Source organism: Actinomadura opuntiae (assembly GCF_030283205.1).
Taxonomy (GTDB): domain Bacteria; phylum Actinomycetota; class Actinomycetes; order Streptosporangiales; family Streptosporangiaceae; genus Spirillospora.
Window position 1 is genome coordinate 111,149 of record NZ_JASNWF010000023.1, and the last position, 56,724, is coordinate 167,872.

General features: G+C 74.8%; 47 protein-coding genes (1 of these 47 running past the window's edge). 16 read left to right on the plus strand and 31 right to left on the minus strand.

Annotated features, from left to right (window positions below):
* The first annotated feature begins 109 nt into the window (after nucleotides 1-109).
* Nucleotides 110-1,129, plus strand: coding sequence for a ParB/RepB/Spo0J family partition protein (locus QP089_RS39070; protein ID WP_285918982.1), 1,020 nt, complete (start codon nucleotides 110-112; stop codon nucleotides 1,127-1,129).
* Nucleotides 1,130-1,489: 360 nt separating this feature from the next.
* Nucleotides 1,490-2,263, plus strand: a complete 774-nt coding sequence (locus tag QP089_RS39075) for a helix-turn-helix domain-containing protein (RefSeq protein ID WP_285918984.1) — start codon at nucleotides 1,490-1,492, stop codon at nucleotides 2,261-2,263.
* 103 nt (nucleotides 2,264-2,366) lie between these two features.
* Here QP089_RS39075 and QP089_RS39080 read toward each other — a convergent pair whose 3' ends face one another.
* The 6 genes from QP089_RS39080 to QP089_RS39105 all read right to left on the minus strand — a co-directional run bounded on the left by QP089_RS39080 (nucleotide 2,367) and on the right by QP089_RS39105 (nucleotide 12,796).
* On the minus strand, nucleotides 2,367-3,758 hold the full coding sequence (locus QP089_RS39080; protein WP_285918986.1) for a cytochrome P450: 1,392 nt from the start codon (nucleotides 3,756-3,758) through the stop codon (nucleotides 2,367-2,369).
* A gap of 104 nt (nucleotides 3,759-3,862) precedes the next feature.
* On the minus strand, nucleotides 3,863-4,375 hold the full coding sequence (locus QP089_RS39085; protein WP_285918987.1) for a flavin reductase family protein: 513 nt from the start codon (nucleotides 4,373-4,375) through the stop codon (nucleotides 3,863-3,865).
* The gene (locus QP089_RS39090) at nucleotides 4,372-4,824 is read right to left on the minus strand and encodes an acyl-CoA thioesterase (RefSeq protein WP_285918989.1); all 453 of its coding nucleotides are present in this window, start codon (nucleotides 4,822-4,824) and stop codon (nucleotides 4,372-4,374) included. Before QP089_RS39090 ends, QP089_RS39085 begins: the two co-directional genes overlap by 4 nt.
* Nucleotides 4,825-4,850: 26 nt before the next feature.
* Complete coding sequence (locus tag QP089_RS39095; RefSeq protein ID WP_285918991.1) at nucleotides 4,851-10,655, minus strand: type I polyketide synthase; 5,805 nt, start codon at nucleotides 10,653-10,655, stop codon at nucleotides 4,851-4,853.
* A gap of 96 nt (nucleotides 10,656-10,751) precedes the next feature.
* On the minus strand, nucleotides 10,752-11,744 hold the full coding sequence (locus QP089_RS39100) for a DUF1702 family protein (protein ID WP_285919066.1): 993 nt from the start codon (nucleotides 11,742-11,744) through the stop codon (nucleotides 10,752-10,754).
* A gap of 68 nt (nucleotides 11,745-11,812) precedes the next feature.
* Nucleotides 11,813-12,796: a DUF1702 family protein gene (locus tag QP089_RS39105; RefSeq protein WP_285918992.1), complete on the minus strand. Its 984-nt coding sequence runs from the start codon at nucleotides 12,794-12,796 to the stop codon at nucleotides 11,813-11,815.
* Between the two features lie 281 nt (nucleotides 12,797-13,077).
* Here QP089_RS39105 and QP089_RS39110 point away from each other — a divergent pair, with 281 nt between their 5' ends.
* The gene (locus tag QP089_RS39110; RefSeq protein WP_285918993.1) at nucleotides 13,078-14,715 is read left to right on the plus strand and encodes an acyl-CoA carboxylase subunit beta; all 1,638 of its coding nucleotides are present in this window, start codon (nucleotides 13,078-13,080) and stop codon (nucleotides 14,713-14,715) included.
* A gap of 47 nt (nucleotides 14,716-14,762) precedes the next feature.
* Here QP089_RS39110 and uvrA read toward each other — a convergent pair whose 3' ends face one another.
* The gene (uvrA, locus tag QP089_RS39115; RefSeq protein WP_285918995.1) at nucleotides 14,763-17,600 is read right to left on the minus strand and encodes an excinuclease ABC subunit UvrA; all 2,838 of its coding nucleotides are present in this window, start codon (nucleotides 17,598-17,600) and stop codon (nucleotides 14,763-14,765) included.
* 260 nt (nucleotides 17,601-17,860) lie between these two features.
* Nucleotides 17,861-18,433, minus strand: coding sequence for a TetR/AcrR family transcriptional regulator (locus QP089_RS39120; protein ID WP_285918997.1), 573 nt, complete (start codon nucleotides 18,431-18,433; stop codon nucleotides 17,861-17,863).
* Nucleotides 18,434-18,520: 87 nt separating this feature from the next.
* Here QP089_RS39120 and QP089_RS39125 point away from each other — a divergent pair, with 87 nt between their 5' ends.
* A complete protein-coding gene (locus QP089_RS39125) occupies nucleotides 18,521-18,931 on the plus strand; it encodes a nuclear transport factor 2 family protein (protein WP_285918999.1) in 411 nt (136 codons plus the stop codon).
* 1 nt (nucleotide 18,932) lies between these two features.
* Here the strand turns inward: QP089_RS39125 and QP089_RS39130 are convergent, their stop codons facing one another.
* The gene (locus QP089_RS39130) at nucleotides 18,933-19,727 is read right to left on the minus strand and encodes an MBL fold metallo-hydrolase (RefSeq protein ID WP_285919001.1); all 795 of its coding nucleotides are present in this window, start codon (nucleotides 19,725-19,727) and stop codon (nucleotides 18,933-18,935) included.
* 99 nt (nucleotides 19,728-19,826) lie between these two features.
* Here QP089_RS39130 and QP089_RS39135 point away from each other — a divergent pair, with 99 nt between their 5' ends.
* Nucleotides 19,827-20,594: a maleylpyruvate isomerase family mycothiol-dependent enzyme gene (locus tag QP089_RS39135; protein WP_285919003.1), complete on the plus strand. Its 768-nt coding sequence runs from the start codon at nucleotides 19,827-19,829 to the stop codon at nucleotides 20,592-20,594.
* A 66-nt stretch (nucleotides 20,595-20,660) separates the two neighbouring features.
* On the opposite strand, the gene QP089_RS39140 is transcribed toward QP089_RS39135, so the two are convergent.
* Together QP089_RS39140 and QP089_RS39145 are read right to left on the minus strand one after the other, a co-directional pair.
* Nucleotides 20,661-24,527 (minus strand): tetratricopeptide repeat protein, encoded by a 3,867-nt coding sequence (locus QP089_RS39140; RefSeq protein ID WP_285919004.1) that lies wholly within the window; start codon nucleotides 24,525-24,527, stop codon nucleotides 20,661-20,663.
* 4 nt (nucleotides 24,528-24,531) lie between these two features.
* Nucleotides 24,532-25,023, minus strand: a complete 492-nt coding sequence (locus QP089_RS39145; protein WP_285919005.1) for a hypothetical protein — start codon at nucleotides 25,021-25,023, stop codon at nucleotides 24,532-24,534.
* Between the two features lie 216 nt (nucleotides 25,024-25,239).
* Here QP089_RS39145 and QP089_RS39150 point away from each other — a divergent pair, with 216 nt between their 5' ends.
* A complete protein-coding gene (locus QP089_RS39150) occupies nucleotides 25,240-25,905 on the plus strand; it encodes an MBL fold metallo-hydrolase (protein WP_285919006.1) in 666 nt (221 codons plus the stop codon).
* A gap of 87 nt (nucleotides 25,906-25,992) precedes the next feature.
* Nucleotides 25,993-26,631, plus strand: coding sequence for an ATP-binding protein (locus QP089_RS39155; protein WP_446474119.1), 639 nt, complete (start codon nucleotides 25,993-25,995; stop codon nucleotides 26,629-26,631).
* A gap of 35 nt (nucleotides 26,632-26,666) precedes the next feature.
* On the opposite strand, the gene QP089_RS39160 is transcribed toward QP089_RS39155, so the two are convergent.
* The gene (locus tag QP089_RS39160) at nucleotides 26,667-27,920 is read right to left on the minus strand and encodes a dienelactone hydrolase family protein (protein ID WP_285919010.1); all 1,254 of its coding nucleotides are present in this window, start codon (nucleotides 27,918-27,920) and stop codon (nucleotides 26,667-26,669) included.
* A 224-nt stretch (nucleotides 27,921-28,144) separates the two neighbouring features.
* On the opposite strand from QP089_RS39160, the gene QP089_RS39165 reads away from it, so the two are divergent.
* Nucleotides 28,145-29,230, plus strand: coding sequence for an S-(hydroxymethyl)mycothiol dehydrogenase (locus QP089_RS39165; RefSeq protein WP_285919012.1), 1,086 nt, complete (start codon nucleotides 28,145-28,147; stop codon nucleotides 29,228-29,230).
* Entirely contained in the window at nucleotides 29,230-29,859 is a 630-nt protein-coding gene (locus tag QP089_RS39170) for an MBL fold metallo-hydrolase (RefSeq protein ID WP_446474120.1), read from the plus strand. The genes QP089_RS39165 and QP089_RS39170 overlap by 1 nt, the downstream gene beginning before the upstream one ends.
* A 54-nt stretch (nucleotides 29,860-29,913) precedes the next feature.
* Here the strand turns inward: QP089_RS39170 and QP089_RS39175 are convergent, their stop codons facing one another.
* Nucleotides 29,914-30,570: a TetR/AcrR family transcriptional regulator gene (locus QP089_RS39175; RefSeq protein ID WP_285919014.1), complete on the minus strand. Its 657-nt coding sequence runs from the start codon at nucleotides 30,568-30,570 to the stop codon at nucleotides 29,914-29,916.
* An 82-nt stretch (nucleotides 30,571-30,652) separates the two neighbouring features.
* On the opposite strand from QP089_RS39175, the gene QP089_RS39180 reads away from it, so the two are divergent.
* A complete protein-coding gene (locus QP089_RS39180; protein WP_285919071.1) occupies nucleotides 30,653-32,104 on the plus strand; it encodes a DHA2 family efflux MFS transporter permease subunit in 1,452 nt (483 codons plus the stop codon).
* 11 nt (nucleotides 32,105-32,115) lie between these two features.
* Entirely contained in the window at nucleotides 32,116-32,847 is a 732-nt protein-coding gene (locus QP089_RS39185) for a hypothetical protein (protein ID WP_285919016.1), read from the plus strand.
* On the opposite strand, the gene QP089_RS39190 is transcribed toward QP089_RS39185, so the two are convergent.
* Entirely contained in the window at nucleotides 32,844-34,436 is a 1,593-nt protein-coding gene (locus QP089_RS39190) for an adenylate/guanylate cyclase domain-containing protein (protein ID WP_285919018.1), read from the minus strand. The genes QP089_RS39185 and QP089_RS39190 overlap by 4 nt on opposite strands.
* Nucleotides 34,437-34,600: 164 nt before the next feature.
* Between QP089_RS39190 and QP089_RS39195 the strand changes: the two genes are divergently transcribed.
* Both QP089_RS39195 and QP089_RS39200 read left to right on the plus strand, forming a co-directional pair.
* Nucleotides 34,601-34,939: an SPW repeat protein gene (locus QP089_RS39195; RefSeq protein ID WP_285919020.1), complete on the plus strand. Its 339-nt coding sequence runs from the start codon at nucleotides 34,601-34,603 to the stop codon at nucleotides 34,937-34,939.
* Between the two features lie 69 nt (nucleotides 34,940-35,008).
* Complete coding sequence (locus tag QP089_RS39200; protein ID WP_446474121.1) at nucleotides 35,009-35,581, plus strand: TetR/AcrR family transcriptional regulator; 573 nt, start codon at nucleotides 35,009-35,011, stop codon at nucleotides 35,579-35,581.
* Here the strand turns inward: QP089_RS39200 and QP089_RS39205 are convergent, their stop codons facing one another.
* Nucleotides 35,582-36,076, minus strand: coding sequence for a winged helix-turn-helix transcriptional regulator (locus QP089_RS39205; protein ID WP_285919024.1), 495 nt, complete (start codon nucleotides 36,074-36,076; stop codon nucleotides 35,582-35,584). It lies immediately after the preceding gene.
* A 99-nt stretch (nucleotides 36,077-36,175) separates the two neighbouring features.
* Here QP089_RS39205 and QP089_RS39210 point away from each other — a divergent pair, with 99 nt between their 5' ends.
* Nucleotides 36,176-37,558, plus strand: a complete 1,383-nt coding sequence (locus QP089_RS39210; RefSeq protein ID WP_285919026.1) for an MFS transporter — start codon at nucleotides 36,176-36,178, stop codon at nucleotides 37,556-37,558.
* Here QP089_RS39210 and QP089_RS39215 read toward each other — a convergent pair.
* The 3 genes from QP089_RS39215 to QP089_RS39225 are packed head-to-tail and all read right to left on the minus strand — an operon-like array spanning nucleotide 37,555 to nucleotide 40,317.
* Entirely contained in the window at nucleotides 37,555-38,952 is a 1,398-nt protein-coding gene (locus tag QP089_RS39215) for a vWA domain-containing protein (protein ID WP_285919027.1), read from the minus strand. The two genes, QP089_RS39210 and QP089_RS39215, sit on opposite strands and share 4 nt — an antisense overlap.
* A 4-nt stretch (nucleotides 38,953-38,956) precedes the next feature.
* Complete coding sequence (locus QP089_RS39220; protein WP_285919028.1) at nucleotides 38,957-39,856, minus strand: AAA family ATPase; 900 nt, start codon at nucleotides 39,854-39,856, stop codon at nucleotides 38,957-38,959.
* Nucleotides 39,853-40,317, minus strand: coding sequence for a hypothetical protein (locus QP089_RS39225; RefSeq protein ID WP_285919029.1), 465 nt, complete (start codon nucleotides 40,315-40,317; stop codon nucleotides 39,853-39,855). The genes QP089_RS39220 and QP089_RS39225 overlap by 4 nt, the downstream gene beginning before the upstream one ends.
* A gap of 141 nt (nucleotides 40,318-40,458) precedes the next feature.
* Here QP089_RS39225 and QP089_RS39230 point away from each other — a divergent pair, with 141 nt between their 5' ends.
* On the plus strand, nucleotides 40,459-40,803 hold the full coding sequence (locus QP089_RS39230; RefSeq protein ID WP_285919031.1) for a hypothetical protein: 345 nt from the start codon (nucleotides 40,459-40,461) through the stop codon (nucleotides 40,801-40,803).
* Nucleotides 40,804-40,890: 87 nt separating this feature from the next.
* Here QP089_RS39230 and QP089_RS39235 read toward each other — a convergent pair whose 3' ends face one another.
* The 11 genes from QP089_RS39235 to QP089_RS39285 all read right to left on the minus strand — a co-directional run bounded on the left by QP089_RS39235 (nucleotide 40,891) and on the right by QP089_RS39285 (nucleotide 54,993).
* Nucleotides 40,891-43,086, minus strand: a complete 2,196-nt coding sequence (locus QP089_RS39235) for an acyl-CoA dehydrogenase family protein (protein WP_285919033.1) — start codon at nucleotides 43,084-43,086, stop codon at nucleotides 40,891-40,893.
* A gap of 78 nt (nucleotides 43,087-43,164) precedes the next feature.
* Complete coding sequence (locus QP089_RS39240; protein ID WP_285919035.1) at nucleotides 43,165-44,187, minus strand: TerC family protein; 1,023 nt, start codon at nucleotides 44,185-44,187, stop codon at nucleotides 43,165-43,167.
* A gap of 221 nt (nucleotides 44,188-44,408) precedes the next feature.
* Complete coding sequence (locus QP089_RS39245) at nucleotides 44,409-45,608, minus strand: glycosyltransferase (RefSeq protein WP_285919072.1); 1,200 nt, start codon at nucleotides 45,606-45,608, stop codon at nucleotides 44,409-44,411.
* 61 nt (nucleotides 45,609-45,669) lie between these two features.
* The gene (gene murJ, locus QP089_RS39250) at nucleotides 45,670-47,391 is read right to left on the minus strand and encodes a murein biosynthesis integral membrane protein MurJ (protein WP_285919037.1); all 1,722 of its coding nucleotides are present in this window, start codon (nucleotides 47,389-47,391) and stop codon (nucleotides 45,670-45,672) included.
* 54 nt (nucleotides 47,392-47,445) lie between these two features.
* The gene (locus QP089_RS39255) at nucleotides 47,446-48,459 is read right to left on the minus strand and encodes a hypothetical protein (protein WP_285919039.1); all 1,014 of its coding nucleotides are present in this window, start codon (nucleotides 48,457-48,459) and stop codon (nucleotides 47,446-47,448) included.
* 4 nt (nucleotides 48,460-48,463) lie between these two features.
* Complete coding sequence (locus QP089_RS39260) at nucleotides 48,464-49,420, minus strand: copper transporter (protein WP_285919041.1); 957 nt, start codon at nucleotides 49,418-49,420, stop codon at nucleotides 48,464-48,466.
* Entirely contained in the window at nucleotides 49,417-50,661 is a 1,245-nt protein-coding gene (gene steA, locus QP089_RS39265; protein ID WP_285919042.1) for a putative cytokinetic ring protein SteA, read from the minus strand. The genes QP089_RS39260 and steA overlap by 4 nt, the downstream gene beginning before the upstream one ends.
* 141 nt (nucleotides 50,662-50,802) lie before the next feature.
* Nucleotides 50,803-52,509 (minus strand): DNA repair protein RecN, encoded by a 1,707-nt coding sequence (gene recN / locus QP089_RS39270; protein ID WP_285919044.1) that lies wholly within the window; start codon nucleotides 52,507-52,509, stop codon nucleotides 50,803-50,805.
* 58 nt (nucleotides 52,510-52,567) lie between these two features.
* Nucleotides 52,568-53,596, minus strand: coding sequence for an NAD kinase (locus tag QP089_RS39275; RefSeq protein ID WP_285919046.1), 1,029 nt, complete (start codon nucleotides 53,594-53,596; stop codon nucleotides 52,568-52,570).
* A gap of 160 nt (nucleotides 53,597-53,756) precedes the next feature.
* Entirely contained in the window at nucleotides 53,757-54,554 is a 798-nt protein-coding gene (locus QP089_RS39280; RefSeq protein WP_285919073.1) for a TlyA family RNA methyltransferase, read from the minus strand.
* A 109-nt stretch (nucleotides 54,555-54,663) separates the two neighbouring features.
* Complete coding sequence (locus tag QP089_RS39285; RefSeq protein ID WP_285919048.1) at nucleotides 54,664-54,993, minus strand: hypothetical protein; 330 nt, start codon at nucleotides 54,991-54,993, stop codon at nucleotides 54,664-54,666.
* A 114-nt stretch (nucleotides 54,994-55,107) separates the two neighbouring features.
* Here QP089_RS39285 and QP089_RS39290 point away from each other — a divergent pair, with 114 nt between their 5' ends.
* On the plus strand, nucleotides 55,108-55,449 hold the full coding sequence (locus QP089_RS39290; RefSeq protein WP_285919050.1) for an SCP2 sterol-binding domain-containing protein: 342 nt from the start codon (nucleotides 55,108-55,110) through the stop codon (nucleotides 55,447-55,449).
* 18 nt (nucleotides 55,450-55,467) lie between these two features.
* Here the strand turns inward: QP089_RS39290 and QP089_RS39295 are convergent, their stop codons facing one another.
* Together QP089_RS39295 and QP089_RS39300 are read right to left on the minus strand one after the other, a co-directional pair.
* On the minus strand, nucleotides 55,468-56,481 hold the full coding sequence (locus tag QP089_RS39295) for an HAD-IIA family hydrolase (protein WP_285919051.1): 1,014 nt from the start codon (nucleotides 56,479-56,481) through the stop codon (nucleotides 55,468-55,470).
* Between the two features lie 105 nt (nucleotides 56,482-56,586).
* Nucleotides 56,587-56,724, minus strand: partial view of a tetratricopeptide repeat protein gene (locus QP089_RS39300; RefSeq protein WP_285919052.1) — the final stretch only. Its footprint extends 306 nt past the window's final position; 138 of the gene's 444 nt are visible here — the last part of the coding sequence; its start codon lies off the right edge, out of view; its stop codon occupies nucleotides 56,587-56,589.

Genomic DNA, 56,724 nt, shown 5'->3' on the forward strand with positions numbered 1-56,724 from the left:
GGTTTCCATCAATGGACAGGGAGATCGTTCCACCCGGACAGCCGACCGGTCGCTCGTTGTCATGATCGCACCCCACCGCGATCATCCATGGTGAGAGGTGAGACGGCGGATGGAGCACAGCATTCTCGCGGAACCCGCGGGTTCCGGGGAACGGCGCGAGGACCAGGGGCGTGCGGGCGGCGGCGCGGGCGAACCGGCCGCCGCCGTCCATTCCGTCCCCGTCACCGCGCTGCTGTCGGCCGACTCGCCGCGGCTCGCCGGCGAGGACCGCGACCACACGCTGCGGCTGGTGGAGGCCGGCCGCGGCGTGCCGCCGATCCTCGTCCACCGCGCCACGATGCGCGTCGTCGACGGGATGCACCGGCTGCGCGCCGCCATCCTGCGCGGCGACGAGACCATCGACGTCGTCTACTTCGACGGCGACGCCGACGAGGCGTTCGTCCGCGCGGTCGAGGAGAACGTCGCGCACGGGCTGCCGCTGTCGCGGGCCGACCGGCGCGCCGCCGCCGCCCGCATCATGGCGAGCCACCCGCGGCTGTCCGACCGCGCGATCGCGGCGCGGACGGGGCTGTCGGCCAAGTCGGTGGCCGAGGTGCGCCGTTCGTCCGCGGCGGTTCCGCGGTCGAACGAGCGGCTCGGCGCCGACGGCCGGGTCCGGCCGCTGAACAGCGCCGAGGGCAGGCTCGCCGCGGCGCGCGCGATGACGCAGCGCCCCGACGCGCCGCTGCGGGAGATCGCGCGGGCGGCCGGGGTGTCCCTGTCGACCGCCCATGACGTGCGCAAACGGCTGTCGCGGCAGCAGAACCCGGTGCCCGAGCGGTACGCCGGGCCGCCCGCCCGGCCGCGCACCGGCGGGGCCGCGCCGGGGCGGGCCGGCGGCGCGGGACGCGCAGACCGGCAGCGCGACCACGGCGCGATCCTGCGCACGCTGATGAAGGACCCCTCGCTGCGCAACACCGACACCGGGCGGCAGCTCCTGATGCTGCTGCGGGCGCGCGTCATCGCGCCCGGCGACTGGGCCGACCTGCTGGACTCGGTGCCCCCGCACTGCCGGGAGGCCGTCGCCGAGCTGGCCCGCCACTGCGCGACCAGCTGGCACCGGCTCGCCGACGAGCTCGACCGGCGCTGACCCCGCGCCGCCCGCACGGGACGCACCCGTCCCCGTCCCCGCCCCGCACGCGCGCCCGCGGCCCTACCGCGGCCGCCGCCGCGCCTCCCGCCGCGCCTCCCGCCGCGCTCCGCCGCCGCGCCCCCGGCCGCCCCGTGCCCGGGAATGCTCCGAGAATTTAATCGTCAACTTTATTACGGCGTTATGTTCGGAGCCTCTTCGTTGACCGCGCCACACCATTTCAATAACGTTGGCGTTGCGATCAGATCAATGGTCACGGCGCGATGACGGCGATCCTGAAACGCCTTTTGCCCGGCATTTCTCGTCGACTTCTCGCGCCCGTATCCCCGACCGGGTCACGGAACGGAAGGATGCCGCGTCATGCGCAACATCTCCGAAGAGGCCGTTGAGCGAGTCATCGAGAACATGTACCTGAATCTGGGCGAGCAGCTCACCATCGACGACATGGCCCGCACCGCGTTGTTCAGCAAGTTCCATTTCTCCCGCATCTTCCGCCAGGTGACGGGGGTGTCGCCGGGCCGGTTCCTGTCCGCGCTGCGGCTGCAGGAGGCCAAGCGGCTGCTCATCTCCACCACCCTGACCGTGGCCGACATCAGCAACCGGGTCGGGTACACCAGCGTCGGCACGTTCAGCTCCCGGTTCAAGAGCAGCGTCGGCCTGGCCCCGTCCCTCTACCGGCAGAACCGCGGCGTGCGGGCGCGGATCCCCACCGACCCGCGGCGCAACGACTGGGGCACCCGGTCGGTGTCGGTCGCCGGGCACATCCTCCCGCCGGAGGACGGCACGGCCGGCACCGTGTTCGTCGGCCTGTTCCCCGAGCCGATCCCGCAGGGCTCCCCCATCCGCTGCACCGTGCTGAACGGGCCGGGCCGCTACCGGCTCCCGCGGGTCCCGCAGGGCACCTGGTACGTCCTGGCGCACTCCCTCCCGGACGGCCACGACCCGTTGCCGGCCGACCCGTTCACCGCCGACCCCGTGCCGTGGGTGGGCAGCCACGGCCCGATCTCCATCGCCGCGGACACCCTGCCGCCCTCGGTGGACGTCCGGTTGCGCCCCATGCGGGTGATAGACCCGCCGGTGCTGCTCGCCCTCACCGACATCCGGGCGAACGCCCTCAACGCCACCGCCGGCTGACGCCCCCATGAACGGGTCCGGCACCGTCTCCGCCCCGGGGCTCGGGTGGAGACGGTGCCGGATCTCGCTCACGGCGCGCCGGACCCGGCGCCACCGGGGCCTGTCAGCGGAGGGGACGGACCTGCATCGGCAGCCCGCCGCGCATCCGCAGCGACAGCATCGGTTCGGGGACGACCCGATGCCCCGGCACGACCGTCAGCCGCAACTCCCGGGCGATCAGCGCCAGCACGAACGTCGCCTCCATCAGCCCGAGATGGTTGCCCACGCAGAACCGCGGCCCGGCCCCGAACGGGATGTAGGCGTACCGCGGACGGGCGGCCGCCCCGCCCGGCGCGAACCGCTCCGGGTCGAACCGTTCCGGGTCGTGCCAGAAGGCGGGGTTGCGGTGCAGGGTGTACGGGGAGATCAGCACGTCCGACCCGGCCGGGACGCGGTAGCCGCCCACCTCGTCCTCCGCCTGCGCGGTGCGGGTGAGGATCCACACCGGCGGGTACAGCCGGACGGCCTCCTCGATGACCATCCCGGTGTAGGTGAGGCGGTGCAGGTCGTCGTACTCGGGGAGCCGGTCGCCGAGGACCTCGACGGCCTCCTCGTGCAGCCGCCGCGCCACCTCCGGATGCCGGTCGATCAGGTACAGCGACCAGCCGAGCGTGCTCGCGGTCGTCTCGTGCCCCGCGAGCAGCAGCGTCACCAGCTCGTCGTGCAGCCGGCGGCGCCCGGCGCGCGGATCGCCGTCCTCCCGCGCGGACGCGATGAGCCGGGCGAGCGCGTCGTCCCCGTCGGCGCCGCGCGCGGTCCGCTCGGCCACCAGCCGGTCCACGACCCGGCCCAGCTCCGCCCGGGCGCGCCGGAACCGCAGCTGCGTGGGCAGCGGCGTCCACAGCGGGACAGCGCTGAGCGTGACCATGTCGAACATCGCCTGGTCCTGGACGGCCTCGAACGCGTGCCCGATCCCGCCGAACGCGCCGAGATCGGCGTCCAGGAGCGTGCGGCCGAGGACGCCGAGGGTGAGCCCGGTCAGCTCGCCCATCACCTCGACGGCCCCGCGATCGGCGTGCGCGCGCAGCCGGTCGACGAGACCGGCGGCCTCCTCGGCGACCACGGCGGCCTGCGCGGCGATCCTGGCCTGCCGGAAGACCGGCTGGATCGTGCGGCGCTGTGCGCGCCACCGGTCGCCCTCGCTGGTCAACAGCCCGTCGCCCAGGGCGCGGCGGGCCTGCGCGAGGCCGATGCCCTTGTGGTAGTTGGCCGCGTTGTCCGCCAGGACGTGCTTGGCGTGCCGGGGATGGTTGAAGATGTAGAGCGTCTTCGGCCCGGCCGCGACCCGGACGGCGTCGCCGTAACGCGTCGTCGCGTCCATCATCAGCCCCAGCCGGTCCCGGACGAGCTTCGCGAAGATCCCCGGCATCGCCCGGCGCGGCGGCCCCGGCGGCGTCCGCCCCGCAGCGCGCGCCTTCACTCCCTGGGGTGAGGCGACCCGGTCCGCTTCGCTCATATCTGCCTCCTGCGGGGGGACGACCCCCCGCGCCCCCCGATCCGCTTCGCTCATGCCTGCACCCTGCGGGGGGACGACCCCCCGCGCCCCCCGGTTCGCTTCGCTCATGCTGTTACCTCCGTCCGCTCGGGACGCACCGCATGGAAGCGCCCGTCGAAGAACAGCAGCGCCCCGTCGGCGTCCCGGCGGCTCATCGACAGCAGCCGCGCCGTGAAGATGGTGTGGTCGCCGCCGTCGTAGCGGCGCCACACCTCGCACTCGAAACCGGCGGCCGCCCCGGTGATCAGCGGCACCCCGGTCAGCGCGCCGGGGTGCCAGTCGACCGCGTCGAACTGCGCGGCGCCGAGCGCCCGCGCCGGGTTCGCGAAGTGCCGGGCGACCGCCTGCTGGTCCGCCGCGAGCACCGACACCCCGAACCGGGCGCGGCCGAGCAGGTTGCGGTGCATGTTGGCGCCGCGGCCGACGCACACCAGGATCAGCGGCGGGTCCAGCGACACCGAGGTGAAGGAGTTCGCGGTCATCCCGTGCGGGCGCGGGCCGCCGACGGTGAGCACGGTGACGCCCGTCGCGAACGTCCCGAGCGCCCGGCGCAGCGCCGCGGTGTCGAAGGCGCTCACGCGGTCCCTCCCACCTCGGCGAGGCCCGCCGTGTAGGGCTGCAGCGCCCGGGCGAGGGCGTCGGGGATCCGGGCAGGCACCGTCCGGCCGTTCGGGCCGCGCATGCACGCGACCCGCTGCCGTCCGCGCGCCACGAGCGTGTCGGCGCCGCCGTCCAGCCGGACGTAGTCGAACCCGAACTCCAGCTGCGTCTGCGCCAGCTCCAGCAGCCGCATCCGGATCGACAGCTCGTCGAAGGCGGTGATCTCGGCGAAGAACTCGCAGTCGACGCGGAGGGTGAACAGCTTGAGGTCGCGGTTCAGGTCGTCCAGGACGGCCGGGGCGCGCTGTTTGAGGAACATCTCCCGGCACCGGCCCTGCCAGCTCAGGTAGTTGACGTAGTAGACGTTCCCGACGAGGTTGGTCTCCTCGAAACCGACCGTGTGCAGGTACTCGTAGTAGTGGCCCATGCTGTGCGGCGACCGCCCTTCTCGGGTCAGGCGCGGCCGGTGGCGACCGGCCGGCTCAGGACTGCGAACACGACCGGCTCCGGGACGTCCCGCAGGGTCGTGGCGAACGTGGCGACGCGCAGGTCGCCGGAGGCCAGCACCACCCAGCCGGGGCGGGCCGGCGGCAGCAGGGTCAGCGGCGCGCCGGCGGGCAGCCCCGCCTTCTGCAGGCATTCCCTCGCAGCCCATATCCGCGTTCCGGCCGTGCCGGAATTCGCGTCCTGCTCGGCGGTGACGAGGTCCAGAAGCGGGCGGTGCGGGCCGAGCAGGCCGTCCCACTCGGCGTCCGGACGGGGCGCGGCGAGCTCGGCGTCGCAGCCCAGCGGACCCGGTCCGGCGACCGCGAAGGTCAGCCCGGGGCCGTGCGAGACCGACACCGCGGTGGCGTCGCCGGACGCGCCGTCCAGTTCGGGGCGGCCGTCGGGCCGGTACCGCAGGACGGCCGGACGGCCCAGCGCACGACTCACCGCGAGAGCCGACCGCGCGCGGCGCGCCTCGACACCCGTCCCGGCTTCGGTGTGCGGTTCGGGTTCGACGCCGACCGCGACGCTGATCCCGGCGACGTCGGCGAGCGTGCGCTCCAGGTGGCCGGAGAGCAGCGGCCCGACCCATGGCCCGGTGCCGTCGGACCGGCGGACGGCCCGCAGCCGCAGGCCCTCCCAGCGTTCGACGACGGTGCCGTCCCCGTCCCGCACCGCGATGTCGTAGGTGTAGGTGTCGCCGTCCTGCGCGCGTTCGGTGGCGCAGTAGCGGAGCGTGCCGGTGAGCTTGTCCCCGCCGGGGTACAGCCGCTCGATCCCGACCGGCAGGAGCGTGGCGTCGGGGACGCAGACCTGGTTGCCGTGCATCAGCGCGTCCCGCAGCCCGGGGTCGCCGAGCACCAGCGCGTCGGGAAGGTATCCGGCGAACCAGTCGGCCGGGACGGCGGCCACGTCCGCGTCGACGTGCCGGGCGGCGGCCCGGCGATAGCCGCGCAGCCGGTGGAAGCGCTCGCCCTGGAACAGCACGCCGCCGTACAGGTCGGCGCCGGGGTCGAGGGGGACGGCCGGCAGCGCGTCGGGCACCTGCTCGGGCGGGCCCCCCTCCGGGCCGCCGGCGCCGTAGCGCAGCCGGGCCCGGAAGTGGTCGGCGGCGAAGCCGGTCTCCGCGCTGCGGATCGCCACCTCGACGGTGTCGTCGCCGGTCACCACGGCCGCGATCCGGACGGCGGTGGACCCGTCCGGCGGCACCACCACCGGCCGCAGGAACTCGACGTCCTCGAAGACAGGTGTCCCGGCGTGTCCGGCGACGGCGCGGGCGGCCTGCGCCATCGCCTCCATCCCGAACACGGCGGGGAACAGCGCGTTCCCGTCGAGGTGGTGGTCGGGCAGGTACCGGTCGGTGCCGGCGCCGAGCTCGACCTCGGTGACCAGCTCGACGCCCGGGTAGTGGACGAGGACGCGGTCGACGAAGCGCAGCAGCGGCAGCTCGGGCCGGTCCCGGCGGACGGTGTCGACGCGCCCGGTGCGGCCGCTGACGACGACCACGGGCGGCGCGTCCGGGTCGGCGACCAGCCGGCGCATCAGCGCCACGCCCTGGTCGGGGCCGATCGGGGTGATCCCGTCGCGGGCGAGCGACTCCACCACCGCGAGGCGCTCTCCCATGCCGACGCCGGACCACACCGACCATTCCACGCACAGGCACCGGCAGGCCGGGTGCCGTTCGGCGAACGCGCGGGTCAGGTGGGCCATCCAGTCGTTGGCGACGGCGTAGTGCGCCTCGCCGGGCAGCCCGCTGCGGCCGATGATGCTGCCGAAGGCGACCAGCAGCCGCAGCGCGCCGGGGTCGACGGCGCCGAGCACCGCCTCCAGCCCGTCGATCTTGGGGGCGATGGCGGCGCGGAAGGCGTCCGCGTCGAGGTTGGGCAGGGCGGCGGGCTCGTTGCGGCCGGCGCCGTGCAGCACGCCGGTGACCGGGCCGAGCGCGGCGCCGATCTCGGCGACCGCGGCCTGGACCTGCGCCGGGTCGGTCACGTCGGCGCGGACGTAGTGGACGCGGGCCCCGGCGTCCGCCATGCGCCGCAGGTTCGCGGCGAGCTCGTCGTCGCCCGCGGGGTCGGAGCGTCCGAGGACGGCGAGCGCGGCGCCGGTGCCCGCGGCGACGGCGAGCGCGCACTCGGCGGTGATGCCCTTGCCGCCGCCGGTGACGAGCAGGACGTCGTCCGGGCCGAGCGGCGGCTCCTCCCGTTCGGGCGTCACCGGCATCGGCCGCAGCGTGGGGACGAGGCGGCGCCCGTCGGCGTCGTGCATGACCTCGCTGAAGCCCGCGGTGGCGGCGACCTCGGCGACGACGCGGTCCACGGCGTCGGGGACGGCGGGCAGGTGGACGACGGTGACGCGCAGCCGCGGGGCCTCCAGGCGCAGCGTCTTGGCCAGCCCGGCGGCGCCGCGCCCGTCGCCGGTGAGCACGAACCGGGTGACGGAGCCGTCGGCGAGCGCGGCGTGCGCGCCGTCCAGCGCGAGCCGCAGCGCGTCCTCGTCGCAGTCGGGGGGCAGGCAGACCAGGACGCCCGCGCCGACGCGGGCGCGTTGCAGCGCCTGCCGCAGCGCGCCGGCGAAGGGGTGCCCGGCGGGCGCGTACAGCGTCCAGGGGCCGTCCTCCTCGGGCTCGGCGGGCGGGGCGGGCGGGGCGGGGTCGAGGTCGACGGTGAACGCGCGCGCCCACGCCGCGGCGCCCTCGGCCGCGGGGGCGGCGGGCGCGCCGCCGGCGGTCTCGGCGAGGGTGTCGAGGGCGGCGGCCAGCTCGCCGAGGGACGCAGTCGCGTAGTTCACGACGGTCTGCGCGGGCGGCAGGTCCAGCAGCAGCGCCGCCTGGTTCATCAGCTGCCCGACGGTGATGGACGACAGGTGCAGGTCGTCCAGCGGCCTGCTGTCGTCGCGGACCAGTTCGGCGGGCAGCTCGGCGCGCTCGGCGGCCAGGCGGCGCAGCAGTTCCAGGCTGGACTCCCCGGCGGCGGCGCCCTCGCCGCCGGCGGTGGCGTCCGGTTCCGCCGGAGCGGGCGCCACGTACTCCTCGAGGGCGAGTTCCGGTGCCTGCTCGCACGGGCTGGTGAGGAAGTCGAACTCCGCGCCGATCTCCAGCGGGCGGGTCAGCCGGTCGCGGAACAGCGCCGCGGTGTCGACGGGCGCGCCCGACACGAACGCCGCGGCGACGACGCGCAGCAGCGAGGTGAGCGACTCGTCGTCGGTGTCCAGCGCGACCGCCGGGGTGCCGGTGATGCCCGCGACCAGCCCGGTCAGCACCCGGCCCGGGCCGACCTCGACGAACAGGTCGGCCTCCTTGGCGGCCAACTGCAGCGCCTGGCTGAACAGGACGGGCTCGGTGATCTGCCGGCGCAGCAACTCCGGGACGTCGGTGCGCACCGGCAGCGGCTCCCCGGTGACGGTGGACACCAACCGCCGCTCCACACCGCCGAACCGCTCCCCCGCCAGCGCGTCGGCGAACGCGCCCGCCGCCGGCGCCACCAGCGGGGAGTGGAAGGCGTGCGAGACCGCGATGCGGGTCCACGGCACGCCCGCCCCGGCGGCGCGCCGCCCGGCCTCGTCCACCGCGTCGTTCGGTCCGGCGACGACCGTCTGGCCGGGCCCGTTGTATCCGGCGATGACCACCGGCAGGTCCGTGATCAGCTCGGCGACCCGCTCGGGCGGAGCGCTGAGCCCCGCCATCGTCCCGGACGCGCTGTGCTCGGCCATCGTGCGGCCGCGCGTCGCGGTGACCCGCAGCAGCGCCTCGGCGTCGAGCGCGCCCGCCCAGTGCAGCGCGGAGATCTCGCCGAGGCTGTGCCCGACCGCGACCACGGCGTGCACGCCGAGGGACTCCAGCGCCCGCAGTCCCGCCATGGATCCGGTCGCGATGCGGGGCTGCGCCACGGCGGTCGCGGTCGTGTCCCCGGCCGACGGGAGCGCGGCGCGCAGGTAGACGTCCTCGGCCTCGGCGAAGCGGCGGCGCAGCGCTCCGCCGCTGGTGCCGCGCCCCGAGCCCTGCCCCGGGAACAGGAATCCGATGGCGGCGGGCCGGGTGACGCGGCCGAGGAAGGCGGTGCCGCTCGGGGTGAGCCTGGACGTCTCGCCCTCCTCCAGGGCGGCGGCGAGGCTGCGCAGGCGGTCCGCCGCGTCCTGCGGGGACGAGGCGATCACGGCGGCGCGCGCGGTACCGCCCGTCAGCCGGGACTGCAGGACGGCGCCGAGGTCCGACAGCTGCGCGTACGACAGCCCGGACACCCACCCGGCCAGGCCGGCGATCCGGTCGCGCAGCTCGGCGGGGGTGTCGGCGTCGAACAGCAGCAGCTCGGCGTCCTGGACCGAGCGCGCGAGCGCGACCGACGCGGCGGCGGGCGCGGCGCGGCGCGGGCCGGTGCCCTCGACGACCAGGTGGGTGTTGATGCCGCCGAACCCCATCGCGGTGACGCCCGCGCGGGCGGGCGCGCCGTCCGGCCACGGCTCGGCCCGCCGCAGCACCCGCAGCGCGGCGTCCTCGCCGGTGAGGACGGGATGCGGGTCGACGCACCCGGCGGTCGGCGGCACCATCCGCTCGCGCACCGCCATCACCGCCTTGATGAACCCGGCGATCCCCGCGGCGGCCTTCGTGTGGCCGATCATGCCCTTGATGGAACCGATCGCGGCGCGCGGCACCGTGCCGTCGACCGCCTCGGCACGGGCCTCGGCGCGGGCCTCGGTCAGCGCGGCCAGCTCGGTGGCGTCGCCGATCTCCGTGCCGGTCCCGTGGCCCTCGAAGAACGGGACGGTCTCGATGCCGAACCCGGCGCGCTCGTAGGCGCGGCGCAGCGCCAGCCGGTAGCCGCGCTTCTCCGGGCGGGTGATGCCGCCCTTGCCGTCGGACGACACGCCCCACCCGGCGACCACCGCGTACGGCTCGCGGCCGTAGCGCCGCGCGTCCTCCTCGCGGACCAGCACCACCATGCCGCAGCCCTCGCCGGGCCAGAAGCCGTTGGAGCCGCGGTCGTACACCCGCATCTCGCCCCGGGCGAGCGCGCCGGTCTTGGCGAACCCGACGATCTCGAACGGGTCCAGGGACAGGTCGACCCCGCCCGCGACGGCGGCGTCCAGCTCCCCGTCGAGCAGGGCGCGGCACGCCGTCGCGACCGACAGCAGCGACGACGAGCACGCGCCGTCCACGGTGTAGCCGCCGCCCTTGAGGTCGAAGTAGTTGCAGATCCTCCCGGCGATGGTGTTGGACAGGCCGCCGGCGAGGGTGTCCTCGTTCACCGCGGGGAACGGCGCCTTGTAGCGGCGCTCCAGCGTGGCGAGGAACTGCGCGAGCGGCTCGTCCTCCCACCCCTCCTCGCGCAGCGCGGCGGCGACGGTGCGGCGCACGTACGGCCAGCGCACCCGCATCAGGTTGGCGCGGGAGAACTCGCCGGTGAGGGTGTTGCCGACGACGACGCCGGTGCGCTCGGCGGGCAGCCCCTCCGCGCCGGGGAACCCGGCGTCGGCGAGGGCCCGCTCGGCGATGTCGAGCGCGAGCCAGTGCGTCAGGTCCGTCGACCGGAACGTGCTTCCGGCGATCTTGTGCCGGACCCGGTCGAACGCGTAGCCCTCCAGGACGGCGGCGTTGCGCGCGTAGAACCGGTCGGGCGCGGCGGGGTCGGCGTCCCAGTAGTCCGCCAGCCGCATGCGGACGTCGGGCAGCCGCCGGAAGGCGCGCCGTCCGGCCAGGGCGTTCTCCCACAGTTCGGTCGGCGAGGTGGCGTCGGGGTAGCGGCACGCCATGCCGATGACCGCGATCCTGCTCATTCGGGGGCAGCCTTCTTTCCAGCGTTCGCCGGCACACGGCAGGAGCGCAGCCGGTGCGATGGGCCTTGGGGTGTGGTCGGGGGTGAGGGGCGGCGGTCAGTCCGTGCCGGGAACGAGGGCCGCGGCGACGGCGCGCCGCCACGCCTCGTAGGCGGGGACGTCCGCGCGGGCGTCCGCGGCCGGGTCGTCCGGCACCGCGGGCAGGTGGTCGGCGCAGACCTTGGCGGCCTGCTCGGGCGTCATCGAGCACAGCACCTCGGTGGCGAGCTCGACGTGCGGGACGACCAGATCGGCGCGCAGCCGCGCCTCGGCGGCGAACGCGCAGCCCTGCGCGACGTCCGGGCGGTACCGGCCCGCCCGGTCCCACAGGGTGCGCAGCTCCTTCTCGTCCGCGCCGCCCGCGTAGGCGGCGGCGAGGCCGACGCCGGCGTACAGGTCGCCGCGGCGGGCCTCTGCGAACTCCTCGATCCGGTCGGCGACCAGCCCCGGGTCGGTCCCGCAGACGAACCACAGGGCGCGGCCGATGCCCTGGTCGACGGCGCGGCGGGCGTAGGGCGCGCCGCGGACGGGCCAGGCCACCGGGTCCACGACCTGGCCGTCGACGTACCGTCCGGTGTGGAAGTACGCCTGGTGGAAGCCGTAGCCGTCCAGTGCCAGCCAGCGCAGCAGCGGGTCAGGGGCGGCCAGCCTGGGACGCAGGAACCGCGGCAGCCGGGCCGCGGCCCAGCCGACGCCGACGTACGCCATGTAGACGTGGTCGCCGCCGGCCCCGCCGAGGAACTCGGCGACGCGCCGGGTCCCGCCGCCGGGCAGCCCGTCCAGCATCGCGAAGCCCATCGCGGCGCCCTCGTAGGCGAAGCCGCGGAACCGGGTCGGGATGTCCGCGAGCTCCGCCGGCACCTCGTCGGTGGAGCGGGCGCGGGCGGCGGCCGCGTACCCGGTGAGGAACGTGCGGCCGATCGTCTCGAGCACGGCCTGGGATTCGTGGTCCTTGATCTGGAAGCCGCGCACCGCCATTTTCGTGGCCGACGCGTTCGGCGTCAGAACAGCGCTGCGCAGCCTTCGCCATGAAAGAGTCAATTCGAGCACCTGGATTCGCCGGTCGATGTGGTTCCAAAATCTGCCGCGCGCGCCGTCCGCGTCCACTTCGGTCGTGCTCAGCGGGTGGGGAGCCCCTCGCGGACGTTGGCGCGCCACCGCTCGTAGGCCGGCTCGCCCGGCGCGTTCGGCGCGTCCGGTTCCACGGCGGAGTCGTCGGCGAGCCGCTCGGCCGCCTCGACGGTCAGCCCCGCGATCGCCCGCAGCGCCTCGCGGGTGTGGTCCGGCACGAACCCCGCGTGGCAGCGCGCCTTCGCGGCGAACACCGCGCCCTGCGCGAGCGCGGCGGCGTGCTCGCCGGCGTGGACACGCAGCGCCGCGTAGCCGTCCGGGCCGGCGCCGCCCGCGAACGCGGCGGCGAGCCCGGCCCCGCTCCACAGGTCGGCGCGGCGCCGCTCGGTGAACCGCCCGACCGCGCCGGCGACCGCGTCCGCCGCGCCGCCGTGGACGAACCACAGCGCCCGCCCGACGCCCTGGTCGAACGCGCGCGGGAAGTAGTCGGGCCGCCCCAGCCACGGGTAGGGCGCGGGCTCCTCCTGCGCGTCCACCCAGCGGCGGGTGTGGAAGTAGGCGCGGTCGAAGCCGAGGCCGTCCACCGCGAGCCAGCTCATCGTCGGGTGGTACGGCGACCCGGTCAGGTCGGGCAGGACCTTGCGCCACAGGACGCGCGGCAGCCGCGCCATCGCGAAGCCGATCCCGATGTAGGCCAGGAAGATGTGCGGGCGGCCGGGGCCCCGCAGCAGGTCGCGGGTGCGGTGCCCGCGGCGCGGGCCCATCGCGTCCAGGACGGTGAAGGCCATCGTCGCGCCCTCGTAGGCGAAGCCGCGCTGCTCGGGGTCGACCAGCGCGAGCCGCCGCTCCACCTCCCACTGGTCGCGGGCGTCGATGCCCCACTCGAACCCGCAGACCACCGCCTGCGGGATCGCCTCCAGCGCGCGCCCCGGCGCGGCTTCCGCGATCGGGAAGCCCCGCTTGGCGAAGCTCACCTCCGCGAGGGACGGGGTCAGCACGAGCCTGCGCAGCGAGCCGGTGATCGTGGGCATGGGGCACTCCTCGTCGGCGGTGACGTCGTCCGCAGTGTGCGCCGAGGCCCGTCCCGCGCTCATCTCCCGGTGTGCTGCCCGCCCGCCGCGGCGGCCCCCGCACCCGCGCCGGCCGCCGAATACCCGGCGCAATAAAATGACAGCGTTATTTTCCCCGCTTTATCATTAGCGCGTTCCAACGGCACATCAGGAGAAGACAGCGGTATTGGCGTGCCGAACACTGGAGAGGCCGCCGGACCGCTGCCCTGAAATGGCGGGAAGGCGAAAGGGAAGGGGAATTCGTGAGCGCATCCGAGGTTGACTTCGTCCCGGTTCCGGTGCCGCGGCCGCGGCCCCGCGGCGTCCGTCTCCCGCCGGCGGCCGCCGAGCCCGCGCCGCGGTCGATGGAGCGGCTGCGGCGGCGGCGCGACGAGCTGCGCGCCGAGACCCTCGCCGGCCGCGCCCCGGCCGTCGAGCGCCAGCACGCGCTCGGCAAGCGCACCGCCCGCGAGCGGATCGACCTGCTGCTCGATCCGGGCTCCTTCCTGGAACTGGGGATGTTCCGCCGCCGCCCCGAGGGCCCCGACGAGGCGGCGGGCCCGCGCACCGACGGCGTGGTGACCGGGTCCGGCACCGTCGGCGGCCGCACGGTGTTCGTCTACGCGCAGGACTTCACACTGTCCGGCGGGTCCCTCGGCGCCGCCCACGCCGCCAAGATCCACAAGGTGATGGACCTGGCGCTGGCGAACGGCGCGCCGCTGGTCGGCCTGAACGACAGCGGCGGCGCCCGCATCCAGGAGGGCGTCATGGCCCTGGACGGCTACGGCGGCATCTTCCGCCGCCAGGTCCGCGCGTCCGGGATCATCCCGCAGATCAGCGTGGTGCTCGGCCCGTGCGCGGGCGGCGCCGCCTACTCCCCCGCGCTCGCCGACGTGACGTTCATGGTTCGCGGCACCGCGCAGATGTACCTGACCGGCCCGGACGTCGTGGAGGCGGTCAGCGGCGTGCGGGTCACCCATGCCGAGCTCGGCGGCGCCGAGGTGCACGGCGCCCGGTCCGGGGTGGCGACGTTCGTGCACGACGACGAGGAGGGGTGCCTGGAGGACGTCCGGTACCTGCTGTCGCTGCTGCCGTCCAACCACCTGGAGGCGCCGCCCGCCGGGCCGCCGCGCGGCGCCGCCGCCGACGTGCGGCCCCGGCTGGCCGAGCTGGTCCCGGTCGAGCCGAACCGGCCCTACGACATGCGCGCCGTCATCGCCGAGCTGGCCGACGACGGGGAGTTCATGGAGTTCCACGAGGACTGGGCGGCCAACGTCATCTGCGCGCTGGCGCGCATCGACGGCGAGGTGGTGGGGCTGGTCGGCAACCAGCCGCTCGTGCTGGCCGGGGTGCTGGACGCCGCCGCGTCCCAGAAGGCCGCGCGGTTCGTCCGGTTCTGCGACGCGTTCGGCGTCCCGCTGGTGACGCTCGTCGACGTCCCCGGGTTCCTGCCCGGCCTGGACCAGGAGCACGCGGGCGTGATCCGGCACGGCGCCAAGCTGCTGCACGCCTACTGCGAGGCGACGGTGCCGCGGATCCAGGTGATCCTGCGCAAGGCGTACGGCGGCGCCTACATCGTGATGGACTCCCGGTCGATCGGCGCCGACCTGTCGCTGGCGTGGCCCACCAACGAGATCGCGGTGATGGGCGCGGAGGCCGCCGTGAACGTCGTGCACCGCCGCGAGCTCGCCGCGGCCGCCGACCCGGGCGCGCTGCGGACCGTGCTGACGACCCGGTACGCCGAGCGGCTGATGCACCCGTACTTCGCGGCCGAGCGGGGCCTGGTCGACGACGTCATCGACCCGGCGGACACCCGCGCCGCCGTCGCGCGCGGCCTGGCCATGCTCCGCACCAAGCGGGAGATCCCGGAGCCGCGCAAGCACGGCAACATCCCGCTGTAGCGGGCGGGGCCGCGGCGCGGCCCCGCCGCACGGGTCCTCCGCGGAGGTCAGCCGAGGATCTTGGTGAGGAACTGGCCGGTGTGGCTGCCCTCGACCTTCGCCACGTCCTCCGGGGTGCCGGTGGCGACGACGGTGCCGCCGCGCGAGCCGCCCTCGGGGCCCATGTCGATGATCCAGTCCGCGGTCTTGATCACGTCCAGGTTGTGCTCGATCACGATCACCGTGTTGCCCTTGTCGACCAGGCCGTTCAGCACGCCGAGGAGCTTGCGGATGTCCTCGAAGTGCAGGCCGGTGGTCGGCTCGTCCAGCACGTAGATCGTCCGGCCGGTGGAGCGCTTCTGCAGCTCGGCGGCCAGCTTGACGCGCTGCGCCTCGCCGCCCGACAGCGTCGGCGCGGGCTGGCCCAGCCGGACGTAGCCGAGGCCGACGTCGTTGAGCGTCTTCAGGTGCCGGTGGATCGCCTTGATCGGCTCGAAGAACTCGGTGGCCTGCTCGATCGGCATGTCGAGCACCTCGGAGATCGTCTTGCCCTTGTAGTGGACCTCGAGGGTCTCCCGGTTGTAGCGGGCGCCGTGGCACACCTCGCACGGGACGTAGACGTCCGGCAGGAAGTTCATCTCGATCTTGATGGTGCCGTCGCCGGAGCAGTTCTCGCAGCGGCCGCCCTTGACGTTGAAGGAGAACCGACCCGGCTGGTAGCCGCGCACCTTCGCCTCGGTGGTCTGCGCGAACAGCTTGCGGATGTGGTCGAACACGCCGGTGTAGGTCGCCGGGTTGGAGCGCGGCGTCCGCCCGATCGGCGACTGGTCGACGTGCACGACCTTGTCGAGCTGGTCGACGCCGTTGACCCGCTTGTGCTTGCCGGGGACGGTCTTCGCCCCGTTCAGCTGCTTGGCCAGCGAGTTGTACAGGATGTCGTTGACCAGCGTCGACTTGCCCGACCCGGACACGCCGGTCACCGCGGTGAGCACGCCGAGGGGGAACGCCACGTCCACGTTGCGCAGGTTGTTCTGCTGCGCGCCCTTCACCGTGACCTCGCGGCCCCGGGTGCGCGGGCGGCGGATCTCCGGGATCTCGATCGAGCGGCGGCCCGACAGGTACGCGCCGGTCAGCGAGCGCTCCGACTTCAGCAGCTCGTCGACCGTGCCGGACACCACGATCTCGCCGCCGTGCTCGCCGGCGCGGGGGCCGATGTCGACCACCCAGTCGGCGGCGGCGATGGTGTCCTCGTCGTGCTCCACGACGATCAGCGTGTTGCCCATGTCGCGCAGCCGGATCAGCGTCTCCAGCAGCCGGTGGTTGTCGCGCTGGTGCAGGCCGATGGACGGCTCGTCCAGCACGTACAGCACGCCGACCAGGCCCGACCCGATCTGCGTCGCGAGCCGGATGCGCTGCGCCTCGCCGCCCGCCAGCGTCGCGGACGCGCGGTCGAGCGTCAGGTAGTCGAGCCCGACGTCCAGCAGGAACCCGAGCCGGGCGTTGATCTCCTTCAGCACCCGCTCGGCGATGTGCTTCTCGCGCTCGTTCAGCTCCATCGCCAGCAGGAACTTCGCGGCCTCGCCGATCGGCATCGACGCGACCTCGGCGATCGACATCCCGCCCATGGTGACCGCCAGCACGACCGGCTTGAGCCGGGCGCCCTCGCAGGTCGGGCACGGGATCTCGCGCATGTAGCCCTCGAACCGCTCCCGGCTGGAGTCGCTCTCGGACTCGGCGTGCCGCCGCTGGATGTAGGGGATCACGCCCTCGTAGGCGGTGTAGTACGAGCGCGTGCGGCCGTACCGGTTCTTGTACCGGACGTGGACCTGCGTCTCGTGCCCGTTGAGGATCGCCCTGCGCGCCTTGGCGGGCAGCTTGTCCCACGGGGTGTTCAGGTCGAAGCCCATGGCGTCGCCCAGCGCCGACAGCAGGCGCAGGAAGTAGTCGCTCACGTGCCCGCCCGACCACGGCTGGATGGCGCCCTCGCCGAGCGTCAGCTCACCGTCCGGGACGACCAGCTCCGGGTCGACCTCCATGCGGGTGCCGAGGCCGGTGCAGTCGGGGCAGGCGCCGTAGGGCGAGTTGAACGAGAACGACCGCGGCTCCAGCTCCTCGAACGACAGGTCGTCGTAGGGGCAGTACAGGTGCTCGGAGTACATCCGGGTGCGGTTCTCGTCGTCCTCGGGCAGGTCGACGAAGTCGAGGACGATCGTGCCGCCGGCGAGGCCGAGCGCGGTCTCCACCGAGTCGGCGAGCCGCTGGCGCGCGGTGTCCTTCACCGAGAGCCGGTCGACCACGACGGAGATGTCGTGCTTCTCCTGCTTCTTCAGCTTCGGCGGCTCGTCCAGCCGGACCATCGCGCCGTCGACCAGCGCCCGCGAGTAGCCCTTGGACTGCAGCTCGCGGAACAGCTCCAGGTACTCGCCCTTGCGGCCGCGGATCACCGGCGCCAGCACCTGGAACCGGGTGCCGGCCTCCAGCTCCAGCACCCGGTCGACGATCTGCTGCGGTGCCTGCCGGCTGATCGGCCGCCCGCACTCGGGACAGTGCGGATGCCCGATCCGGGCGTACAGCAGCCGCAGGTAGTCGTAGACCTCGGTGATCGTCCCGACCGTCGACCGGGGGTTCTTGCTGGTCGACTTCTGGTCGATCGACACCGCCGGGGACAGCCCCTCGATGAAGTCGACGTCGGGCTTGTCCATCTGCCCGAGGAACTGCCGGGCGTAGGCCGACAGCGACTCCACGTACCGGCGCTGGCCCTCGGCGAAGATCGTGTCGAACGCCAGGCTGGACTTCCCGGACCCCGACAGACCGGTGAACACGATCATGGCGTCCCGCGGCAGGTCGAGCGAGACGTCCTTCAGGTTGTGCTCGCGTGCTCCACGCACGATGAGTCGGTCATGCACGGCGTACTTCCGGTTCCTCTTCTGGGCGCGGTGATGGGGAGAGACAGAGCGCTCTCCAGGCTAGCCAGGGGGTCCGACAGAATCCCCCGAGTCCATAACAGCGGCCGTCGCCGCCGCATTTCATGCCGCGCCCCGCCCGTCCCCGGACGGCCCCGGCGGCACCCTCGCACCGTACACGTGTTCGAACACCCCTGCCACCACAACCCGCCCACCGCCCGCCGCCCCGCCCTGGGGAGTCCGAGGACGACGGCTCCGCCGGCTCATGGAGCGGCCCGGCGCGGGCGGAGGGCGTCCTGGACGAGGGCGACCGTGCGGTGGCGGAGGTCGTCGGACCAGGCTCCGGCGACGGCGCCGTGACCGGTAGCCGTGACGAGGGCCATCACCTCGTCGAGGCGCGCGTCGGCGCGGACCGTCCCGGCGCGCTGGGCCGCCTCCAGGAGGGCGCCGAAGGCGTTGGCGAGGGCCATGATCTGGTCGCCGGGCTCGATCTCGGTGCCCTCCTCGGCGAGCAGGCCGATGACCGGGCCGATGCTCGCCGAGCTCTCGACCAGGAACCCGAAGTAGTCGTAGAAGGCGGTGGCGGGGTCGCCGTCCGCGACCAGCGCGTCGGCGCGCTCGATCAACCGCCGCCGCAACTCCTTCATGATCGCCGCGAGCAGGTCGCGCTTGGTCGGGAAGTGCCGGAAGACGGTGCCGATCGCCACGCCGGCGCGGGCGGCGACCTCCTCGGTGGAGGCGGCGGCGCCGTGTTCGGTGAACACCTCCTCGGCGGCGGCGAGGATGCGGGCGCGGTTGCGCCGGGCGTCGGCGCGCAGGGGCTTGTCCGGGGTCATCCGTCCGTCCGTTGACAAGATGAGTCGCGACTCATATTTTTAACGTGAGTTCAGACTCATGTTAGTCCGTTCCGAAGGGGATGACGCGTGTCCGAGCAGACGCCGCGGGAGCTGTTCGCCCGCTTCCAGCGCAACGCCCTCGCGGGCGGGGCCGGCCTGGACGAGGAGATGCTGGCCGAGGACGTGGTGATCGAGATGCCGTTCGCGCCCGACGGGCACGCGCGGCGGATGGAAGGGCGCGCGGCGATCGCGGCCCGGCTCCGGGAGGGACGCGCGGCCCTGCCGATCATCTTCGAGGAGTTCCGGGACGTGGTGATCCACGAGACCGCCGACCCCGAGGTGATCGTCGCCGAGTACGTGATGGTGGCGACGATGCCCGCCCGCGGGAGGCGGGCATCGGCGAACTTCGCGGTGGTGCTGCGGGCCCGGGACGGGCGCGTCGTGCACTGGCGCGAGTACCAGGACCGCGCGGCCATCACCGAGGCGCTCGCGGGATGAGCTACTCGTCGTCCAGGGCGCGGGCCAGGTAGCGGTCGGCGGAGCGGCGGACGGCGTCCTTGCCGTCGGTGTAGACGATCTTCCGCCACCAGGCGCCGTACACGCGGTCGAACTCGTAGGGCTCCAGCAGCCGCAGGGCGCGGCGGATGGTGCGGGGCCGCTCCGGGATGAAGTTCGGGTAGCTGTACATGAAGCTGACCCAGTCCCGGTCGTTGGCGACCTGGACGATGTCGCCGGAGAACAGCGCGCGGGCGTCCCGCCAGTGCAGCACCTGGCCGCCGTCGAAGTGCACGCCCGCGTTGATCAGCGTGAGGCCGTCGGCGATCTCGTGGGTGTCGCCCTCCCAGAAGACGACCGCGTCGTCGGGGCGGGCGACCCAGCGGCGGTCGGCCTCGTGGATGTAGACGGGCGCGTCGAACGCGTGCGCCCACTCGATCATCGTGCCGTAGTAGTGCGGGTGGCTGATCGCGATCGCGGTGATGCCGCCCATGTCGTCGACCTGGCGGATCAGCTCGTCGTCGATGTGGGTGACCATGTCCCACAGGACGTTGCCGGACGGGGCGCGCAGCAGCAGGGCGCGCTGGCCGATGGCGATGGACGGCTCGGTGCCGATGCCGACGACGTCCAGGCCCTCCTCCTCGACGTGGCCGCGGTGCCCGGCGGCGCGCAGCTCCTCCAGGGTCGTCCAGCGCTGGCCCTCCCAGCCGACGTACTGCCGCTCGTCCTCGCAGATGGGGCAGTCGGGACGGGGTTCGCCGTACTGGACGCCGCAGGTGGTGCAGATCGGATGTTCCATGATCAGCATTGTGGTGCGGAACGGCGCCGCAGGTAAGGGGGAACACGCGGGCCGTCTGGCGCGGCCGGGGCGGCTGCGTCAGGATGGAGCCTTCGACGAGTGCTCGGGGGACTTGTGGAGACCTGGCGGCTGGCGATCGACGAGGTGGACGCGGGCGCGGAGCGGATGGCGGCGGCCGTCGCCGAGCTGACCGGGCCGGAGCTGCGGGCGCCGTCGGCGCTGCCCGGCTGGTCCCGCGGGCACGTCGCGACCCATGTCGCCCGCAACGCCGACTCGCTGTGGAACCTGCTGGAGTCGGCGCGGACGGGCGTGCCGATCCCGCAGTACCCGAGCCCGGAGCGGCGCAACGCCGACATCGAGGCGGGCGCGAGACGCGGGGCCGCCGAGCTGGCCGAGGACGTGCGGGCCACGGCGGCGCGGTTCGCCGAGCAGGTCCGGGCGATGCCCGACGACGCCTGGGACTCCCCCGTCCAGGCGATGGCCGGGTGGCCGCACCCCGCCTGGTACACGGTGCTGCGGCGCTGGCACGAGGTGGAGGCGCACCATGTCGACCTCGCCGCCGGGTACGGGGCGGCCGACTGGCCCGAGCCGTACGTCCGGTGGGCACTGACCAGCACGCTCACGGACCTGGCGGCCCTGCCCGGGGACCTGCACGGCGCGCTGGCCGGGTACCGGATCACCGCGACCGACTCCGGGGAGTCCGCCGACCTCGGGTGGGCGGCGGGCGGGCCGGAGGCGTCCGGATCCGGGCGGGCGCTGCTCGGCTGGCTGAGCGGCCGCACGGACGGCGCGGGAGTGACCGTGCGTCCGGACGGGCCGCCGCCGCCCGTCCCGCCGCCGTGGCCGCACAACCCGTCCCGCTTCTAGCTTCCGCGGCGCGCGGGCGCCCGTCTCCAATGAACGCAGCGGTACGCCGATAGTTCGAGTGGCTCGTCACATGTCGAGCGACCTGTCCGAGGCGAGCCACTTGTCCAGCGCCCGGATCCGCCGGGCGCAGTCGGCCGCGCCGGCGCGGTCGCCGAGCGCCGCCCGGGCCTGCCCCAGCAGGTCCAGCGCGGCCCGCCGCCCGCCGTGATCGTCCATGTCGCGGCGGATCGCGATCTCGGCCTCGAAGTGCTCGCAGGCGCGGGCGTGCTCGCCGAGCAGCAGGCACGCGCGGGCCATGGTGTGCAGCGCGTACGCCTGCTCGCGGGCGTCGCCGACCTCGGTGGCCGCGCGCAGGGCGCGCCCGCCGGTCGCGCGGGCCTCGGCGGCGGCGCCGAGGTCCAGGTGGATGGCGGCGAGGTGCACCAGCGCGGTGGCCTCGCTGTGCCGGTCGCCGACCTCGCCGAGGACGCGCAGCGCCTCCAGCTCCATCTCCAGCGCCTCCCGCGGGCGCCCGCTGCGGCGCAGGACGGCGGCGAAGGTGTCCATGCCGACGCCCATGCCGTACCAGTCGCCGACGGCCCGCCGGATCCGCAGCGCCTGCGCCGCGGCGCGCTCGGCGTCCTCGGGCAGGCCGAGCAGCAGGTAGGTGCGGGCGAGGCTGCCGAGGGTCCCGGCCAGGCCGCTCTGCGCGCCGAGCCCGTGCCACAGGTCGAGCGCCTCGAGGCCGAGGACGAACGCCTCCTGCGGGCGGCCGAGGCGGCGCATGACGACCGACAGGTGCTCCAGGTCGTGCGCCTCGCCGTGCTGGTCGCCGATCTCGCGGCGGATCTCCAGCGCGCGCAGCAGGTGCTCGCGGGCCTCGCGGTAGCGGCCGAGCCGCCAGTGGACGATGCCGATCTGCGCGATCGTCTCGGCCTCGCCGTGCCGGTCGCCGGTGTCGCGGTGCAGGCGCAGCGCCTGGCCGCAGTGGGTGAACGCCTCCGGGTAGCGGGCGGCGTCGCACATCAGCATGCCGAGGGTGGTCAGCGCGCGGGCCTCGCCGTGGCGGGCGCCGAGTGCCTGGTAGGTCCGCAGGGCCTGCCCGGCGTCCCGCAGCGCCATCTCGCGCAGCCCCAGGGACGCGTTCATCCTGGCCAGCTCGGTGAGCGCCTGCGCCGCGCCGTGCCCGTCCGCCAGGTCCTGGCGGATGTAGAGGGCCTCCAGCGCGTGGGACACCGCCTCGTGGACGTTGCCGAGGCGGCGGTGCACCTGCGCCAGGGTGAGCAGCGTCTCGGCGACGCCGGGCAGGTCGCCGATCCGGCGGCGCACCTCCAGCGCCTCCGCGGCGTGGTTCAGGGCCGTCTCGTAGTCGCCGATCCCGAGGCGCGCGCGGGCGAGGGTGTCGTGGTCCTTCGCCAGGCCGCCGGGGTCGTCCAGGGCCCGGTGGACGTCCAGGGCGCGCCGGGCGTGCTCGATCGCGGTGAGGTACCGGCCGAGCGCCACGTGCAGGTCGGCGAGGGTGGCGAGCGCGGCGGCCTCGCCGTACCGGTCGGGCGGTTCGACGGCCCGGAAGGCGCGCCGCGCGTCCTCCCCGTACCCGATGGCCTGGACGGAGCCGCCCGCCTCGAAGTGCGCCACCGCCAGGTTGTGCAGCATCACGGCGGCGGCCCCCCAGTCCTCCTCGGTGCGGGCGGCGTGCAGGCCCGCCTGGTGGACGGCGATGTTGTCCTCGCCGTAGCGGCGGAACTCCTGGAAGTCGAACAGCGCGTCCGCCAGCTCCCAGCAGGTGCGGTGCAGGCCGAGGCGGGCGGCCTGGTGGACGGCGGCGACCAGGTTGCGCCGCTCGGCCTCGAACCACGCCAGCGCCGCGGCCCGCTCGGCGCCGGCGTCCCCGCCGGCGGACGGGCGCCCCCGCGCCCCGTCCGCCCGGCGGCCCTGGTGCACGACGGGACGGCGGCGCCCCGCGAGGGCGTCCCCCGCCGCGCGCGCCTCGGCGAGGTACCCGGCGAGCAGCCGGCGCTGCGCCGCGAGCCGGTCGCTGTCGGCGTCCTCGGCCAGCCCCCGGTCGCGGGCGAAGTCGCGCAGCAGGTCGTGCATCCGGTACCGGCCGGGCGCCACGTCGTGCACGAGGTACGCCTGCCGCAGTCCCTCCAGGGATTCGCGCGCCTCCTCGACGGTCCGGTCCTGCAGCGCGGCGAGCGCTGCGGGGGTGAAGTCGGGGCCCGCGACGAGCCCCAGCACCCGGAACGCCTCCCGGTGGTCGCGGCGCAGGCTGCGGTAGGCGACGTCGAACGTGGGGCTCAGCACGCCAAGCAGCCCCGGCGCGGACGCGGCGGCCGGCGCGCGCCGCTCCGCCGCGTCCGGCACCGGCTCGTGCAGGAGGCCGGGCAGGGCCGTCTCGTAGGACGGGACGGCGTGCGCGTCGCTGGCGGCCAGCTCCCGGACGGTCCCGGCGATGGACTCGCCGGGGTTCTCCGCCAGCCGGCCCGCCATCACCGACAGCGCGAGCGGGAGGTGGCCGCACTCGCGGGCGAGCCGGGCGACCGCCCGGCGCTCGTCGCGGACGCGGGCGTCCGCCGGGCCGAGCACGTTGGCGATGAGGTCGACGGCCTCCTGCGTGACCATCTCGCGCAGCTCGAGCGTGCGGACGTCGGCGCCCTCGAGCAGCGACGGCAGCCGGCGCCGGCTCGTCACCACGGCCAGTCCGGACGCCACCGCGCCCACCAGCGGCCTGATCTGCTCGGGCCCGGCGGCGTTGTCGAGGATCAGCAGCATCCGCCGGTCGGCCAGCAGCGAGCGGCACTGCGCGGCCAGCTCCGCCTCGGTGCTGCGCAGCTGGTCGCCGGGGACGCCGGCGGCGCGCAGCACCTGGCCCATCGCCTCCGCCGGCGTGACCGGGCTGCGGGTGGTGCCGCGCAGGTCGGTGAACACGACCCCGTCGGGGAACCGGTCGACGACCCGGTGCGCCCAGTGCAGCGCGAGCGTCGTCTTGCCGACGCCCGCCATCCCCTGGACGATCACGGCGCGCGGCCACTCGGCCTGCGCGACGAGCATGTCCAGCTTGCCGAGGCTGATCGTCCGCCCGGCGAAGAACGGGTTGTCGGCGGGCAGCCGCACCGGCGGCTTGCCGCCCGCCGGGTCCAGCCGCACCGGCGCGCGGGCGGCCAGGCCGCCGCGCCCGTCCGGCTCCGTGCGGACCGCGGGGGTCCGGGCGGGGGCGTCCGGCTCGGCCTCGATGGCCGGCCATTCGTCGCCCCACGGGCTGGCGGCGCGGCGCAGCTTCTCGGGGTCGAGGATGGTGAGCGGGCGCGGCCTGCGGTCGAGGATGCCCTTCTGCCGCCACAGCCGGAACCAGCGGACCAGCGTCTCGCGGGAGATCCCGGACCAGTTCGCCAGCTCGGCCTGGCTGAGCCGCAGCGGGATCTCCGTCCCGCGCGCGGTGCGCACGCCGAACCGGTGCGCCAGCTCCAGCAGGTGGTAGGCGAGGCGCTGCGGATGCTCGGCGGCGCGCACCGCGTGGCGGCGCCCGCCGTAGCCGACGCTCTCCGAGACCGCGTGCATCATCGCCTCGGCGACCCGCGGGTTCGCGGCGAGCAGGCCGCGGAAGTTGCGGCGGTCCACCCGCAGCGCCTCGACGTGGTCGAGCGCCGCGATGGTGCCGCGCTGCGGATGCCCCCACGGCCCGAGCACGCCGACGACGTCGCCGGACCCGAACAGGTCGATGATCGACTCGTCGCCCTCGCTGGAGTCGACGAACTCCTTGGCCACGGCGTTGCTCGCCGCGCGCGGCGCCGCCTTGAACACCACGTACACGGCCGGGGCGGTCACCCCCTGGTGGCACAGCGTCCCCCCGGGCGGGATGCGGGCGCGACGACCCATCGCCCGCAGCGCCTGCCGGTCGTCGGGGCCGAGCCGTTCCCAGAAGCTGCCGGGCCGGACGTCGTGGTCGATCATCCGCTCACCCGCCCGCCACCGCCGTCGCCAGCCACCAGAACAGGAACAGCACGCCGGTCGCCGCCGACCAGGCGACCGCCAGCCAGGACAGCTCGCCGCAGCGGTGCGCCGCCGCCAGCAGCCGGCGCAGCTCGGTGTCGCGGACCCGCGCGTCCAGGACGGCGGCCGTCCCGAACGGCGTCCACGGCACGTTCGGGTCGACGGGCGCGCCGGTGCGGCCGCGCACCTCGCCGAGCACCGCCACCAGCGTCCGCCGGGACCGCACCGCGTACCCGGCGGAGACCGCGAACGAGCCGGCCAGCACCGGCAGCAGGGCCAGCGCGACGGCGCCGGGGAGCCCGGCGGCCAGCCGGCCGACGGTCCCGACCAGCACCAGGGCGAGGAACACGGCGGCGACGGCGGAGTCGCGGCCGCAGAGCCGGACCAGCGCGCAGGCGTGGCCGAGCAGCTCCTCGGGCCGTTCCCGGTCCGGTCCGGGACGGAATGCGGTGATCAACGCGGCACCGTCCTCACGGGTCGTTTCCGATCTTCCAATGACCATGGTGGGACGGCAAGGCGGAAACGTCCGCCGCCGGATGCACGGTGCGGATGAGTCTCGTGACTCATTCGGCCCGGCCGCACGCCGCGGCGGGCGATGGGGGAAGATGGTCTGCGCGCACCACTGACGGGGCGCACCGCCGACGGCGCGTACCGCCGATGGGAGGACCCGCCCATGACCTACACGGGCAACGTCGAGGCCGGCGGCCGGCCCGACGTCCGGGAGCTACCGGGCCTGACGGTCACCAAGGTGGCGGTCGGGCCGTACGACAACAACGCCTACCTCCTGCGCTGCACCGCGACCGGCGAGCAGCTGCTCGTCGACGCGGCCAACGAGGCGCCGCGGCTGCTGGAAATGATCGGCGACGGGCCGCTCGCGCGGATCGTCACCACGCACCGCCACCAGGACCACTGGATGGCGCTGACCGAGGTCGCCCGGGCCACCGGCGCGCCGGTCGTCGCGCACCCGCACGACGCCGAGCCGCTGCCCGAGCCGGTCGCCGAGCCGGTCGAGCACGGCGACACCATCCGCGTCGGGCGGGCCGCGCTGGAGGTCATCCACCTGCGCGGCCACACGCCCGGCTCGATCGCGCTGCTGTACGACGCGGGCGGCGAGCTGGCCGACCGCCCGCACCTGTTCACCGGCGACAGCCTGTTCCCGGGCGGCGTCGGCAACACCTGGGGCGACCCGACGCTGTTCAAGCAGCTGTTCGCGGACGTGGAGGAGCGCGTCTTCGGCCGGCTCCCGGACGCGACCTGGTTCTACCCGGGCCACGGCAAGGACTCCACGCTCGGCCGCGAGCGCCCCTCGCTGCCGGAGTGGCGCTCGCGCGGCTGGTGACCGGCGCGACCGCTCCCTCCTGAGACGGCCGCCCGGGCGCCGGTGGAGCCGTCCTTCGCTCCGGCCCGCCGGAACCAGCGGTGCGGAATGTTCGTTTTGACGACCACATCCGCACCGACTCGGGGCCGAGACCAGGAGCGCATCATCGACGACACCGACCCGGGACCCGCCCTGCGCTACCCGCCGGGGTCGCTGGTCCTGCTCGCCGGACTCCCGGGGGCGGGCAAGAGCACCCTGCTGAACCGGCTGTACGGGCTGAGCGGCGAGGAGACCGCGCCGGTGCCCGTCGGCGACGTCCGGATCATCGACTCGCGGCAGTCCCGCAACTGGTGGGCGCGCTTCCTGCGCCCGCTGCCGGTGCGGCTGCGCACCCCGCTCGTCCACGTCACGCACGTGTGGCGGATCGGGCGGGCCGTGCTGGCGGGGCACGGGGTCGTGGCCCACACGCGCGGGACCTGGCCGCACATCCTGCACTGCTTCGCCTGGCTGGCGCGCCGCCGGGGCGGGCGGCTGCACCTGATCCTCATCGACGTCGACCCGGCCACCGCCCGCGCCGGGCAGTTCGCGCGCGGACGGGCCGTAACGGGCGTCACGTTCGCCCGGCACTGCCGCCGCTGGGTGCCGCTCATGGAACGTGCCCGCGGCGGCGCCCTCCCGCCGGCCGCCGGGGTCACGGTGCTGGACCGGGAGGCCGCCGACAAGCTCACGACGATCCGCTTCGACTAGCGCGGCCACCGCGATCGGCACCGTCGGCGCGGCGGTCAGCGCAGGCCCGCGAACCAGCGGACGACCATGGCCGTGCCCGCCACGTTCGACCCGAGGTGCCGGGACCCGCCGTAGACCTTGTCACCCACGTCGACGACCGGGACGTCGAGGCCGCGTGCGCGGAACGCGGCGGCGCAGTGGTCGGTGTTCGCGGTCACCGCCTGGTCATCGTTGGTGATCTTGTAGAGGCGCAGCGGCGCGCGGGGCGTCCAGGCCGTGCAGACCTCCCCGTCCACGCGAAGGGCCTCGGCGAACGTGCCGGACGGGTGGCGCAGCACCTCGAACCCGCGCGGGGTGAGCAGCTCCTTGAGGGTGCCGGGCAGGCCCTTCATCATGACCTCGCCGGGCGTTGTGCCGTCGAAGTACTTCTCGACATGGCTCGCGTACGGTTCCCGGAACAGCTCGGACGGCTTCTCGTAGATGCCCCCGTGGATGCGGTTCCACGAGGTGAGCAGGTAGGAGACGTAGGCGACGGACAGCTTCGGGTCGAGGTCGCCGTTCAGCAGGGCGGGCAGTTCCGCGCCGCGGAAGTCGTACCCGCCGCTGATCGGGGCGACCGCGCGGAGGCGGAAGTGCGGGTCGGCGCCGTCCTGCAGCGCCCGTGCGAGACCGAGCGCGGACGAGGCTCCCTGCGAGAACCCGGTGACCAGGACCCGGCCGTCCAATGCCCGGTGCTGGCCCAGGGTGAACTGCCGAGCGGCGCGGAGCATGTCGAGCGACGCGGACGTCTCGGTCGGCACGTCCTTCCACGGGTGCGCACCCGGCCCTTCGCCCAAGCCGAGGTAGTCGGGCGCGGCGGCGGCGAACCCGGCGGACCCGTAGGTGACGGCCGGTCCGGGACCCCACACGTCCTGCGCCATCGACGGCGCATCGGCCTTGTAGCTGGTGGTGCCGTGCGTATAAGAGACGATGCGCAGCTTGTGGACGCCGTTGCGCGGGAGCACGAGCAGGCCGCTGGCGACCGTGGCGCGGCCGTGCGCGTCGACCGTCCGGTAGACGAGCCGGTACGAGTCGACGCCGTAGCGGACGGAGGAGGCGTCGAAGTCCTCGCTCGCCAGCCAGGCGCGCACCTCCTCGGCGGACCTGGCGCCCAGGTGGCGGGCGGAGACCAGTTGCCCGCGGGCGGTGTGCTGCTGAGTCGCGGCCGGCCGGTCCTTCGCGCCCTCGTAGGCGAGGGCGGGAGCGGCCCCGGCGGCCAGGATTGCGGCACCGGCGGCTCCGACCGCGGCGATCTTCAGGCGGCGTGTCATGGCGGTCCTCTTTCGTGTCGGCGGCGAACGTCCCCAAGCCTCCGGCCGGCGCGCCCGAGCGGGCATCGCGCCGGATGGTGATCTCCGATCCGCTACCTCGGAGGGCGGCGGCCTCCCCCGCGGGAGGGCGGCCGGATCTTCCGGACGGCAGAAGGCGGGCAGGGCGGCGGGCGCGGCGGTCTATAGGCTCGGATCAAGGACGGAACACGACGAGAGGCGGCAGCATGGCGCAGCAGGTACGCGGGGTCGTCGCACCCGGGCGGGGCGAGCCGGTGCGGATCGAGACGATCATCGTTCCGGATCCGGGCCCGGGCGAGGCGGTCGTGAAGGTGCAGGCGTGCGGGGTGTGCCACACCGACCTGCACTACCGCGAGGGCGGGATCAACGACGAGTTCCCGTTCCTGCTCGGCCACGAGGCCGCGGGCGTGGTGGAGTCGGTCGGCGAGGGCGTCACCGAGGTGGAGCCCGGCGACTTCGTCATCCTGAACTGGCGCGCGGTGTGCGGGCAGTGCCGGGCGTGCCTGCGGGGCCGTCCCTGGTACTGCTTCAACACCCACAACGCCGCCCAGAAGATGACCCTGGAGGACGGCACGGAGCTGTCGCCGGCGCTGGGGATCGGCGCGTTCGCCGACAAGACGCTGGTCGCCGCCGGGCAGTGCACCAAGGTCGACCCGGCCGCCAAGGCCGAGGTCGCGGGCCTGCTGGGCTGCGGTGTCATGGCGGGCCTGGGCGCGGCGATCAACACCGGGAACGTGGGGCGCGGCGACTCGGTGGCGGTCATCGGCTGCGGCGGCGTCGGCGCGGCGGCGGTGCTGGGCGCGCGGCTGGCCGGTGCGGCCAGGATCATCGCGATCGACCTGGACGAGCGCAAGCTGGCCACCTCGACCTCGCTCGGCGCGACCAACACCGTCCACGCCAAGGACACCGACGTCGTGGAGGCGGTGCAGGAGTTGACGGGTGGCTTCGGCGCGGACGTGGTGATCGATGCGGTCGGCCGTCCGGAGACCTACAAGCAGGCGTTCTACGCCCGCGACCTGGCCGGCACGGTCGTGCTGGTCGGCGTGCCGACGCCGGAGATGAAGCTGGAGCTTCCGCTGCTGGACGTGTTCGGGCGCGGCGGGTCGCTCAAGTCGTCCTGGTACGGCGACTGCCTGCCCTCCCGCGACTTCCCCATGCTCATCGACCTGTATCTGCAGGGCCGCCTCGACCTGGACGCGTTCGTGTCCGAGACGATCGAGCTGGACGGCGTCGAGGCCGCGTTCGACAAGATGCACCACGGCGACGTGCTGCGCTCGGTGGTGGTCCTCTGATGCCGGCCCGCATCGACCACCTCGTCACCTCCGGGACGTTCTCCCTGGACGGCGGGACGTGGGAGGTCGACAACAACGTCTGGATCGTCGGCGACGACAGCGAGGCGATCGTCATCGACGCCGCGCACGACGCCGACGCGATCGCGGCGGCGCTCGGCGACCGGCGGCTGGTGGCAATCGTGTCCACGCACGGCCACGACGACCACATCGACGCCGCCCCCGCCCTCGCGGCCCGTACCGGCGCGCCCGTCCTGCTGCACCCCGACGACCTGATGCTGTGGAAGCAGAAGCACCCGGACAGGGACCCCGACGGCGCGCTGTCCGACGGCCAGGTCATCACGGTCGCGGGCACCGGGCTGACCGTCCTGCACACGCCGGGCCACAGCCCCGGCGCCGTCTGCCTGCACGCGCCCGACCTCGGCACCGTGTTCTCCGGCGATACGCTGTTCAACGGCGGCCCGGGCGCGACCGGCCGGTCGTTCTCCGACTTCCCGACGATCATCGACTCGATCCGCGGGCGGCTGCTGACGCTTCCGCCGGACACGGTCGTGCGGACCGGCCACGGCGACTCCACCACCATCGGCGGCGAGGCCCCGCACCTCGACGAATGGATCGCCCGGGGCCACTGACCCGGCTCCCGCCAAGGCGGCGCCCCGCACTGCGGGGGCGCCGCCTTTCTCATGTCAGCGGGAGGCGTAGGCGCGCAGGAACGTGTCGATGCCCGCGGTCACCACCGTGTCGATCTCGTCGGCGGGAACGGCGCGGTTGCCGAGTTCGGAGAGCCCGATCAGCTCGTGCGTGAGCAGCGCGATGAAGTGGGCGGCGGCGCGGTCGGGGTCGGCGATCGCCAGGTGCCCGGCGTTGGCGAGGCGGGCGAGCCGCCCGGCGAGGGCGTCGGCGACCTGGTCGGCGCCGTTGGCGCGGACGGTGCCGTACAGGTCGGGGAACCGCACCGACTCGGCGTACAGCAGCCGTTGCAGCGCCCACGATTCGGCGCGGTGGAAGCACCCGACCATGGCCGGGGCGGCGGCGAGCAGCTGTGAGCGCAGCTCGTCGGCGTCGGCGGGGTCGGTCGGGAAGGCGTCGAGCGCGGCCATGAACGTGGCGCTCGTCTCCCGCGCGGCGTCCACCATGATCTGGCGGAAGAGGTTCTCCTTGCCGCCGAGGTGGTTGTAGATCGTCGGCTTCGCCACCCCGGCCTCGGCGGCGATCATGTCGATGCTCGCCCGCTCGTAGCCCTCGCGGGAGAAGACGCGCAGCGCCGCGGCCAGGATGGCCTCCCGCTTGTCGACCCGCCCGCGCCGCCCGGTCCGCTCTCCCGCGATCTCCCCCGCGCCCATGCCGCCATGCTACCGTGGCGTTCCTCTAACTGAACTAGTCGGTTAAATTTGATGAACCGACTCGTAGATTCCGGAGGTGATCATGGACGCGGACACCGGCGATCGGATCGACGGGCCGCTCGCGCGGCTCATCGGCGTGATGGTGCTGGGCGGGTTCATGGCGCTGCTCGACGCGACGATCGTCAACGTCGGCATCGGCACGCTCGCCGCGCACTTCCACGCGCCGCTCGACACCGTGGAGTGGACGGCCAGCGCCTACATGCTCACGCTCGCCGCGGCCATCCCGGTGAGCGGCTGGGCCGTCGACCGGTACGGCGGGCGCGCCGTGTGGCTGGCCGGGCTCGCGCTGTTCATCGCCGGGTCGCTGCTGTGCGCGCTGGCCTGGGACGCGGGCGCGCTGATCGGGTTCCGGGTGGTGCAGGGCCTCGGCGGCGGGCTGATGGAGCCGACGATGCTGACCGTGCTCGCCCGCGCGGCCGGCCCCCGCCGGGCGGGCCGGATGATGGCGCTGATGTCGATCCCGATGACGCTCGGCCCGATCCTCGGCCCGATCGCCGGCGGGCTGATCAACGAGTACCTGCCCTGGCGGTGGATGTTCCTGGTCAACCTGCCGGTCGGCGCGGTCGCGATCGCGCTGGCGGTGCGGACCGTCCCCGGCGGGACGCCGGACGCGGCGGAACGCAAGCCGTTCGACGTCCTCGGCGTGCTGCTGCTCAGTCCCGGCTCGGTCGCGGTGCTCTACGGGCTGTCGCAGGCGGCGACCGCGGGGTTCGGCGCGCCGCGCGTGGTCGCCGGCCTGGTGCTGGGTGCGGCTTTCCTGATCGCCTACGTGGTGCACGCCCTGCGGACGTCCGTCCCTCCGCTGGTCGACCTGCGGCTGCTGGCGGTGCGCCCGTACGCGGCGAGCGTCGCGGTGATGACGCTGGTCGGCGGGGTGCTGTTCGCGCTGCTGTTCCTGATCCCGCTCTACTACCAGCAGGTCAGGGGGCACGGCGTGCTCGGGGCGGGGCTGCTGCTCGTCCCGCAGGGCGTCGGCGCGTTCCTCGGCATGCCGATCGCCGGCCGGCTCAGCGACCGCATCGGCGCCCGCGCGCTGGTCCCGGCCGGCGGCGCGGTCGTGGCGCTGACCGCGCTCGCCTACACGCAGGCCGGCACCGGCGCGAGCCCGGTCTGGCTGGGCGCGTGCTCGGTGGCGTGCGGGATCGGGCTCGGGCTGATCGGCGCGCCCACGATGGCGTCGGTGTACCGGAGCGTCCCCGCCGAGTCGACGCCGAGCGCGACGGGGACCCTCTACGTCCTCAACCAGATCGGCGCCGCGCTCGGTATCACGGTCGTGACGCTGCTGCTCCAGCACCGGCTCTCCGGCGGGGCGTCGCCGGCGGACGCGTTCGGGACGGCGTTCTGGTGGATGGTGGCCGCGGCGGGCGTCCTGCTTCTGGCCGGATTCTCGCTCCCGGGCCGTCCGGCGGGCGCCGCCGAGGTAGTGTCCCCCGTGGCGGACGAACCGGAGCGCAGCGGCGCGGACCGGACCTGAGGAGGGCGCCGATGCGGCCGAGGGCATCGCTCGCCGCCGCGCTGGCGATGTGCGGTGCCCTGGCCGGCTGCGGCGAGGCCGCCGGCAGCCCGGCGGGCGCGCTGGACGTCCCGCCGCCGACGGCGACGGCCGCGTCCTCCCCCGCCGCCTCGCCGGCCGCGTCGCCGGAGGCCGCCCGCGTGCGGCCGCTCGGGAGACCCGGCGCCTGGCGGATCACCACGTACTACACGGCGGTCGAGAGCCTGCACGGCGGGAAGCGGAAGGCCGTCAAGGGCTGCGCGCGGTTCCACTGCTCCCACGGCAGGACGCCGCTCGGCTCCTACCCTGCGGAGTTCCTCGCGATCGTGCAGGAGGAGGGCAGCGGGCGCATCACCTCCGGGCCGCAGCGCGGCCGGTACCTGAACTGGTCGCACAGCGTCGGGTACTGGCTGGACGACACCACCCGCGACTCGGCGGGCCGTCCGCTGCGGCCCTGGTCGTCCGCCGCGGCCGACAAGTCGGTGCTCGGGCGCGGGCAGCGGTTCGCGATCGTCGAGTGCGGCCGGGACGGCAACGGGCACCGCATCGAGGCGAAGGTGTGCGCGGCGTTCCGGAAGGCGCGCTGGACGGTCACCGACCTGTTCCGTCCCGGCTACGGCGGCCAGAACCACGCCGATGTGTACATCGGCGAGGAGACCGGGACGCCGTTCGCCGATTCGCCGTTCTACACCACGCTGAGCGGCGCCACGCTCGGCCCGTCCTAGCCGGGATCGCGTTCGAGGCGGCGTGGTACGGCGAGCCGGGTCGCCCGGGTGCGGCCCCGCAGGGTGACCTCCTCGCCGAGCTCCCACTGCGCCGCTTCCTCGGGGTCGGCCATGGCGACCAGCGAGCCGGACGCGAGCACGCGCTCCTCGGTGTGCTTGGCGAGGTCGGTCAGCCGGGCCGCCTCGTTCACCGGGTCGCCGATCACGGTGTACTCGAACCGCTCCTCGGCGCCGATGTGCCCGGCGACGGCCTCGCCCGCCGACACCCCGACGCCCGCGCTCAGCTCGGGCACCTCGTCGCGCAGCCGCCGGGCCAGCTCGCGGGCGGCGGCGAGGGCCCGGCCGGGCGCGCCGTCGAGGTCGAGCGGGGCGCCGAAGACGGCGAGCGCGGCGTCCCCCTCGAACTTGTTGATCCAGCCGCCGTGCGCGCCGACCACCTTGACCACCACGGCGAAGAACTCGTTCAGCAGCCGGACGACCTCGGCGGGCGGCCGGTCGGCGGCCAGCCGGGTGGAGCCGATGAGGTCCACGAAGATCACCGCGACCTCGCGGGTCTCGCCGCCGAGGTCGATGCCGCGCTCCAGCGCGACGCGCGCCACGTCCTCGCCGACCTGCCGGCCGAACAGGTCCTGCAGCCGGGCGTGCTCGCGCAGCCCGGCCGCCATGTGGTTGAACCCGGCCTGCAGCAGCCCGACCTCGCTGGCGTCGTAGACGGGGACCTCCACGTCCAGGTCGCCGCGCTCGACCCGGGCCAGCCCGAGCCGCACCGACTCGACCGGGTCGGCGATCGCGCGGGCCGCGCCGTAGGTGACGGCGAGGCCGATGACCAGCGCGGTGCCGCCGAGCGCGAGGACCGCGAGGGCGAAGTCCCGCACGGTGATCCTCGCGATCAGGAAAGAGCCGACCGCCAGGGTGATCAGGCCGAGGATCGGCACCCCGGTGCCGAGCGCCCAGGCCAGCACCGAGCGGGCCACCACGCCGGGCAGCCCGGTGCGGCGCGGCATCTCGCTGCGCAGCGCGGTCGTCACCGCCCGCCGCAGCAGCCGCTCGGTCAGCAGGTAGACGATGGTGCAGGTGGTCAGGCCGCCGAGCAGGCTGGTGAGGCCGAGCTTGACGGCCAGCAGGGTGGAGAACGGCGCGTTGATCACCACCCAGCCGACGGTGCCGATCCCCCACAGCGTCAGGTGCAGCGCCATCAGCCGCAGCGGCCCGTACAGCAGCAGCGACCGCTCGTGCCGGTCGGGCTCGCCGTGCCGCTCCACCAGCCGCCGGACGCGCCGGAAGAACCGCTCGCCGAGGACGAGCCCGACGGGCACCGCCGCGACGACGTAGGCGGTGAACACCGCGAGGTTGATCGTCTGCAGCCGGTCGGAGACGTGCCCCACCGGGTCGGGCACCACGACCGCGAACGCCAGCACGACCAGCGCGCCGCCGAGGTTGGCCAGGCCGGTGGCGATCGTGACGAGGATCCGGGCGCGGCGCGCGATGGCGGCGCGCGAGTCGCCCGGCCGCCCGTCGATCAGCCGCCACAGCGGGCCCAGCAGGCTGCGCCCGCCCCGCGGCGCGGGTCCCGCCCCATCGCTCTCCATGAGAGCGCAGGGTATCCGCTGGCGGAGCCTCACTCTCCGTCCCGTCTGCGTCACCTCGCGGCGGCCCTGCTCACTCCGGTACGGAAGGTTGACCGGCCGGTCAATCAGGGAATTAACAAAGCGGACGAAGAGGTCCAAAAGGTGATCGGCCGGAGGTGCGACGGATGGACAGGTTCGCATGGCAGGACGGGGTGGCCTTCGTGGCCGGCCTCGTCGTCCTGGTGGCCCCCGAACTGTGGGGCGACAACGCGGGCGAGCAGCCGCTCATGGTGCTCGGCGCGCTGCTGATGACGGCCGGCCTGTGGGCGCTGCTGGGCGGCCCCGGCACGCCGTCGTGGGCGGCGACCGCGTTCGCGGTGCTGATCTTCGTGGCGCCGTGGGCGTTCGGCTTCACCGGCGCGCACGCCTCGGCGTGGACGGCATGGATCGCCGGCGGCGTCGCGGCTATCGTCGGCCTGTGGGGAGCCACGCAGGCGCACGGCGGCAGGCCCGCCGCGGCCTGACCGAGATCCCGCCACGGCCTCGGGCGCACCGGCGCTCCGGGGCCGCACGGGCCTGCCGGGGGGGTACGGATGGGCGTGCGACGCAGCGGTGCGGCGGCGGACTCGCGCACCCGCATCCTGGACGCGGCGGAGGCGCTGTTCGCCGACCGCGGCTACGAGGCCAGTTCCACGGCGCGGATCGCGGGCCGCGCCCAGGTGCCGAAGGGGCTGGTCTTCCACTACTTCCCGCAGAAGATCGACGTGCTGGTCGCGCTGGTCGACGAGCGCACCTTCGTGGAGGAGCCGCCGGACGAGCCGCTCGAGGCCGTCCCCGGCGACCCGGCCGGCACGCTGTCGCGGCTGGCCCGGCGGCTGCCGCTGCACGCCTCCCCCGCGATGCGCCGCATCCTGTTCCGGGAGGCCGACACGCACCGCTCCGTCCGCGACCGGCTCGGCCACCTCAACCGCGTGGTGTTCCTGCGCGCCCGCCGGGCCCTGGAGATCGCCCTGCCCGGCGCCCGCGGCGACCAGGCCCGCCTGGAGGCCGCCGCCGCGACCTTCGCCGCCGTGCTGATCTACCAGGAGAACCTCGCCGGCCTCACCGGCCAGCACCTCGACCCCGACGCCGTCGCCGACCTCATCGCCCGCGCGCTCGGAGCCTAGTCACGGCCTGATCGGCTCGAGAAGACGGTGGGGGGTGCGCAGGAGGCGGCTGACGGGGTCGTCGCGGTGGCGGACGCCGGGGCCGGCGTGCATCTCCACGTCCTCCAGGGGGACGCGGCGGTCGCAGGCGGGGCAGGTGCCGTCGGTGCCGACCCGTCCGCCGCAGCCCGCGTGCACGAACAGCCGGCACGGCTCGGCGGACAGGTGGTCCTCGCCCCAGCGGGCCAGCGTGTGGACGACGGGCCACAGCTCCTTGCCCATGTCGGTCAGCACGTAGTCGTGGCCGTCCTTGACCAGGACGCCGGCCTCGACGAGCGACTGGAGGCGCGCGGACAGCACCGCGCGCGGGACGTCCAGATGGGCGAGGAAGTCGCTGAACCGGCGGACGCCGTAGAAGGCGTCCCGGACGATCAGCAGCGTCCACCGCTCGCCGACGACCTCCAGCGCGCGGGCCAGCGAGCAGTCCTGGGCCGCGTAGTCCTTGCCGAGTGCCATGGCCCCACAGTACCGCCCTGACGGTTCATTGAACGAACCGGACGTGCTACCGTCTCCCCCATTCGAGTTCATTGACTGAACCTCACTGGGGAAGGTGCCATGACGACTCTGGCGACACCGCGCGCCGGGCGGCTCCCGGCGGGCAGCACCGCCGCGCTGGCGCTGCCGGCCGCCGCCACGCTGCTGGCCCTGATGAACTACTGCGCCCCCATGGCGGCGCTCACCGAGACGGCCCGCGGCCTGGAGGCGGGCGCGACGGCCCGGATCTGGCTGATGTCGTCCATCAGCCTGGGGCTGGCGGCCGCGCTGCTGGTGACCGGGAGCCTGGCCGACGACCACGGCCGCCGCAGGGTGTTCGCCGCCGGCGCGGCGCTGCTCACCGCGTCCAGCGCCGCCTGCGCCGTCGCGCCGACGACCGGGGTCTTCGTCGCGGGCCGGATCGTGCAGGGCGCGGCGAGCGCAGCGCTGCTGGCGACCGGCCTCGGGATCATCGCCGCGGCCTTCCCGCCGGGCCCGCGCCGCGCCCACGCCACCGGCGTGTGGGGCGCGATGCTCGGCCTCGGCATCGCCCTCGGGCCGATCGCGTCGGCCGGGCTCACCTCGGCGGCCGGCTGGCGGTCGTGGTACTGGGTCGCGGCCGTCGCCTCGGCGGCGCTCGGAGTGGTCTCCGTGCGGACGCTCCGCGAGTCCCGGGCGGACCGGCCGCGCGGCCTGGACCTGCCCGGGCTGGTCACCATGAGCCTGGGGGTGGCGGCGCTGGTCGCGGCGATCACCTGGGGACGGGCGGGCTGGACGCGTCCGGGCGTGCTGGCGCTGTTCGGCGCGGCGACGGTGCTGCTGGCCGCCTTCGCCGTGGTCGAGGCGCGGCGCCGCGAGCCGATGCTCGACCTCGGGCTGTTCCGGCGCCCCGCGTTCCTGCTGTCGATCTCCGGCGCGCTGGTCACCGGCCTCGCCGTCATCGGCATCATGAGCTACCTGGCGACGGTGATGACGCTGGTACTGGGCCTGTCGCCGGTGGCGTCGGCGCTGGTGCTGGCGATCTGGTCGGGGGTGTCGTTCGTGTCGGCGCTGCAGGCGCGGCGGCTTCCGGCCCGGCTGCCCGCGGGGCGGCTGCTCGGCGCCGGGCTGGCGCTGAGCGCGGTCGGCGAGTTCGCGATGCTCGGGCTCGCCCCCGACGCGCACTGGTGGCGGCTCGCCCCCGGCCTGGTCGTGTCGGGGATCGGCAGCGGGCTGGCGAACGCGATGCTGGCGCGGCTGGCCGTGGGCAGCGTGCCGGCCGACCGGGTCAGCATGGGTTCGGGCGCCAACAACACGGCCCGCTACATCGGCGCGTCCATCGGGGTCGCGGTCGTCGGGGCGATCGCCACCGGGTCCGGGGACGGCCCGTCCGCGCTCGCCCACGGCACCGACGTCGCGATGCTCGTCTCCGCCGTCGTCGCCCTCGCCGGCGCCGCCCTGGCCTTCGCGATCCGCGAGCGTTAGGCGAGTTCCTCGATGAAGGCGGCGAGCTGGGTGAGGTTGCGGCACTCGAACATCGGGACCAGCTCGCCGTAGCGGGACGCGGCGGAGTCGCCGGTGTCCCACGAGCGCCGCGGCTCGGGGTTCAGCCAGTATGCGTGCCGGGCCCGGTCGACCATGGACCGCAGGATCGGCAGCGACAGCTCGCCGTAGTTGGAGCGGGCGTCGCCCAGGATCAGCAGGGACGTCTTCGGCGTGATGGCGTCGCGGTACTTGTCGTCGAACACCTTGATGGCGTGGCCGTAGTTGGACCGGCCGGTGATCCAGACCAGGTCGGCCTCGGCGGCCATGCGCGTCATCGCGTCGGTGACGTCCGCGCCGGGCGCGAAGTACTTGGTGATCTCGTCGGTGGCGTCGATGAACGCGAACGCGCGGACCTTGCTGAACTGCTCGCGCAGCGCGAACGTCAGCAGCAGCGTGAAGTGCGCGAACGCCGACACCGAGTCGCTGGCGTCGCACAGCACCACCAGCTCCGGCTTGTGCGGGCGGCGCGGCCGGTAGTGGGTCGTCAGCGGCACTCCCCCGCTGGCGAGCGACGCCCGGACCGTCCGGCGGAAGTCGAGCCGGCCGCGCTTGCCGTGCCGCTGCTTCTGGACGAGCCTGGACGCGAGCTTGCGCGCCAGCGGGTACACCTCGCGGCGCAGCGCGGCGAGGTCGGCGCGGTTGGCGCTGGAGAAGTCGAGGCGCTCCAGCGGCGGCCGGACGGCGAGGCGCGCGGTCCGCTGCACGCCGGTGTCCTCGGCGATGCGGCGGCGCACCTCGCTCGCGACGAGGTCCTCGAACCGGGCGATCCGGTCGCGGAAGGTGCGGCGGGCGACGCGCTCGGCCATCCCGCCCCGCTCCTGTCCGGTGAGCACGGCGTTGAGCAGCCCGGCCATCAGCGTCTCGGGCGACAGGGCGCGCAGGACGCCGGAGGAGAACCACGACTCCTGGCCGGGGGTGCGCCCGTACTCGGCGACGGCAGTCCGGGCGAACTGCCGCAGCGCCGCGTCGTCGCCGGACAGGAACAGCTCCATCAGCTCCTCGCGCCGCCGCTGCACCTCGGGGTCCAGGGCAGGCGGGACGGGATTGCCGTCCGCGCCGAGCGTCCGGGCCGGGCGGTCCCGCTCCGTCGCGGCTCCGGCGCCGTCCCCGATCGCCGCCGGGAACCACAGGTCGAACAGCGTGTCGAAGGTCGCGCGGTGCTGGGGCCGCTTCACCACCGTGGCCGCGTACGCGGCCCGCAGCGCGCCCCGGTCGAGCAGGTCGACGGCCTGCATCGCGCGGACCGCGTCCAGGCCCTCGGCGACCGACACCGGCAACCCGGCCTCCCGCAGCGCGGCGACGAACGCGGTGTGCCGGTCGACCAGCGAGGCCATCCGATCAGCCCCTCAGGCCCAGTTCCTTGACGGCGCGCTCCTGGTCGGAGGCGTGCTTCAGGACGACGCCGAGCGTGCGGGCGACGGCCGCCTCGTCCAGCTCGTCCAGGCCGAGCGCGAGCAGGGTGCGGGCCCAGTCGACGGTCTCGGCGATCGACGGCGCCTTCTTGATCTCCAGCGCGCGCAGCGTCCCGACCGTCCGGACGAGCTGCTCGGCCAGCTCCGCCTCGACGCCCGGCACCTGCGCCAGGACGATGTCACGTTCCCGTTCCGGCGCCGGGTAGTCCAGGTGCAGGTAGAGGCAGCGGCGCTTGAGCGCCTCCGACAGCTCCCGCGCCGCGTTCGAGGTGATCAGCACGAAGGGGCGGCGGACGGCGCTGACCGTACCGAGCTCGGGGATCGTGACCTGGAAGTCCGACAGGATCTCCAGCAGCATGCCCTCGACCTCGACGTCGGCCTTGTCCGCCTCGTCGATCAGCAGGACGGTCGGGGTGCTCCGCCGGATCGCGGCCAGCAGCGGCCGCTCCAGCAGGAACTCCTCGGAGAAGATGTCGTCGTGGGTCTCCTGCCAGGCCCGGTCCGCCGGGGCGGCCTGGATGGCGAGGAGCTGCTTCTTGTAGTTGAACTCGTAGAGCGCGCGGGCCTCGTCCAGGCCCTCGTAGCACTGCAGCCGGATCAGCTCGGCGCGGGTGGCCGCCGCGACGGCCTTGGCCAGCTCGGTCTTGCCGACCCCGGCGGGGCCCTCGACGAGCAGCGGCTTGCCGAGCGCCTGCGCGAGGAACACGGTCGTGGCGATCGCCTCGTCGGCCAGGTAGCGGACCTCGGCCAGCCTGTGCTCGACGTCGGCGGGCGAGGTGAACGCGCCGTCCCCCGCGTTCGCGGCGTTCTCGATGGTCTCGGTCATCCCTTGCCCTTGTGTCCGGTGGTCCGGCCCTTGCGCGCGGCCGCCTTGGTGTACTTCTGGCTCGTCCCGGCGAAGACGATCTTGCTGTTCCCGTCCGACAGCGACACGCCCCAGTAGGACGCGGTCTTCGGGTCGCCGCCCTGCCAGGAGAACCGGTACCTCCCGCCGCCCTCGGGGATCGCCGTCCCGCTCCAGAGCTTCCGCCCGCCCTTCACCCACACGCCGGTGCCGTCCGCCTTGAACTGGAAGTAGTCCTCGGCGGGGCCGACCCAGCGGCCGACGAGCGGCTTGACGTCCGCCGGCTTGATCGCGGGGATCGGCTCGAGCGGCGCGGACGTGGCCGGGGCGGCGCTCGCGCCGCCGTCGTCCGCCTCCGTCCCGCCCCCGCCGCATCCGGCCAGGACGAGCGCGGCGGCGGCGACGCAGGCCGCCAGGACGGTCGAGCGGGCCCGCACGGTCACAGGAACCTCCGACGATTCTCGGACGAAAGCGGCAGTTTACCGGCGCGAACCGGGCCCGCCCCCGCTCAACCCTGCGGGGTACGCCCCGGTTGGCACCGAGGGGTGAGGCGGCACGGGCGCCGCGGCGCCTATAACCGAACCATGACGACCCGACGACTGCCTCGCGAGGACCTCACCGCGGCCCTGGCGGCCCGCCGCGAGCTGGGCCCCGACTACGACGCGGCCTTCATCGAGACGGTCGTGGACCGCATCGAGGAGGCCCTCGACGCGCGTCCCGCCGCCCCCGCTCCGGCTCCGCGCCGCCGCCCCCGGGCACCCCGCGTGTCCGGGGACGGCGATCACGGCCTGCTGCTGGCGGTGCTGTCGATGGTCGCCGCCATCCCGCTCAGCGCCATCGCGGTCGTCAACGCCGGCGGTCTCGGGCTGTTCCTGGCCTGGTCGGCGATCGTCCTGATCAACATCGCCTACAACTTCCGCCCCCGCTAGCCCAACCCGCGGCACGGGCGGGCACGCGGAGCGAGCGCAGCGAGCGGAGCGGGGGTTCCAGGGGGTCGCCCCCCTGGAACAACACGGCTACCTACCGGGCTCGGGGTCGCGGGGCAGGCCGAGCAGCCGCTCGCCGATGATGTTCAGCTGCACCTCGGTGGTGCCGCCGTAGATCGTCATCGCGCGGCTGAACAGCATGGCCCGGGCGATGATCCCGCTCTCGGCCATCGGCGTCTCGGTCGCGGCCGCCTCGCCCTGCGCCGCCCAGCAGTAGTCGGCGACGTCCTGGTTGAACTGGACGCCGAGCAGCTTGCGGACGCTGGCCTCGGCGCCCGGCTCCACGCCGTTGAGCTGCTTGAGCGTGGTGCGCAGCCCGAGCAGGTCGATCGACTGGCCCTGCGCGACGAGCTTGCCGACCTCGGCGGTGGCGACGGCGTCCAGCGTCCGGCCCTTGAAGAAGTGCAGCAGCTCGGGCACGCCCATGCCCAGGCCGCCGCCGGTCGACAGCGACACCCGCTCGTTGGACAGCGTGTTGCGGGCGACCTGCCAGCCCTTGTTCACCTCGCCGACCACGCAGTCGTCCGGGACGAACACGCCATCGAGGAACACCTCGTTGAACAGCGCGTCACCGGTCAGTTCCCGCAGCGGACGCACGTCCACGCCCGGCGACTTCATGTCGACCAGGAAGTAGGTGATGCCGTCGTGCTTGGGCGCGTCAGGGTCGGTGCGGGCGATGCAGAAGCCCCACTGCGCGTGCTGGGCGACCGACGTCCAGATCTTCTGGCCCGTCAGCTTCCAGCCGCCCTCGACCCGCTCGGCCTTCATCGACAGCGACGCCAGGTCCGATCCGGCGCCCGGCTCGGAGAACAGCTGGCACCACACCATCTGCCCGCGCAGCGTCGGCCGCAGGAACCGCTCCTTCTGCTCCTCGGAGCCGTAGCGGACCAGCGACGGCACCAGCCACGCGCCGATCACCAGGTTCGGCGCCTTGACCTTGGCGGCGCGCAGCTCCTGCTGGATGATGATCTGCTCGACCGGGCCCGCGCCGCGCCCCCACGGCTGGGGGAAGTGCGGCACGGTCCAGCCCTCGTCGCCCATCTTGACCTTGAGGGCGTCCTTGTCCTCGATCGCGGCCAGCTCGGCGATCTCGGCGCGGATCCGCTCGCGCAGCGGCTGGGCGCTCTCGTCCAGCTCCAGCTCGACCTCGCGGCGCTTACCGTCCAGCGCGAGCTCCGCGACCTTGGCGGCCCAGTCCTTGGCCGGGCCGAGCAGCGCCCGCAGCGTCAGCGCGCGGCGCAGGTAGATGTGCGCGTCGTGCTCCCAGGTGAACCCGATGCCGCCGAGTATCTGGATCGCGTCGCGGGCGGTCTGGACGCCCGCGTCTCCCGCGATCACCGCGGCGACGGCGGCGGCGAACCCGGCCTCCTCGGTGCCCTCGTCCAGCGCCCGCGCGGCGTCCCACGCGGCGGCGCGGGCCTGCTCCAGCGCGATCAGCGCGCGGGCGTCCTTGTGCTTGACGCCCTGGAACTGCCCGATCGGGCGGCCGAACTGCTCGCGCACCTTGGCGTACTCGGCGGCGGTGTTGACCAGCCACCCGGCCAGCCCGGCCGCCTCGGCGCCGAACAGCGTCGCGGCCAGGTCGCGGACGCGGCCGGTCGTCAGCCCGTCCAGCACCCGGTCGGCGGCGACGGTCACGCCGTCGGCCTCGACCGCGGCGACCCGGCGGACCCGGTCCAGGCTCGCCACCGCGGTGACCTTCAGGTCGGCGGCGTCGACCGCGACCCACTGCTCCTCGTCGCCGGCCGCCACCGGCAGGACGACCACGTCGGCGAGCAGCGCGCCCAGCACCGTCGCCGACGAGCCGGACACCACCAGCGCGTCGCCGTCGCGGGTGCCGGTCAGGCTCCCCGACAGCGCGACCGCGCCGGTCCGCGACCCGTCCGCCAGCCCCGGCAGCAGCTCGGCGCGCAGCTTGGCGTTGCTGGACGCGTCGATCACCGCGCTCGCCAGCACCGTCGGCAGGAACGGGCCGGGCGCCGCGGCCCGGCCCAGCTGCTCCAGCACCACCGACAGCTCCAGCAGGCCGTAGCCCTGCCCGCCGTGCTCCTCGTCCAGATGCAGGCCCAGCAGCCCCTGCTCGGCCAGGGCCGGCCAGAAGCCGGGCCGGGTCTCCTCGTCCGCGTCCAGCGCGGCGCGGACGGCCGTCGCCGGGATGTTGCGCTCGGCGAAGCCGCGCACCGAATCGGCGAGCGCCTCGTGCTCCTCGGTCAGCCCGATGGCCATGTCGAACCCTCTCTCACACCGCTTGTCGACAGCGATTCTAGAACAGGATTCTGGTCACGTGGGGCAGTGATTCCGCTCTCACCGGCCGGAGGCGTCCCGGGCCTGCGGATCCTCGCCCGCGATCGCCGCCGCCGGCTCGTCCTGCGCCCGCCCGGCGCCGCCCTTGGGGCGCGCGCCGACCGTGAGGCTGGCGACGGTGGTGGCCGCCAGCGTCCCGGCGATCACGGCCAGCGACAGCCAGATCGGCACCTCCGGCGCCCAGGCGACACCGTACTCGTGCATCGCGTGCAGGATCAGCTTGACCCCGATGAAGCCGAGGATGAACGCCAGCCCGTGCCCGAGGTACACCAGCCGCTCGGCCAGCCCGCCGAGCAGGAAGTACAGCTGCACCAGGCCCATCAGCGCGAACGCGTTGGCGGTGAACACCAGGTACGGCTCGGTGGTCAGCCCGAAGATCGCCGGGATGGAGTCCAGCGCGAACAGCACGTCGGTGGAGCCGATCGCGATCATCACGATCATCAGCGGGGTGACCATGCGGCGGCCGCCGCGCCGGGTGAGGAACCGGTTGCCCTCGTAGTCGTCGGAGGTCGGGATGACGCGCTTGGCCCAGCGCAGCACCGCGTTCTCCTTGAACTCCTCGTCGTCACCGCCGCGCACGAGCCCGTAGGCCGTCCAGATCAGGAACGCGCCGAAGATGAAGAAGACCCAGGTGAAGGTGGAGATGGCGGCGGCGCCGACGGCGATGAACGCGCCGCGCAGCACCAGCGCGATGACGATGCCCGCCATCAGCACGGTGTGCTGGGCGTGCTTGGGCACCGCGAACCGCGTCAGGATCACCATGAACACGAAGAGGTTGTCGACGCTGAGGCTCTTCTCGGTGACGAACCCGCCGAAGTACTGCGCGGCGTGCTGCCCGCCGGAGAAGGCCCAGACCCCCAGCCCGAACAGCACGGCGAGGCCGATGTAGACGGACGACCAGAAGGCGGCCCTGCGGGTGGTGAACTCCCGCGCGTCGTTGCGGTGGATGACCAGCAGGTCGGCGGCGATGACGGCGGTGATCCCGGCGAGCGTCAGGATCCACACCCAGGGTGCGACGGACAACGTGAAACCTCCGGCGGACAGAGTCGGGCGCCGGAGGTCTCTCCCGCCCTCGTCCCGAGGGCCACGGGCACCGGGCCGGTGCGGACCGGCCGTGCTGACGACACCCGTGCGCGGGGATACTCCCCTCCACTTGTCCTGTAGAACGCCGGGGCACGGTCCCCGGTTCCCGGATCTGCGCAAATCCTCGATCTTTCCGCGAACCGGGCCGGCGGACGCGGCATCTAAGGCGCCGCGCTCGACGGCGGTCGGCGCCGGGCCGGGCTCAGTTCCCGGTAGACGGCGGCGAGCTGGTCGACGGCGTCGTCCTCTCCGGGCAGCGCCGCGGCGCGCTGCGCGGCGGCCGCGCCGAGCCGCACCGCGAGCGCCGGGTCGTCCAGGATCCGGCCGACGGCGCGGGCCAGCGCGTCGGCGTCGCCGGGCGGGACCAGCAGCGCCGCCTCGCTCTCCGGCCCCTGCAGCAGCGCCCCGGCGCCCGCCGGGCGGTCGCCGGCGCCGACCATGCCGGGGATCCCGCCGACGCGGGCGGCGACCAGCGGCCGCCCGGCCCGCAGGATCTCCTGGACGATGAGCGGCTGCCCTTCCCACACGCTCGGCACCACCGCGATGTCGGCGGCGGCCAGCAGGGCGGGCACGTCGGAGCGCCGGCCGAGCAGCCGGACGGGCAGGTCCTCGGCCTCGATCCGGGCGCGCAGGTCGTCCTCCAGCGGGCCGTCGCCGGCGATCGCGACCAGCGGCGGCGGGGTCCGGCCGGTCCAGCCGCGCGCCGCGTCCAGCAGCGTCGGCAGCCCCTTCTGGTCGGCGAGCCGGGCGACGGTGAGGATCAGCGGCCGGTCCCCAACGCCGAGCTCCGCGCGCAGGTCGGCGCGGACGGCCGGGCCCGGCTGCTCGCGGGGCGCGGGCGCCGGGACCAGCGCGTGCCGCACCGACCGGGCGCCGAGCGCGCGCATCCGCTCCTCCAGGTCCGGCGAGACGCCGAGGACCACCGCCGCGCCGCGCGCGACCACCCGTTCCAGCGCGCCGTAGATCGCGGCGGTCCGCCCGCCGGCGATCACCGCGTTGTGCAGGGTGACGACCAGCGGCGGCCCGCCGCGGGAGAAGCGCAGCGGGCCGGGCGCGACCCGCGCGCACGCGGTGACGGTGAGGGCGCCCGCGCGCAGCCCGTGCGCGTGCACGACGTCGGCGCCGCGCAGCAGCGTCCGCAGCCGCGCGACCGCCCTGGCGTCGTTCAGCGGGCGGGGCCGGTCGGCCAGGTCCACCTCCTCGAAGCGGACGCCGGCCGCGCCGAACCCGAACAGCTCCTCGGTGGCGGCGGGCCCGCAGACCAGCACGCTGGCGCCCCGCCCCGCGAGCCCGGCCGCCAGGGACCGGACGTGCCGCCCCACACCGCCCGCGCTGGTGCCGAGGACGAGCGCGACCCGCATCCCGTCCAGGCGGGGGCCGGCGGACGCCGCGGGCCCGCGCTCACCGGTTCTGCTCGTCTCTTCAGGCACTGCGGGCGACCTTCCGGGTGAGGACGGCCCGCAGATCCCGGCCGTCGACCACGAACACGATGATCAGGAACACGGCGGCGGCGACCAGCGCGGCCAGCGCCCCCGTGCCGATGTTGCGGAGCTGACCGGCGAGGCCGGGCGCGCCGACGCCGAGGAGCGCGGCCGTCCCGTAGCCGGCGGCGGCCCCCGCGCAGGCGCCCGGCACCCCCGCGGCCAGCACGCGCCCGAGCCCGTGCACGGCACCGGCGCCCCGGGCGCGCAGCAGCGTGCCGACCAGCAGCACGCCCGCCACGGTCATGCCGGCGGCGTTGCCCGCGCCGAGGCCCGCCACCACCCACTTCGGGTCGAGGACCCACAGCACGAGCACCACGTCGGCCACGGCCACCACGATCCAGCCCGCGACGACCGCGATCGCGCCCATCCGGCCGCGATGGCAGGCGAACAGGACGCGGCCGAGGTGCGCGACCAGCCCGTACCCGAGCAGGCCGGGCGCGAAGGCGAGCACCGCGCGGGCCAGCACCTCCTGCTGGTCGGGGTGGCCGGGGTTGAACACCACCGACACCGGCACGGCGACCGCCGCGAGCACGGCGGCGCCGGCGCACGACACCAGGATCACCGCGCGGGTCGTGGCGGCGGTGACCTGGTCGAACCGGTCGTGCTCGCGGGCGCTCATCCGCGCCGACAGCATCGGGAACGCGCTGGTGGCGATCGGCACCGCCAGGATCGCCCAGGGCAGCAGGTAGATCGCCCAGGCGTACTGGTAGTTGGCGAGCGCACCGCGGGTGCCGCGCGAGCTGAGCCGGACGATCAGCAGCGTCGACAGCTGCTGCGCCGCGACGGTCGCGATCCCGGCCAGCGCCAGCCGCCGCACGCGCCGCGCCACCCCGTCCGGGAACCGCAGCATGGGACGCAGCCGCAGGCGCAGCCGCCACGCCGCGACCCCGGCGGTCGCGGCCATCGCGACGCCGCCGAGCGCCGTGCCGACCGACAGCGTCAGCTCGGCGCTCTGCGGCAGCCCGGTCAGGTCGTTCTCGAACCCCTTGCCGAGCGGCGCGTAGACGACGTACGCGCCGATCACCACCAGGCTGGACACCAGCGGCGCCAGCGCCGGCGCCACGAACCGGCGGTGCGACTGCAGCAGGCCGTACAGCACCACGGCCATCCCGTACATCACCATCTGCACGGACTGGATCGCCAGCATGTTCCCGCCGACGTGCATGACTTCGTCGCGCGAGCACCCCTGCAGGTGGTCGGCCACCGCCAGGTCCATGATCGGGTGGGACAGCAGCGCCATCAGCGCCGCCAGCGGCAGCATCAACAGCACGATCCAGGTCAGCAAAGCCGACCCGATCCGGCGGACCTCCTCGCGGTCGCCCCGCTCGGCGGGCCCCGCCAGCACTGGGACGACCATGCTGGCCAGCGCGCCGCCCGCCACGATCTCGTACACGCTGCTGGGCAGCTGCGTCGCGCTGAAGTACGCCTGGCTCAGGCAGGACGTGGTGACCGTCTGGGAGAACGCGTACGTCCGGCCGAACCCGGCGAGCCGCGCCAGCACGGTGATGACCCCGATGACGACGGCCGCGCCGGCGAGCCCGCCGGTCAGCCGGCGCAGCGCGGACGCGCGGGACGGCGCCGTCACGGCGTCGCCGTCATCGACGGGACCGCCCACCGGCGGGTCGCTCGGCGGGGTGCGGGGCGGGGTGTTGGCGGGCATCGGCGAGGGGCACGTGTCCTGGGCTGCCGGGTCGGCCGGGGGGCCGCCGCGGTCCTACGCGGGGTCCGCCGCGACGCCGTCGCCCGCCGGGCCGGTCTGCGGGGGGACGTGCGGCCGGAACGCGTCCTCCATGTCCGGCTTCTCGGTCGCGGTCGTGGAGGCGGAAGCGGAGGAGGAGGCGGGGGCCGGGACGGCGACGGGCCGGCGGCCCAGCATGTCGATCCGGTCGAGCACCGGGTTCCCCGCGATGACCTTGGTGAAGCTGACGAACTCGCTGGCCGCGTTCAGCGCGACCAGCCCCGACAGCACCGCCAGCCGGGACCGGCGGCCGAGCCGCGTCGCGGCCAGGCCGAGCAGCGCGCCGAGCGCGTTGGAGCCGGTGTCGCCGAGCATCGCCCGCTCGGCGAGGTCCTCGGGCAGAAGCGCGGCGGCGGCGCCGAGCGGCGCGGCGACCGCGGCCGACGACGGCCGGGCCAGCGCCAGCGGCGCCCCGGTGATGACCCCGACCTTGATGGCCCGCCCGGGCCGCAGGTCGAACAGGTTCATCAGGTTGGCGCTGCCCGCGACGATCGCGCCGTTCACGACGGTGTCGAACGCGCGGCCGCGCCGGGTCGGCGCGGGCGAGCCGGCGACCGCGGCGGCGGCCAGCCCGGTCGCGCCGATGCCGAGGATCTTCACCGCGCCGCTGGTCACCTCGCCGCGGGCGAGCGCGCCGAGGTGGCCCTTGAAGCCGCGCGAGGACGCCGAGCCCGCCAGGTCGTCGTAACCGCCGAGGACGCCGGACGCGGCGCCGGCCAGCAGCGCGGCGGCGCGGGTCCGGCCGGTGGCGCCGGGCGCCAGCAGCCCGGCCGCGGCGGCGCCCGCGACCAGCGCGGGCCCCTCCAGCAGGGTGACCGGCTCGCCGCGGTGGTTGGTGCGGTCCCACACCTCCTCGCCCGGCAGGCCGTTCAGGCCCGGCGGGCGGCGCGTCAGCGCGACGTAGGCGGCGCGCGCCGCGACGGCGCCGAGGCCCATCCCGGCCAGCAGCCGCGCGCCCGCCGCCGAACCCGAGGCGATGCGTCGGTTCATCAGGTCACCCGCTCTTCCCCGCCGTGGGCGCGGGCGAGGGCAGGTAGCCGCTCGCGCCGGCGCCCGTCCCGTACTGTCCGGACTTGCCGTTCAGCTCGTTCTGCAGCGCCAGGATCGTCACGACCTGCCCGGACGAGGTGTCCACCGCGTCGACGGCGGAGACCGAGTCGCCCGCGTCGGAGTCACGCAGCGCCGCGATCAGCCCGCCCTCCTGCGCGGAGGTCAGCGGGCCCCCGACGACGGTACCGCGACCGGCGCCGTCGAGTGCGGTGGCCAGCGAGATCAGTGCCTTGTTGTCCTGGTCCCCGCCGTCGTAGGCGTACGGGTTCGCCGGGGCGACCATGACGGCGAGGGTGGCGTGCTGGCCCGGCTTGCCGCTGGTGGTGATGTAGCCGGCCTGCTTGAAGCCGCTCAGCACGGCGCCGCCGGCGGCGTCCTCGCGGCCGGCCTTCGTCGGGTCCTGGGTGAGCAGCGCGTTGGCCAGCACCGCGCCCGCCTTGGCATAGGGGGTCGCGTCCGACGGGAACGTCACGCCGTCGCTCTTCAGCTGGGTGGCCAGCTCGTCCAGCGTGCTCTGCTGGTCGTCGTCCAGCAGCTTGTTCTGGATCGTGACCCGGCCGGTGACGGCGGCGCCCGCGGCCTTGGCCAGCTCGCTGACCTGGTCGATGCTGTCGTTGCCGGCGCCCGGCGTCTCGATCATGACGACGGACTGGCCCTTGAGCCGGTCGGCCACGATCTGCGGCGACAGCACGTGGCCGAACTGCTCCTCCCCCTTCAGCTGGTTCTGCAGCTGGCGCTGGGCGACCCGGGCCTCCTGGGCGCTGCGGGTCGCCGAGCTGACCTGCTTGCGCAGGGTGTCGCTCACCGAGTTGGACAGGGTGGTGGAGCCCAGCACGATGCCGAGCGCCAGCGCGAGGAAGATCGCGACGATGGAGACGAGGTGGTAGCGGAAATCGATCACGTGAAGAGTCCGGTCAGCCAGAAGACGAAGGCGTGCCAGCGGTCGGCCAGCAGGGGACTGATGACGTCCCCCGCCGGGGACATGGCGACGGCGGTGACGATGGCGACGAACGCGCCGAGGACGAGGAACAGCAGCGACCAGGTGGAGATCCGGCTGCGGTACAGCCGGGAGACGCCCTTGGCGTCGACGAGCTTGCTGCCCACCCGCAGCCGGGTGAGGAACGTGCTGGCCATGCCGGCGCGGCCCTTGTCGAGGAACTCCACCATGTTGGCGTGCGTGCCGACCGCGACGATCAGGGTCGCGCCCTTGTCGTCGGCGAGCAGCATCGCGATGTCCTCGCTGGTGGCGGTGGCGGGGAACACCACCGCCTCCTGGCCGAGCTCGTGCACCCGCTTCAGGCCGGGCGCCCGGCCGTCCCGGTAGGCGTGCACGACGATCTCCGCGCCGCAGGTCAGCGCGTCGTCGGAGACCGAGTCCATGTCCCCGACGATCATGTCGGGGCGGTAGCCGGCCTCCAGCAGCGCGTCGGCGCCGCCGTCCACCCCGATCAGCACCGGCCGGTACTCGCGGATGTAGGGCCGCAGGGTCGCGATGTCCTCGCGGTAGTGGTAGCCGCGGACGACGATCAGCGCGTGCCGCCCGTTGATCTTCGTGGCCACGTCGGGCACGCCGACGCCGTCGATGAGCAGGTCGCGCTCGCGCTTGACGTACTCCATCGTGTTGGCGACGAACGCCTCGAGCTGGCTGGCGAGCCCGGCCTTGGCCTCGGTGAGCGCCGTCTCGACGGTCTCGGCGGTCTGCTCGGTGCCCTTGGCGACGACGTCCTCGCCGAGGTACACGCACTCGCCCTCGACCCGGACCTGGTCGCCCTCGTGCAGCCGGCCGAAGACCTCCGGGCCGACGTCGTCGACGAGCGGGACGCCGGCGTCCACCAGGATCTGCGGGCCGAGGTTCGGGTACCGCCCGGAGATGCTCGGCGCGACGTTCACCACGGCGCCGACCTGGCACGACACCAGCGCCTCGGCGCTGACCCGGTCGAGGTCGACGTGGTCGATCACGGCGACCTCGCCGGGCTGCAGCCGCTTGGTCAGGTCCTTGGTGCGGCGGTCCAGCCGGACGGTCGCGCTGACCCCCTGCCGGCCGTCGTCCCGGCCGCGGCCGAGCGCCAGCACGCGGCGCGGCAGCGTCAGCCGCTGCGTCAGCCGGACGCGCCGCTCGGTGATGGGAGCCGGTTCGTTCATCGACTGCCATCCTGCCAGAGCACGGGAGTAAAGAGCCGCAGCGACGATCGACGGGGCGTGTCCGCGCCGTCGCCCACCGTGTTCACTTGTGCGTTCCCCCTGTTCGCGGCCCGTTCCCTGGCGCGTGCCCTGGCCCGTCCCCTAGCGCTCCTCGGCGGCCATGGCCAGCAGTTCCTCGGCGTGCGCCCGGCCGAGTTCGGAGTCCTCCAGCCCGGCGAGCATCCGGGACAGCTCCCTGACCCGGCCCTCCCGGTCCAGCGCGGTGACGCCGCTGCGGGTGACGGTGCCGTCGTCGGACTTCTCCACCAGCAGGTGCTGGTCGGCGAACGCGGCGACCTGCGGCAGGTGCGTGACGACGATGACCTGCGCGTTGCGGGCCAGCCGCGCCAGCCGGCGGCCGATCTCCACCGCCGCCTTGCCGCCGACGCCCGCGTCGACCTCGTCGAACACGAACGTGGGGACGGGGTCGGCGCCGGCGAACACGACCTCGATCGCCAGCATCACCCGGGACAGCTCGCCGCCCGAGGCGCCCTTGTGCAGCGGCAGCGGCGGCGCGCCGGGGTGCGGGGCGAGCCGCACCTCGACCTCGTCGACGCCGTGCGGGCCGTAGTCGCCGGTCGGCGTGACGGTGACCGCCACGCGGGCGTGCGGCATCGCCAGCGCGGTCAGCTCCGCGGTGACGGCGTCGGAGAACCGCTCGGCGGCGCGGGTGCGGACCGCGGTCAGCTCGGCGGCCTCGGCGGCGAGCCGCTCGGCCAGCTCGGCGTGCTCGGCGCGCAGCTCCTCGATGCGGTCGTCGTCGCCGTCCAGCTCGGTCAGCCGGGCCGCCGACCGGCGCGCCCACTCCAGCACCTCCGCGACCGTGCCCTCCTCGCCGCCGTACTTGCGGACCAGCGAGGTCAGCTCGGCGCGCCGCTCCTGGACGACCGCGAGCCGCGCCGGGTCGGCGTCCACGGACTCGGCGTAGGACGCCAGGTCGGTGCCGACGTCGGAGACCAGGTAGCCGGCCTCGGCGAGCCGGTCGGCCAGCGCCGCCAGCTCCGCGTCGTGCTCGCGGACGGCCTCCAGCGCGTTGCGGGCCTGGCCGAGCAGGCTCGTGACGTTGGCGGCCTCCAGCGCGTCGGCCGCGTCGCCGAGCAGCGCCTGGTGCGCGGTGTCGGCCGCGCCGCGCAGCGCGTCGGCGTGCCCGAGGCGCTCCTCCTCGGCGGCGAGGTCGACGTCCTCGCCCTCCTTGGGGTCGATCTTCTCGATCTCCTCCAGGCCGAAGCGGAGCACGTCGGCCTCCTGCGCCCGCTCCCGCGACCGCGTGGTCAGCTCCTCCAGCAGCGCGCTGACCTGCCGGTGCCGCTGGTAGGCCTTGGTGTAGGCGCGCATCGGCTTGGTGAGCGCGGCGCCCGCGTACCGGTCCAGCGCGCCGCGCTGCCGCCCGGCCTGCAGCAGCCGCTGCTGGTCGGACTGGCCGTGCACGGCGACCAGGTCGTCGGCGAGGTTGATCAGCACGCTCACCGGGACGGACCGGCCGCCGAGGAACGCCCGCGAGCGCCCCTCCGCCGACACCGACCGGGTCACGATCAGCGCGCCGTCGTCCAGCTCGCCGCCGGACTCCTCGACCCGTTCGACCACCCGGCCGCCCGGGTCGACGACGATGCGCCCCTCCACGGTGGCGCGGCCCGCGCCCGGCCGGACCCGCTGCGGGTCGGCGCGGCCGCCGAACAGCAGCCCCAGGCTGGTCACCACCATGGTCTTGCCGGCCCCGGTCTCGCCGGTCACCACGTTGAACCCCGGCGACAGATCGAGCACGGCCTCGTCGATCACGCCGAGGCCCTGGATCCGCACCTCATCGACCATCGGACGCACCAGCGTCACAACCCTCCGCAAACGAATCCCCGATCAGCGCCTGTGGAGATTATCCACTCTGCGCGCCCGATGCTCCCCCGTCCGTCCCGGCGAGATCGGACTCCGCCGGCGCGGGCCCGGTTCCGCCGCCGATGGTCTCGGCCCCGGTGACCTGCGGCTCCTCCTCGGCCGGGGACGGCGTCGCGGGCTGCCGGACCCGGCCGCGCCAGCCCGTCACCGGCAGCCCGAACTTGGTGACCAGCCGGTCGGTGAACGGGGTGAGGTGCAGCCGGGCCAGCCGCACCGGCTCGGCGCCGCGGCGCACCTCGACCCGCGCGCCGGGCGGCAGGTCGAGCGTCCGCTGCCCGTCGCACCACAGCACCGCGCGCGGGGTGTCGGCGAGCACCTCCACCGCCACCAGCGACCGCGGCGACACCACCAGCGGGCGGGCGAACAGCGAGTGCGCGCTGATCGGCACCACCAGCATCGCCTCGACCTCCGGCCACACCACCGGGCCGCCGGCGGAGAACGCGTACGCCGTCGACCCGGTCGGGGTGGCACACACCACGCCGTCGCAGCCCCAGTTCGACAGCGGGCGGCCGTCGATCTCGGCGACGACCTCCAGCATCCGCTCCCGCTCGGCCTTCTCGATGCTCGCCTCGTTCAGCGCCCATGTCGCACCCATCAGCGTGCCGTTGCGGCGGACGGTGACGTCGATCGTCATCCGCTCCTCGACGTCGTAGCGGCGGGTCACCACGCGGTCGACGGTGGCGGCGAGGTCGTCGCGCTCGGCCTCGGCGAGGAACCCGACGTGCCCGAGGTTGACGCCGAGCAGCGCCGTGCCCGACGCGCGGGTGAGGTCGGCGGCGCGCAGCAGCGTGCCGTCGCCGCCGAGCACCATCACCACCTCGGCGCCCTCGGCGGCGGCCGCGGTGCTCGGCATCACGTCGACGCCGGCGCAGCCGATGTCCTCGGCCTCGCGGTCCAGCACCCGGACGCAGATCCCGGCCTCGCTGAGCCGCTCGATGACCAGCTGGGCGCTGCGGACCGCCTCCGGCCGCCCGGTGTGCGCCACGACCAGCACCGACCTCTTGCTCATACCCTCGCCCCACTCCCCGGCCCGATCCGGCGTTCCGACGTCCTCTCGACGAACGCCCGGCGTGCGGGCGTTCCCGCGGCGCACGGCGCGTTCCCGGCGGCCGTGCTCCCGCACGCCCTGCTCCTGAACGCCCTCTGTACGGCCGCTTCCGCCCGGGCGATCACTGCGGGCCCTCCGCGATCGCCTTCTCCAGGTCGGCGTCGCCCAGCGGCGGCGCGCCGGCCCGCAACCACAGGAAGTACTCCACGTTCCCCGACGGCCCGGGCAGCGGGCTCGCCGTGACGCCGAGCACCCCGAGGCCGAGCGTCGCGGCGTGCCCGGCGACCCCGCGGACCGCCTCGGCGCGCAGCTCCGGCTCGCGGACGACGCCGCCGGCGCCGACCCGGTCCTTGCCGACCTCGAACTGCGGCTTCACCATGACCGCGTAGTCGGCGTCCGGGGCCGCGCACCGCTGGACGGGCCCGAGGACCAGCTTCAGCGAGATGAACGACAGGTCGCCCACCACCAGGCCGGGCCGCGCGCCGCCGAGCATGCCGGGCTCCAGGTCGCGGATGTTGACCCGCTCCATCACCGTCACCCGCTCGTCCGTCCGCAACGACCATGCGATCTGCCCGTACCCGACGTCGACCGCGTACACGTGCGCGGCGCCCGCGCGCAGCAGGACGTCGGTGAATCCGCCGGTCGAGGCGCCCGCGTCCAGGCACACGCGGTCTTCGACCTCCAGGCCGTCGAACGCCTCCAGGGCGCCGGCGAGCTTGTGGCCGCCGCGCGAGACGTACTCCGGCCCGGCGCCGGCCTCGTCCACGACGATCGCCGCGGCCGCCTCCACCTGGGTGGCGGGCTTGGCCGCCCGCTGCCCGCCGACCCGGACCCGCCCGTCGGCGATCAGCTGGCTCGCGTGCTCGCGCGACCGGGCCAGCTTGCGCCGCACCAGCTCGGCGTCCAGCCGCCGCCTCATCACGCCGCCTCCGCGCACCGGGCGGACCACCGCAGGCCGCGCGGCGAGCTCGCTCGCAACGGTTTTCGCAGAACGGTGTTCGTCGATGGTGTGCTTCGCAAGAGCGGGCTCACTGACGGGGGCGCAGGGAGTCGGGGAAAGCGGGGCGCCGCGGCGCGGGCGGACCCGGCTGACTTGAGGGGCCCTCCGCGCGCTCGGCCCCGGCCAGCAGGTCCTGGAGGCGCTGGTGGACGTCCTCGAAGATCTCGACATGCTCGGGGACGGGCCGCCCGGCCAGCTCGCCGAGGCGCGCGACGACCTCGTCCACCCGCGGGTCGCCGGTGGGCTCGGGCGGCGGCGCGGCCGGGAGACCGGGCCGCTCGCCGGCACCGGTGCCGGCCGCCGGGACGGGCGCCGGGACCGGCACCGGATCCGGCACCGCCGCGGGCTCGTCGGACATCACGTGTACCTCCCCTGGAGTCCCCTGGGCGGGCGGCGAGTCGCCGCGCGCCCACTGCGAACGCTACCGTCCCAGGACGACATCGTTGCCGATCGAACGGGGAACGGCCTGACCATGGCGAACGAGGACGACTGCCGGACGGCGCTCGACCGGATCGCGGCGCGGCTGGCGCAGGTGGACGCCGACCGGCTCGCCGAGCACGTCGTCGAGCGCACGATCAGCTGCCGCATCCCCGACCTCGGGCTGGCCTACCACACCCGGCTGCACGTGGGCGGGCTGGACCCGTTCGAGCCCGCCGCCGACCCGGCCGCCGCGCAGGTCCGCCTGACCGTGGACAGCGACGACCTCGTCGCCATGGCGCACGACCGGCTGAACCCGGCCACCGCGTGGGCGGCCGGGCGCCTCAAGGTCGAGGCCAGCGTGTTCGACCTGCTGCGGCTGCGCCGGCTGCTGTGACCGGATCGCCCGGCCCGGTCAGCGCGGACCGGGCAGCCGCAGGGCGTCCAGAGCGCCGCTGAGCGCCTCGGCCGCCGGCGGGGCCGCGTCCTCCCAGGCGGCGGACGCCAGGGCGCGCAGGCCGTCGTAGGGCTCGCCGCCGCCGGAGACCTCGAACCGGTCGCCGTCCCGGCGCACCGTCCAGCCGCCGCAGGCGTGCCGGCCGCCGTCCCGCGCGACCTCCGGGTGCGGGACGAGCAGTCCGGTCAGGTCGGGCGCCAGGTAGGTGGGGCGGTGGTTCGGCGGCGCGGTGAGGGCCTGCAGATGATGGGTCACCCCGGTGAAGACGAGCAGGCTGTCGGCGCCGCCGTTGTGGGCGCCCTCGATGTCGGTGTCGAGCCGGTCGCCGACGACCAGGGGCCGCTCGGCGCCCGTCCGGATGATCGACTCGTGGTGCAGCGGCCGCTCGGGCTTGCCGGTGACGATCGGCTCCACGCCCGTGGCCGAGCTGATCACGCGCAGCAGCGCGCCGTTGCCGGGATGCGGCGGACCGCCGCCGCCCGGGATCGTCAGGTCGCGGTTGGAGCCGACGAACAGGGCGCCCATGGCGACCGCCTGGGCGCCCTCGGACAGCAGCCCGTACGACAGCCGCGGATCGTAGCCCTGCACCACGGCGGGCGGGCGCCCGGACGCGACCGACACCGGGCGCAGGCCCCGCGCGTACAGGGCGTGCCGCAGCCCCATCCCGCCGACGACCAGCACCTCCGACCCGGCGGGCAGCCGCTCGGCCAGCAGCCGCGCGGCGGCCTGCGCGGAGGTCACCACGTCGTCGGCGCGGGCGGGGACGCCGACGTCGTTGAGGAGCGCGGCCACGGCCGACGGCGTCCGGGAGGCGTTGTTGGTCACGAACGCCAGCCGCTGCCCCGCCGCGCGGGCCTTGGCGAGCGACTCGGCCGCGGCGGGGACGGGGCGCCGCCCGACGTACACGACGCCGTCGAGGTCCAGCAGGGCGACGTCGTACGCCTCGCTCAGGGGACGGTCACTGCCCTTCATCGCACGCTCCTCGGATCGGGGGGCACAGCTCGTTCAGGGGGCACAGCTCGTTCAGGGGGCACAGCTCGTTCGGGGGCTGGACGGGGGGCCGGACCGGGGCCGAGATCACCTGCGGGACGCGAGGGTCGCTCTGGCGTGCCGCAGCGCCCGCGCGTAGTCCTGGTTCTCCGGACGCATCGCCGCGGCGAGCGCGAGATGCTCGACCGCGCCCTCGAAGTCGCCCATCCGGCTGAGCGACAACCC

Excerpts from the sequence above, each read along its gene's own strand:
- QP089_RS39070 (WP_285918982.1), top strand. The coding sequence starts at position 110 with ATGGAGCACAGCATTCTCGCGGAACCCGCGGGTTCCGGGGAACGGCGC.
- QP089_RS39075 (WP_285918984.1), top strand. The coding sequence starts at position 1,490 with ATGCGCAACATCTCCGAAGAGGCCGTTGAGCGAGTCATCGAGAACATG.
- QP089_RS39080 (WP_285918986.1), bottom strand. The coding sequence starts at position 3,758 with ATGAGCGAAGCGGACCGGGTCGCCTCACCCCAGGGAGTGAAGGCGCGC.
- QP089_RS39090 (WP_285918989.1), bottom strand. The coding sequence starts at position 4,824 with ATGGGCCACTACTACGAGTACCTGCACACGGTCGGTTTCGAGGAGACC.
- QP089_RS39095 (WP_285918991.1), bottom strand. The coding sequence starts at position 10,655 with ATGAGCAGGATCGCGGTCATCGGCATGGCGTGCCGCTACCCCGACGCC.
- QP089_RS39105 (WP_285918992.1), bottom strand. The coding sequence starts at position 12,796 with ATGCCCACGATCACCGGCTCGCTGCGCAGGCTCGTGCTGACCCCGTCC.
- QP089_RS39120 (WP_285918997.1), bottom strand. The coding sequence starts at position 18,433 with ATGACCCCGGACAAGCCCCTGCGCGCCGACGCCCGGCGCAACCGCGCC.
- QP089_RS39130 (WP_285919001.1), bottom strand. The coding sequence starts at position 19,727 with ATGGAACATCCGATCTGCACCACCTGCGGCGTCCAGTACGGCGAACCC.
- QP089_RS39140 (WP_285919004.1), bottom strand. The coding sequence starts at position 24,527 with ATGATCGACCACGACGTCCGGCCCGGCAGCTTCTGGGAACGGCTCGGC.
- QP089_RS39150 (WP_285919006.1), top strand. The coding sequence starts at position 25,240 with ATGACCTACACGGGCAACGTCGAGGCCGGCGGCCGGCCCGACGTCCGG.
- QP089_RS39155 (WP_446474119.1), top strand. The coding sequence starts at position 25,993 with ATGTTCGTTTTGACGACCACATCCGCACCGACTCGGGGCCGAGACCAG.
- QP089_RS39160 (WP_285919010.1), bottom strand. The coding sequence starts at position 27,920 with ATGACACGCCGCCTGAAGATCGCCGCGGTCGGAGCCGCCGGTGCCGCA.
- QP089_RS39165 (WP_285919012.1), top strand. The coding sequence starts at position 28,145 with ATGGCGCAGCAGGTACGCGGGGTCGTCGCACCCGGGCGGGGCGAGCCG.
- QP089_RS39170 (WP_446474120.1), top strand. The coding sequence starts at position 29,230 with ATGCCGGCCCGCATCGACCACCTCGTCACCTCCGGGACGTTCTCCCTG.
- QP089_RS39175 (WP_285919014.1), bottom strand. The coding sequence starts at position 30,570 with ATGGGCGCGGGGGAGATCGCGGGAGAGCGGACCGGGCGGCGCGGGCGG.
- QP089_RS39180 (WP_285919071.1), top strand. The coding sequence starts at position 30,653 with ATGGACGCGGACACCGGCGATCGGATCGACGGGCCGCTCGCGCGGCTC.
- QP089_RS39185 (WP_285919016.1), top strand. The coding sequence starts at position 32,116 with ATGCGGCCGAGGGCATCGCTCGCCGCCGCGCTGGCGATGTGCGGTGCC.
- QP089_RS39190 (WP_285919018.1), bottom strand. The coding sequence starts at position 34,436 with ATGGAGAGCGATGGGGCGGGACCCGCGCCGCGGGGCGGGCGCAGCCTG.
- QP089_RS39195 (WP_285919020.1), top strand. The coding sequence starts at position 34,601 with ATGGACAGGTTCGCATGGCAGGACGGGGTGGCCTTCGTGGCCGGCCTC.
- QP089_RS39200 (WP_446474121.1), top strand. The coding sequence starts at position 35,009 with ATGGGCGTGCGACGCAGCGGTGCGGCGGCGGACTCGCGCACCCGCATC.
- QP089_RS39205 (WP_285919024.1), bottom strand. The coding sequence starts at position 36,076 with ATGGCACTCGGCAAGGACTACGCGGCCCAGGACTGCTCGCTGGCCCGC.
- QP089_RS39210 (WP_285919026.1), top strand. The coding sequence starts at position 36,176 with ATGACGACTCTGGCGACACCGCGCGCCGGGCGGCTCCCGGCGGGCAGC.
- QP089_RS39215 (WP_285919027.1), bottom strand. The coding sequence starts at position 38,952 with ATGGCCTCGCTGGTCGACCGGCACACCGCGTTCGTCGCCGCGCTGCGG.
- QP089_RS39220 (WP_285919028.1), bottom strand. The coding sequence starts at position 39,856 with ATGACCGAGACCATCGAGAACGCCGCGAACGCGGGGGACGGCGCGTTC.
- QP089_RS39230 (WP_285919031.1), top strand. The coding sequence starts at position 40,459 with ATGACGACCCGACGACTGCCTCGCGAGGACCTCACCGCGGCCCTGGCG.
- QP089_RS39235 (WP_285919033.1), bottom strand. The coding sequence starts at position 43,086 with ATGGCCATCGGGCTGACCGAGGAGCACGAGGCGCTCGCCGATTCGGTG.
- QP089_RS39245 (WP_285919072.1), bottom strand. The coding sequence starts at position 45,608 with ATGCGGGTCGCGCTCGTCCTCGGCACCAGCGCGGGCGGTGTGGGGCGG.
- murJ (WP_285919037.1), bottom strand. The coding sequence starts at position 47,391 with ATGCCCGCCAACACCCCGCCCCGCACCCCGCCGAGCGACCCGCCGGTG.
- QP089_RS39255 (WP_285919039.1), bottom strand. The coding sequence starts at position 48,459 with ATGAACCGACGCATCGCCTCGGGTTCGGCGGCGGGCGCGCGGCTGCTG.
- steA (WP_285919042.1), bottom strand. The coding sequence starts at position 50,661 with ATGAACGAACCGGCTCCCATCACCGAGCGGCGCGTCCGGCTGACGCAG.
- recN (WP_285919044.1), bottom strand. The coding sequence starts at position 52,509 with ATGGTCGATGAGGTGCGGATCCAGGGCCTCGGCGTGATCGACGAGGCC.
- QP089_RS39275 (WP_285919046.1), bottom strand. The coding sequence starts at position 53,596 with ATGAGCAAGAGGTCGGTGCTGGTCGTGGCGCACACCGGGCGGCCGGAG.
- QP089_RS39280 (WP_285919073.1), bottom strand. The coding sequence starts at position 54,554 with ATGAGGCGGCGGCTGGACGCCGAGCTGGTGCGGCGCAAGCTGGCCCGG.
- QP089_RS39285 (WP_285919048.1), bottom strand. The coding sequence starts at position 54,993 with ATGTCCGACGAGCCCGCGGCGGTGCCGGATCCGGTGCCGGTCCCGGCG.
- QP089_RS39290 (WP_285919050.1), top strand. The coding sequence starts at position 55,108 with ATGGCGAACGAGGACGACTGCCGGACGGCGCTCGACCGGATCGCGGCG.
- QP089_RS39295 (WP_285919051.1), bottom strand. The coding sequence starts at position 56,481 with ATGAAGGGCAGTGACCGTCCCCTGAGCGAGGCGTACGACGTCGCCCTG.